The organism is Hallella multisaccharivorax DSM 17128 (genome assembly GCF_000218235.1).
Classification (GTDB): Bacteria; Bacteroidota; Bacteroidia; order Bacteroidales; family Bacteroidaceae; genus Prevotella; species Prevotella multisaccharivorax.
This window is the reverse complement of record NZ_GL945017.1, coordinates 1,140,369-1,198,039: the sequence shown is the minus strand read 5'-3', so window position 1 is coordinate 1,198,039 and position 57,671 is coordinate 1,140,369. Positions and strand designations below refer to the sequence as shown.

At 49.8% G+C, this 57,671-nt stretch carries 37 protein-coding genes and 1 pseudogene (2 of these 38 cut by a window edge); 24 read left to right on the top strand and 14 right to left on the bottom strand.

Going from position 1 to position 57,671, the window contains the following annotated elements:
• Nucleotides 1-420, top strand: the 3' portion of a protein-coding gene (guaA, locus tag PREMU_RS05200; protein WP_007573660.1) for a glutamine-hydrolyzing GMP synthase. The gene continues 1,125 nt to the left of window position 1, outside the view; 420 of the gene's 1,545 nt are visible here — the last part of the coding sequence; its start codon lies off the left edge, out of view; the stop codon is at nt 418-420.
• A gap of 3 nt (nt 421-423) precedes the next feature.
• Nucleotides 424-576: a hypothetical protein gene (locus PREMU_RS15230; RefSeq protein WP_007573659.1), complete on the top strand. Its 153-nt coding sequence runs from the start codon at nt 424-426 to the stop codon at nt 574-576.
• A gap of 250 nt (nt 577-826) precedes the next feature.
• Here the strand turns inward: PREMU_RS15230 and mscL are convergent, their stop codons facing one another.
• Nucleotides 827-1,243 carry a large-conductance mechanosensitive channel protein MscL gene (mscL, locus tag PREMU_RS05195; protein ID WP_007573657.1) on the bottom strand — a complete coding sequence of 139 codons (417 nt, stop codon included), beginning with the start codon at nt 1,241-1,243 and terminating at the stop codon, nt 827-829.
• Between the two features lie 232 nt (nt 1,244-1,475).
• Here mscL and gap point away from each other — a divergent pair, with 232 nt between their 5' ends.
• The 6 genes from gap to PREMU_RS05165 all read left to right on the top strand — a co-directional run bounded on the left by gap (nt 1,476) and on the right by PREMU_RS05165 (nt 12,026).
• Complete coding sequence (gene gap / locus PREMU_RS05190; protein ID WP_007573655.1) at nt 1,476-2,513, top strand: type I glyceraldehyde-3-phosphate dehydrogenase; 1,038 nt, start codon at nt 1,476-1,478, stop codon at nt 2,511-2,513.
• Between the two features lie 231 nt (nt 2,514-2,744).
• On the top strand, nt 2,745-3,854 hold the full coding sequence (locus PREMU_RS05185; protein WP_007573653.1) for a glycosyltransferase family 4 protein: 1,110 nt from the start codon (nt 2,745-2,747) through the stop codon (nt 3,852-3,854).
• Nucleotides 3,851-4,426, top strand: a complete 576-nt coding sequence (locus PREMU_RS05180) for a sugar transferase (protein WP_007573651.1) — start codon at nt 3,851-3,853, stop codon at nt 4,424-4,426. The genes PREMU_RS05185 and PREMU_RS05180 overlap by 4 nt, the downstream gene beginning before the upstream one ends.
• Nucleotides 4,427-4,634: 208 nt before the next feature.
• The gene (gene gltB, locus PREMU_RS05175; RefSeq protein WP_007573650.1) at nt 4,635-9,158 is read left to right on the top strand and encodes a glutamate synthase large subunit; all 4,524 of its coding nucleotides are present in this window, start codon (nt 4,635-4,637) and stop codon (nt 9,156-9,158) included.
• A gap of 175 nt (nt 9,159-9,333) precedes the next feature.
• A complete protein-coding gene (locus PREMU_RS05170; protein WP_007573648.1) occupies nt 9,334-10,746 on the top strand; it encodes a glutamate synthase subunit beta in 1,413 nt (470 codons plus the stop codon).
• A gap of 182 nt (nt 10,747-10,928) precedes the next feature.
• Entirely contained in the window at nt 10,929-12,026 is a 1,098-nt protein-coding gene (locus PREMU_RS05165) for an OmpA family protein (protein WP_007573646.1), read from the top strand.
• A 73-nt stretch (nt 12,027-12,099) separates the two neighbouring features.
• Here PREMU_RS05165 and ltrA read toward each other — a convergent pair whose 3' ends face one another.
• Complete coding sequence (gene ltrA, locus PREMU_RS05160; protein WP_007572400.1) at nt 12,100-13,545, bottom strand: group II intron reverse transcriptase/maturase; 1,446 nt, start codon at nt 13,543-13,545, stop codon at nt 12,100-12,102.
• Between the two features lie 624 nt (nt 13,546-14,169).
• On the opposite strand from ltrA, the gene serS reads away from it, so the two are divergent.
• The 8 genes from serS (at nt 14,170) to PREMU_RS05120 (ending at nt 24,372) form a co-directional block, all read left to right on the top strand.
• The gene (serS, locus tag PREMU_RS05155; RefSeq protein WP_007573645.1) at nt 14,170-15,459 is read left to right on the top strand and encodes a serine--tRNA ligase; all 1,290 of its coding nucleotides are present in this window, start codon (nt 14,170-14,172) and stop codon (nt 15,457-15,459) included.
• 301 nt (nt 15,460-15,760) lie between these two features.
• Nucleotides 15,761-17,722, top strand: a complete 1,962-nt coding sequence (locus PREMU_RS05150) for an alpha-L-arabinofuranosidase C-terminal domain-containing protein (protein WP_007573644.1) — start codon at nt 15,761-15,763, stop codon at nt 17,720-17,722.
• A gap of 258 nt (nt 17,723-17,980) precedes the next feature.
• Nucleotides 17,981-18,901 carry a DUF7017 domain-containing protein gene (locus PREMU_RS05145; RefSeq protein ID WP_007573643.1) on the top strand — a complete coding sequence of 307 codons (921 nt, stop codon included), beginning with the start codon at nt 17,981-17,983 and terminating at the stop codon, nt 18,899-18,901.
• Between the two features lie 320 nt (nt 18,902-19,221).
• Nucleotides 19,222-20,046, top strand: coding sequence for an ABC transporter ATP-binding protein (locus PREMU_RS05140; RefSeq protein WP_007573642.1), 825 nt, complete (start codon nt 19,222-19,224; stop codon nt 20,044-20,046).
• Between the two features lie 45 nt (nt 20,047-20,091).
• Nucleotides 20,092-20,886 (top strand): hypothetical protein, encoded by a 795-nt coding sequence (locus PREMU_RS05135; RefSeq protein WP_007573641.1) that lies wholly within the window; start codon nt 20,092-20,094, stop codon nt 20,884-20,886.
• A gap of 25 nt (nt 20,887-20,911) precedes the next feature.
• Complete coding sequence (locus PREMU_RS05130) at nt 20,912-21,691, top strand: GIN domain-containing protein (protein WP_007573640.1); 780 nt, start codon at nt 20,912-20,914, stop codon at nt 21,689-21,691.
• Nucleotides 21,692-21,703: 12 nt separating this feature from the next.
• Complete coding sequence (locus PREMU_RS05125; protein WP_007573638.1) at nt 21,704-22,063, top strand: GntR family transcriptional regulator; 360 nt, start codon at nt 21,704-21,706, stop codon at nt 22,061-22,063.
• Nucleotides 22,064-22,143: 80 nt separating this feature from the next.
• Entirely contained in the window at nt 22,144-24,372 is a 2,229-nt protein-coding gene (locus PREMU_RS05120; RefSeq protein WP_007573637.1) for an outer membrane beta-barrel family protein, read from the top strand.
• Between the two features lie 192 nt (nt 24,373-24,564).
• On the opposite strand, the gene PREMU_RS05115 is transcribed toward PREMU_RS05120, so the two are convergent.
• Nucleotides 24,565-25,479, bottom strand: coding sequence for a DMT family transporter (locus PREMU_RS05115; RefSeq protein WP_007573634.1), 915 nt, complete (start codon nt 25,477-25,479; stop codon nt 24,565-24,567).
• Between the two features lie 117 nt (nt 25,480-25,596).
• Between PREMU_RS05115 and PREMU_RS05110 the strand changes: the two genes are divergently transcribed.
• Genes PREMU_RS05110 through PREMU_RS05100 form a run of 3 tightly spaced genes read left to right on the top strand, consistent with a single transcriptional unit; the run spans nt 25,597 to nt 30,691 of the window.
• Entirely contained in the window at nt 25,597-26,412 is an 816-nt protein-coding gene (locus PREMU_RS05110) for an AAA family ATPase (RefSeq protein ID WP_007573632.1), read from the top strand.
• A 2-nt stretch (nt 26,413-26,414) separates the two neighbouring features.
• Nucleotides 26,415-27,467: a DUF4435 domain-containing protein gene (locus tag PREMU_RS05105; protein ID WP_007573631.1), complete on the top strand. Its 1,053-nt coding sequence runs from the start codon at nt 26,415-26,417 to the stop codon at nt 27,465-27,467.
• Nucleotides 27,464-30,691: a S41 family peptidase gene (locus PREMU_RS05100; protein ID WP_007573628.1), complete on the top strand. Its 3,228-nt coding sequence runs from the start codon at nt 27,464-27,466 to the stop codon at nt 30,689-30,691. Before PREMU_RS05105 ends, PREMU_RS05100 begins: the two co-directional genes overlap by 4 nt.
• Before the next feature lie 74 nt (nt 30,692-30,765).
• On the opposite strand, the gene PREMU_RS05095 is transcribed toward PREMU_RS05100, so the two are convergent.
• From PREMU_RS05095 to amrB, 6 genes are all read right to left on the bottom strand, one after another.
• Entirely contained in the window at nt 30,766-32,826 is a 2,061-nt protein-coding gene (locus tag PREMU_RS05095; RefSeq protein ID WP_007573627.1) for a S9 family peptidase, read from the bottom strand.
• 464 nt (nt 32,827-33,290) lie between these two features.
• Nucleotides 33,291-33,980 carry a hypothetical protein gene (locus PREMU_RS05090; protein WP_156803967.1) on the bottom strand — a complete coding sequence of 230 codons (690 nt, stop codon included), beginning with the start codon at nt 33,978-33,980 and terminating at the stop codon, nt 33,291-33,293.
• Nucleotides 33,961-34,797, bottom strand: coding sequence for a metallophosphoesterase family protein (locus PREMU_RS05085; RefSeq protein WP_007573625.1), 837 nt, complete (start codon nt 34,795-34,797; stop codon nt 33,961-33,963). Before PREMU_RS05085 ends, PREMU_RS05090 begins: the two co-directional genes overlap by 20 nt.
• A 25-nt stretch (nt 34,798-34,822) precedes the next feature.
• Nucleotides 34,823-37,030 (bottom strand): sodium-translocating pyrophosphatase, encoded by a 2,208-nt coding sequence (locus tag PREMU_RS05080; RefSeq protein ID WP_007573624.1) that lies wholly within the window; start codon nt 37,028-37,030, stop codon nt 34,823-34,825.
• 53 nt (nt 37,031-37,083) lie between these two features.
• The gene (gene amrS, locus PREMU_RS05075; RefSeq protein ID WP_040558641.1) at nt 37,084-37,950 is read right to left on the bottom strand and encodes an AmmeMemoRadiSam system radical SAM enzyme; all 867 of its coding nucleotides are present in this window, start codon (nt 37,948-37,950) and stop codon (nt 37,084-37,086) included.
• Between the two features lie 32 nt (nt 37,951-37,982).
• Nucleotides 37,983-39,476, bottom strand: coding sequence for an AmmeMemoRadiSam system protein B (gene amrB, locus PREMU_RS05070; protein WP_040558011.1), 1,494 nt, complete (start codon nt 39,474-39,476; stop codon nt 37,983-37,985).
• A 313-nt stretch (nt 39,477-39,789) separates the two neighbouring features.
• Between amrB and tpx the strand changes: the two genes are divergently transcribed.
• Nucleotides 39,790-40,290 carry a thiol peroxidase gene (gene tpx, locus PREMU_RS05065; protein WP_007573621.1) on the top strand — a complete coding sequence of 167 codons (501 nt, stop codon included), beginning with the start codon at nt 39,790-39,792 and terminating at the stop codon, nt 40,288-40,290.
• A gap of 165 nt (nt 40,291-40,455) precedes the next feature.
• Nucleotides 40,456-42,075, top strand: a complete 1,620-nt coding sequence (locus PREMU_RS05060) for a ComEC/Rec2 family competence protein (RefSeq protein ID WP_007573619.1) — start codon at nt 40,456-40,458, stop codon at nt 42,073-42,075.
• 38 nt (nt 42,076-42,113) lie between these two features.
• Here PREMU_RS05060 and PREMU_RS05055 read toward each other — a convergent pair whose 3' ends face one another.
• Nucleotides 42,114-43,013 (bottom strand): diaminopimelate dehydrogenase, encoded by a 900-nt coding sequence (locus PREMU_RS05055; protein ID WP_007573617.1) that lies wholly within the window; start codon nt 43,011-43,013, stop codon nt 42,114-42,116.
• A 126-nt stretch (nt 43,014-43,139) separates the two neighbouring features.
• Nucleotides 43,140-43,301 (bottom strand): hypothetical protein, encoded by a 162-nt coding sequence (locus PREMU_RS14925; RefSeq protein WP_007573614.1) that lies wholly within the window; start codon nt 43,299-43,301, stop codon nt 43,140-43,142.
• A gap of 209 nt (nt 43,302-43,510) precedes the next feature.
• On the opposite strand from PREMU_RS14925, the gene ruvA reads away from it, so the two are divergent.
• The 3 genes and pseudogenes from ruvA to PREMU_RS05040 all read left to right on the top strand — a co-directional run bounded on the left by ruvA (nt 43,511) and on the right by PREMU_RS05040 (nt 53,565).
• Nucleotides 43,511-44,131: a Holliday junction branch migration protein RuvA gene (ruvA, locus tag PREMU_RS05050; protein ID WP_007573613.1), complete on the top strand. Its 621-nt coding sequence runs from the start codon at nt 43,511-43,513 to the stop codon at nt 44,129-44,131.
• 34 nt (nt 44,132-44,165) lie between these two features.
• A complete protein-coding gene (sov, locus tag PREMU_RS05045) occupies nt 44,166-51,677 on the top strand; it encodes a T9SS outer membrane translocon Sov/SprA (protein ID WP_083819264.1) in 7,512 nt (2,503 codons plus the stop codon).
• A gap of 428 nt (nt 51,678-52,105) precedes the next feature.
• Nucleotides 52,106-53,565 (top strand): annotated as a pseudogene (locus tag PREMU_RS05040) (IS4 family transposase).
• Between the two features lie 121 nt (nt 53,566-53,686).
• Here the strand turns inward: PREMU_RS05040 and PREMU_RS05035 are convergent.
• The 3 genes from PREMU_RS05035 to PREMU_RS05025 all read right to left on the bottom strand — a co-directional run.
• Entirely contained in the window at nt 53,687-54,199 is a 513-nt protein-coding gene (locus tag PREMU_RS05035; RefSeq protein ID WP_007573609.1) for a WG repeat-containing protein, read from the bottom strand.
• A gap of 7 nt (nt 54,200-54,206) precedes the next feature.
• On the bottom strand, nt 54,207-55,781 hold the full coding sequence (locus tag PREMU_RS05030; RefSeq protein ID WP_007573607.1) for an IS5 family transposase: 1,575 nt from the start codon (nt 55,779-55,781) through the stop codon (nt 54,207-54,209).
• Between the two features lie 116 nt (nt 55,782-55,897).
• Nucleotides 55,898-57,671: the 3' portion of a family 20 glycosylhydrolase gene (locus PREMU_RS05025; RefSeq protein WP_007573605.1), read on the bottom strand. Its footprint extends 251 nt past the window's final position; only the last 1,774 of its 2,025 coding nucleotides appear in the window; the start codon falls outside the window, past its right edge — the gene reads right to left on this strand; it ends in the stop codon at nt 55,898-55,900.

Sequence of the window (57,671 nt, the reverse complement as noted above, 5' to 3'; positions counted from 1 at the left end):
CCTGAGCGACTCATCAAGCGCCACCCCTTCCCTGGTCCGGGCCTCGCCGTACGCATCCTCGGAGACATCACCCGCGAAAAGGTGCGCATCCTGCAGGACGCCGATGACATATACATAGAGAAGATGCACGACTACACCATGCCCGATGGCACCTCACTCTACGACCACGTCTGGCAGGCCGGTACCGTGCTGCTCTCCACCATCCGCTCAGTGGGAGTGATGGGCGATGAGCGCACCTACGAGCACCCCGTGGCACTGCGTGCCGTCACTTCGATGGATGCCATGACAGCCGACTGGGCACATCTGCCCTACGACTTCCTGGCTGATGTCTCCAACGAGATCATCCGCAAAGTCAAGGGAGTGAACCGCGTATGCTACGACATCTCCTCAAAACCGCCATCGACCATCGAATGGGAGTAAGCCATGAACAAAGTCTTCACTTCCTTCGACAGCGACAATGCCGCCCGACGCGATGAGCTGATCCGCACCATTGAGCACAGCATAGAGAAGCTCACTCTCGGCGAACTGGAATCGCTCTATTACGATCTGGTATCAAAAGACTATATCCGCAAATAATCCCTTTCAAAAATAGGGAAAGACAAACAAAACTCTGTCTTTCCCTATTTTTCATTATCTACGCAATGCCATTACACCGTTAACGCATTGCCTTTACACTGTTGACGCGATGCCTTTACACCGTTGACGCGATGCCTTTACACCGTTGACGCGATGCCTTTACACCGTTGACGCGATGCCTTTACACCGTTGACGCGATGCCGGGACATTATGGGATAGCATTGATGAAACCACTATCCATCATTTATTATTATTTTTCTTTCAGCAGATCGCGTATCTCAGTGAGCAGCACCTCCTCCCTAGAGGGCGCGGGTGGAGCAGCAGGAGCTTCCTCCTTTTTGCGCGACAACTTGCCGATGGCCTTGACCAACAGAAAGACACAGAAAGCAATGATGATAAAATCAATCAGCGTCTGGATGAAGTTTCCGTAGTTGATGGTGGCCGCAGTCATCTTCTCCACACCCGGAATATCAACTGCCGGCAGCGTAACCTTAAGATCAGAGAAATTCACGCCACCGATGAGCCAACCGATGGGTGGCATGATGATGTCGTCTACGATACTGCTTACAATTTTCCCGAAAGCACCGCCGATGATCACACCGACAGCCATGTCAACAGCATTGCCTTTCACGGCAAACGCCTTGAAATCCTCTAAAAATTTACTCATAGATATTATATTGATTAATGTAATGCTTACACACCCAATTGCAAAGTAGATATTGCACACACGAACCCACCATCGCCAGCAAAGCACACTTATGGGCAGGTAATCTGTTTTTTTATATTATTTAATACTCATACCAACTGCAAAATTAGAAAATATATTGTATCTTTGCAACCGGAAGAGAAGAAAAGTTCATACGAATATATTTTATAACCCTTTATAAACAATAAGTAAAATGGCAAACGTAAAAGTAGCTATCAATGGTTTCGGTCGTATCGGCCGTCTTGCTTTCCGCCAGATGTTCGCAGCTCCTGGCTATGAAGTCGTTGCTATCAACGACCTGACCAGCCCGAAGATGCTGGCTCAGCTCCTGAAGTATGACACCACACACGGTGGATATCAAGGCATCATCGGTGGCGAGAAGAAGCACACTGTAGAGGCCACAGAGAACTCTATCATCGTCGATGGCAAAGAGATCAAGATCTCTGCCGAGAAGGATGCTGCCAACTGCCCTTGGGCTGCCAACAACGTGGATGTTGTCCTCGAGTGCACAGGCTTCTACACATCCAAGGAAAAGGCTTCTGCTCACCTGAAGGCCGGTGCCAAGAAAGTTGTCATCTCTGCTCCCGCAGGTAACGACCTGAAGACCATCGTCTTCAACGTTAACAACGATACGCTGACAAAGGACGACCAGATTATCTCCGCCGCTTCCTGCACAACCAACTGCCTTGCTCCTATGGCTAAGGCTCTGAACGACAAGTATCCCATCCAGGCTGGTATCATGCAGACCATCCACGCTTACACAGGCGACCAGATGATTCTCGACGGTCCTCAGCGCAAGGGCAACCTTCGTCGCAGCCGTGCAGGTGCTTGCAACATCACTCCTGCTTCTTCCGGTGCTGCCAAGGCCATCGGTCTCGTTCTTCCTGAGCTGAACGGTAAGCTCATCGGTGCCGCACAACGCGTGCCTGTGCCAGACGGTTCTACCACCCTGCTCTACGCTATCGTTAAGGGTAAGAACGTCACTGTTGAGAGTGTCAACGCTGCCATGAAGGCTGAGGCTAACGAGAGCTTCGGTTACAACGAAGAGGAAATCGTTTCTTCTGATATCCTCGGCATGCGCTACGGTTCTCTCTTCGACGCTACTCAGACAATGGTTGTCAAGGTAGACGACGATACTTACGAGGTGCAGGTAGTCAGCTGGTACGACAATGAGAACTCTTACACTTCTCAGATGGTCCGTACTATCAAGTTCTTCGCTGAGCTGAAGTAATGCCACTGCTTACACATCTATTAAAAAAAGATATGTGGAGCCGTCCGGTCGTGTACCGGACGGCTTTTTTTAGCATTGTGCCAGCCTGCTTTAAGCCTGTCAGCTTTCCAGCATACAGACTTCTGTTCACTCATCGAATAAACAGATCCTTAAGCAATCGAAAAAAAACTCCCCCGCCAGTGCAATATTCAGCGACTTATTGCATTTTAATAATAAAGTGAATGAAGAGTCATGCAGGAAATTCTGTATTATGTAGGAACTATGCTAATCAGCATGATATGCGGTTTTATCGCTATACCGCTCATCATCAAGTTCTGCCTGAAAAAGAATCTATACGATTTTCCCAATAGCAGGAAGCTACATCATAACCCCACACCAAGGCTTGGTGGCATTTCTTTTGTACCGGTGATGCTGCTCGTTTTCGTCTTTGTGCTGTTCTTGATAAACTCAGGAAGTAATAGGGAAATCCACATCAGTCTATGGTCTGTCTATTTCTGCATTGCACTATTTGTCATTTACTTTACAGGATTTGTTGATGATCTGATTGGGCTCAACGCTACCACCAAGTTCGTCATTGAGACACTTGCCATAATATTAATTCCAGCGTCCAACCTCTACATCAACAATCTTTATGGGCTGTTCGGTATTTACACCATCCCCTACTCGGCAGGTGCGCCTCTCACGGTGCTGGTACTCGTATTTTGCTGCAATGCCATCAACCTTATTGATGGCATTGACGGACTGTCCGGCTCACTTTCCTGCATAGCCCTGACTGGCTACTTGATCTGTTTCCATATCGAACATCTTACTTTTTACTGCGTGATGATTGCCGCATTGGCCGGAGTACTGATCTCTTATCTTTACTTCAATATCTTCGGCAGCGTAGCAAAACAGCATAAGATTTTTATGGGCGATTCTGGTAGTCTCAGCTTAGGGTTCATTCTTGGTTTCCTTGCCGTCAAGCTCTCCATGAACACGCCACGAATGCCTTATAACCCCGACCGGATGGTGTTGGCATGGACATTGTTGGCCTTACCCTGTCTTGATGTAGTGCGTGTATTTTTCTTTCGTATTCTCCAGGGGCGCTCTCCATTCAGTCCCGACAAGAAGCATATCCACCACAAACTCATTGCATGCGGATTGAGCCAGCATCAGGCCCTCGTCTGCCTCATTGCTCTCCAACTCCTCTTCATAGCCACGAATGTTATCCTGACAGATATGGTTGACCCCACCATCACCTTATTAGTCGACATCTCCATGTACGCTGTGTTCAACACCGTGATCAACCTTGCCACCTCCCACAGAAAGGCTGACGCCGCCAACCCACAGCAAACAGCATGAAACGCGTCGCCGACTTCATATTGGCTCTCTTCAGCCTTGTCTTGTTTTCCCCGCTGATGGCTCTATGCGCCTTTGCCATCCGTAGGGAGGACGGTCTGCCTGTCATCTACCGTCAGGAGCGTATAGGCCGTTATGGGAACCCCTTTCAAATCTATAAATTCCGGACCATGAAGAATGATGCGGAAGATGGTGGCATCCCCCAATTAGTGGAAAGGCCCAACGACCCAAGATTAACAAGGATTGGCGCAATGCTGCGAAAGCACCATCTTGATGAATTGCCACAACTGTGGAATGTATTGAAAGGTGACATGGCGTTTGTCGGGCCGAGACCAGAACGAAGATATTATATAGACAAAATCAGCCAATACGATGCAAGGTATTCAGAACTTTACCAGCTGCGTCCCGGAGTGACAAGCTATGCCACATTGAAAAATGGATATGCCGATACGATGGAGAAAATGCTCTGCCGTCTCAATTTCGACCTTCATTATCTGCATCATCATTCCCTGTGGATGGACTGTAAGATTCTTTTCACGACGTTCACCAATATCATATCAGGCAAAGTGTTCTAATAACCGGCCATAAATAACAAATCGATAGAAGAACACCAATTAACAGCTTTCATACCACTATTTTCTACATAGATTCACTTTCAAATTATCACTGAAGTGTTAAAATATGGATAAGGGGTAAATAAAATAGCGGTATTATTTTACATTTAGTGTATATTTGCTTAATTTTGCAAACGAATTGATAGGTAAAATACAAAAACAATAGCAAATGCAAACAAATGGGCTGTACAACAGTTCCTACGAACATGACGCTTGTGGCGTAGGAATGGTAGTGAACATCCATGGTGGTAAAAGTCACCAGCTGGTAGACGATGCCCTCAAGGTCTTAGAGAACCTGCGTCACCGCGGTGCCGAGGGTGCCGATGGCAAGACTGGTGATGGTGCCGGCATCCTGCTGCAAATTCCCCATGAGTTTATTCTTTTACAAGGTATCCCTGTTCCTGAGAAGGGAAAATACGGCACCGGACTCATATTCCTGCCTAAAGATGAGAAGCGGCAGCAGGAGATACTCTCTATTATGATCGAGGAGATAGAGCGCGAGGGACTGCAGTTGATGCACCTGCGCACAGTCCCGACGAATCCCGACTGCCTTGGCGAGGCAGCCGCAGAGTCAGAACCGGCTATCAAGCAAGTATTTATTACGGGGGTGCCCGATGACAAAGTGCCCATCTTCGATCGCATGCTTTATCTCATCAGAAAGAGAATCGAGCGCCGCATACAAGACAAGGACTTCTACATTTGCTCACTGTCAAGTAAGAACATTGTATATAAGGGCATGCTGTCAAGTCTGCAGCTTCGCCAATACTACCCCGACCTCACCAACAGTTACTTCACAAGCGGGCTTGCCTTGGTACACAGCCGCTTCTCTACAAACACGTTCCCCACATGGTCGCTGGCACAGCCTTTCCGCTTGTTGGCGCATAATGGTGAAATCAACACCATTCGTGGCAACCGCTCTTGGATGAAAGCACGTGAAGCCGTCCTCTCATCGGAGGCCTTGGGCGACATTCACGACATCTCGCCCATCATCCAACCCAACATGAGCGACTCAGCAAGCTTGGACAATGTGTTCGAATTCTTTGTCATGAATGGCATGTCACTGCCAAAAGCCCTGAGCATCATGGTGCCGGAGAGTTTCAACGACAAGAATCCCATCTCTGAGGACATCAAGGCATTCTATGAATACCATTCCATCCTCATGGAGCCATGGGACGGTCCTGCAGCCCTACTCTTCTCTGACGGTCGCTTTGCCGGTGGCATGCTCGACCGCAACGGTCTGCGACCAGCGCGATACACCATCACGAAGACTGGCACAATGGTCGTGGCTTCAGAGGTTGGCGTCATGGACTTCGATCCCACTGTAATTGCCGAAAAGGGAAGGCTCCAGCCTGGAAAGATACTGCTGATCGACACTAAAGAAGGCAAAATCTACTACGATGGAGAGATCAAGGACCAGCTGGCACATGAGCATCCTTATCATCAATGGCTCAACACCAACCGCATTCAGTTGGAGAAGATCCACACCGGACGCAAGGTTAGCAACGCCGTAGAGGACCTTGAAGCGAAAGAAATGGGATTCGGATTCGGCGAGGAAGACATCAGCGACACACTGATTCCGATGGCTATCAAAGGACAGGAGCCAACGGCATCAATGGGCAACGACACTCCTTTGGCAGTACTCTCTGACCAGCCGCAAATCTTCTTCAACTATTTCCGCCAGCAGTTTGCTCAAGTCACCAACCCGGCCATTGACTCCATTCGTGAGCAGCTCGTCATGAGCTTGGCAGAGTATATTGGACGTGTAGGGACAGGTATTCTCAATCCCAACGAGACCAACTGCAAAATGGTACGCTTGCCTCACCCTATCCTGACAAACAGCCAGCTCGACATTCTACAAAATATCCGCTACAAAGGTTTCAATACACGCAAGCTAAGTATTACTTTCAAGCCTGCCGCTGCAGATGCGGAACATCCGGGTGAAGCGCTGCGTGAGGCCATTGACAAGCTCTGCCACGACGCTGAGCAAAGTGTCGATGATGGGTTTAACTATATCATTCTTTCCGACCGTGACGTCGACAATGACCATGTGGCCATACCGTCACTCCTTGCTGTCAGTGCCGTTCACCATTACCTTATCAATGTAGGAAAACGCGTACAGACTGCTCTGATCGTTGAGAGTGGTGAGATTCGTGAGGTGATGCATGCCGCATTATTACTCGGATACGGAGCTTCTGCCCTCTGTCCATACATGGTCTATGCCATTCTCGACGACCTGGTGAAAAAAAGGAAGATACAAGAAAACTACGCTACCGCTGAAGCCAACTACATCAACGCAGTCAAGAAAGGACTGTTGAAAATTATGGCAAAGATGGGCATTTCTACCATCCGCTCCTATCGTGGCGCCCAGATTTTCGAGGCTATCGGTCTATCCGAGGGATTACTTCGTACCTATTTCGGCACAGAGACCAGTACCGTCGGCGGAATCGGCCTGGACACTATTGCCCGCGATGCTGAAGCCTACCACAAGCGAGCCATCAAGAAAGAGCACTCCAACGTAGAGTCTCCGCTGCCCAACCTTGGACAATTCCATTGGCGCTACAATGGCATCAAGCATGCATGGAACCCTGAAACCATTGCGACGTTACAATTGGCCACTCGTACCGGCAACTACGAAACCTTCAAAAAGTTTGAGAATCTTGTTGACAACAAACCGGAACCACTCTTCCTCCGCGACTTCCTTGACTGGAAACGTAGCCCTATAGACATTGAGAAAGTAGAGCCGGTGGAAAAGATCGTCAAGCATTTCGTCACTGGTGCCATGTCGTTCGGCGCTCTCTCAGCTGAAGCTCACGAGGCTCTTTGCCTTGCCATGAATGCCTTGGGTACACGCTCCAACACCGGTGAGGGTGGCGAAGACAACTCTCGTTATCATACGGAGGTGGATGGCATCAGCCTTTCCTCAAAGACCAAACAGGTGGCATCGGGACGTTTCGGCGTCACAACAGAATACCTTGTCAACGCAGAAGAAATACAAATTAAGGTCGCACAAGGTGCTAAGCCCGGCGAGGGTGGGCAGCTTCCAGGCTTCAAAGTCAACGAAATCATCGCCAAGACCCGCAACTCTATTCCTGGAATCTCACTCATCTCGCCTCCGCCTCATCATGACATCTATTCTATTGAAGATCTGAAACAGCTTATCTTCGATCTGAAGAACGTAAACCCCAAGGCTGCCATCAGCGTCAAGCTCGTCGCTGAAAGCGGCGTGGGCACCATTGCAGCCGGCGTTGTCAAAGCGAAAGCCGACCTTGTTGTCATCTCCGGTGCTGAAGGTGGTACGGGGGCCAGTCCTGCTTCATCCATGCGCTTCGCCGGAATATCACCTGAGATTGGCGTGGCCGAGACACAACAGACGCTTGTTAAGAATGGGCTGCGATCGCTTACACGGCTACAAGTTGACGGACAGATGAAGTCAGCACGTGATGTCATCATCATGGCACTGCTTGGCGCTGAGGAGTTTGGATTCGGCACGGCACCTCTTATTACCCTCGGTTGCGTTATGATGCGCAAATGCTCCTCCAACACTTGCCCCATGGGCGTGGCAACACAAGACGAGCGATTGCGCAAGCATTTCCGCGGAGACTACCATTACGTCATCAACTACTTCACCTTTCTGGCACAGCATGTCCGCGAGTACCTTGCCGAAATGGGATTCACTACTCTCAATGATATAGTAGGTCATACCGAGCTGCTCATTAAACGTGACACCTCGAAGATTTGGGCACCCGTCCTTCCACAAGTAAAAGCAAAATGGGATAGCCTTGACTTCACGTGCATGGAGAGAAAAGAGACGGGAGATACAAGCCTTTACTGCACAAAGACTCAAGATCATGAGCTCACCAACCTCCTTGACCAACAGATCATTGCCGGTGCACAAAAGTCTATTCAAGATAAGGAAGAAGTAAACCTTGACTTTGCTATCCACAACACTAATCGGGCCGTAGGAGCCATGCTCTCAGGTATCGTCGCCGAGAAGTATGGTGAAGAAGGTCTGCCCGGCGACACCATCAATGTACGCTTCAAAGGGTCTGCCGGACAGAGTTTCGGTGCATTCCTCATCCGCGGTGTCAACTTTAAGTTAGAAGGCGAGACCAATGACTATTTTGCCAAAGGTCTCTCCGGCGGCCGTATCAGTATTCTACCGCCCATCCGCTCTAACTTCAATGCTGAAGACAATATCATCGCTGGAAACACCGGCCTCTACGGTGCCACCACCGGCGAACTTTATGTCAACGGCAAAGTTGGCGAGCGCTTTGCTGTCAGAAACTCCGGCGCCATTGCCGTTGTGGAAGGTGCGGGCGACCACTGCTGTGAATACATGACGGGCGGACGTGTCGTTGTCTTAGGAAAGACGGGACGGAATTTCGCAGCCGGCATGTCGGGAGGTGTCGCTTACGTTTGGGACAAAGATCACAATTTCGACTACTATTGCAATATGGGCATGGTGGAGATCAACCTCGTGGAGGAGACCACCTACCGCAAAGAGCTCCATGAACTTATCCGTCAGCACTACCTCTATACAGGCTCCAAGCTCGCGCGCACCATGCTCGACGACTGGAATCGCTACATTGAAGACTTCATTCAAGTGGTGCCCATCGAATATAAGCGCGTATTGCAGGAAGAGCAGGTTAAGAAGCTCCAACAGAAGATTTCTGACATACAGCGGGACTACTAAGAACAGGATACAAGGCAATTGTCAACTACTTTATTTAGCTTGCCTTTCAACCAATACGGTTAGTCCTGACAACAAAACTTACAAGATTATAACAACAAATAAAAGTAAATAAGGTTAAAAGTCATCGTCGTAAGTCTTTTACTTTTTTACCTTTTTACCTTTTCACTTTAATAAAATGGGAAATCCAAGAGGTTTTTTGGAGGTAGACCGCAAAGAAGCCGGCTACCGTCCTATACACGATAGAATACACGATTTCGGAGAGGTGGAGCAAACACTTAACTCCCGCGACCGGCAGCTGCAGGCCGGCCGTTGCATGGACTGCGGCGTCCCCTTCTGCCATTGGGCATGCCCTCTGCACAATAAGATGCCGGAATGGAATGACGCCTTATATAAAGGAGACTGGAAACTTGCCTACGAACTTCTTTCTGAGACCAACGACTTTCCCGAGTTTACAGGTCGTGTGTGTCCGGCACTCTGCGAGAAGGCTTGTGTCCTCAACCTGATGGAGCATAAACCAACTACGATTCGTGAGAATGAAGCCGCCATCATTGAGCACGCTTACAACGAGGATTTCGTCCGCCCACATATCCCTACACGCAATGGGAAAAAAGTTGCGGTGGTAGGAGCTGGCCCTGCCGGACTGAGCGTCGCTACACAACTCAATCAGAAAGGCTACGAAGTCACCGTAATGGATGCTCGTGAAGATGCCGGTGGCCTGCTCCGCTTCGGCATCCCCAACTTTAAGCTTAATAAAGCTATCATTGACCGGAAGATAGGCATTCTCCAGCAAGAAGATATCAAATTTGAATTTGGCGTGATGCTCGTACCTGTCAATCCCACAGAACCGCTGTGTATTCAGAACGACAATACGCTTGAAAACACAAAGAAGACAACCATCGAACAACTGTCCAAGCAGTTCGACGCCGTGATCATCTGCACGGGTACACCACAGGCGCGTGACCTCAAAATCCCCGGGCGTGAACTGAAGGGCGTATATTTCGCCTTAGAGATGCTCTCACAACAAAACCGCGTGCTCATGGGCGAGGAGTTCACCAAAGATCAGCTTGTCAATGCCAAAGGAAAAGACGTGCTCGTCATTGGCGGTGGCGATACAGGGTCCGACTGCATCGGCACAGCACACCGTCAAGGTTCAAAGAGCGTCACGCAGATAGAAATCATGCCTAAGCCCGTGGATGGCCCCGACGATCCGAAGAATCCGTGGCCTAACTGGCCGCGTACTCTCAAGACCAGCTTTGCCCACGAGGAAGGATGCATCCGCAGATGGAACATCAACTCTCTGGAATTTCTCGGAAAGAACGGCAAAGTGACCGGCGTAAAGGTACAGAAAATCGCATGGGAGCCCAATCCCAATGGTGGCCGGCCTCTCATAAAACCCGCTAAAGCACCTGAGATCATCAAGGCCGACCTGGTATTGCTGGCTATGGGATTTCTCAGGCCGCAACCCATGGAATACCCACAAAACGTATTTGTGGCAGGCGATGCCGCTAACGGCGCAAGCTTAGTGGTGCGCGCCTTAGCAAGCGGAAGACAAGTGGCTGCCACAGTGGATAATTACTTGAGAAAGTAACGGACCTATCAATTTATATTCTGGCAGCGATAGGGTGCTCAACGGGTGCCCTATCTTCTTATATACCTAATATAAATCAAGAATTTAGCAAAATAGATTGTTTTTTTTCTCAAAAAGTGACAACTGTTAGAAAAAAAACGGTTAACTTTGCCGAAGAATTTGAACATTATATTATTAACACTATGAAGAAAACTCTTTTAGCAGTTGCTTTCGTCGCCTTAGGCATTGGTAGTGCCAATGCTCAGAGCGGCTTAGAGAAAGCTACATTCACAGACAATTGGTACCTCGGTGCCAAGATTGGCGCTTCAACGCCTCTGACTTTTAATCACACATTCCCTCTTAACCCCAACTTCGGACTGAAGTTAGGTAAGAACTTCTCTCCTGTCTTTGGTGCGAACTTTGAAGGCCTCGTTAACTTCGGTCAAAACAGTATCATGGCTCAGATACATGACAAGAAGATGGTTCTTGACTCAAAGACTTTCGTCAAGACGTTCAATCTCGGACTCAATGGTACCATCAACTGGACAAACCTCTTCCTCGGCTATAATGAGGATAAGGTGTTCGAGTTAGGTTCTGAGCTGGGTCTCGGATGGACGCGGTACTTTGGCGATAAGAACAACATCAACGCAAAAGGTAACCTCGGCGATGATGATGATCTCTCTGCAAAGACATCCATGACTTTCACATGGAATCTCGGTGGCGCCAGCAAGCCTTGGCAGGTATACATTGAGCCTGCTGTTTACTGGAATCTGACCCACGGTCCTCTCGATGCAGTTCAGATGGACAAGCGTACCGCTCAGCTGGCATTGCAGGCTGGTGTCAATTACAAGTTCAAGACCTCTAATGGTACTCACAACTTCAAGAAGATCGACCTTACTCCGCTGAACGACGAGATCAATGACCTCCGCGCTCAATTGGCACGGAAGCCAAAGGAGGTGATCAAGGAAGTTGTCAAGGAGGTTCCTGTAGAGAAGACAACCACAGAGACTCATACTGTCCGCATCGACAACCTCTTCTTCGTTACCTTCCAGCAGGGTAAGTCTACACTGGTGTCCAGCATGAAGAAGGCTCTGAACAACATCAAGAGCGGCAGCCATGTTGAGATTGTAGGAACCGCTTCTCCGGAAGGTCCTAAGGCTCTCAACGACCGCCTGTCTCAGGCTCGTGCCGATGTCGTTGCCAATTACTTGAAGTCACGCGGTGTCATCGTTGACAGTGCTACGGGGCAGGGTGTACAGGGTGTTACCTCTAACCGTTTGGCCGTAGTTTACATCAGGTAAAACAGCAAGACTAATACTAATCGAGTAGGAGGAAAACGAAGTAGTTTTCTTCCTACTTTCGTTTTCCGACCTCTCACACCACCGTACATGCGGTCCCGCATACGGCGGTTCCTATTTTGGGGTGCCATTCGAGATACGTCCCCATTAAAGTAGCATACCCTGCTGCACGTAGATTGTTGTTACTTATTGCAGTTGCTAAAATAGGACTATTAGCTATATGCCAATAACCCTTACGAGTATTACCCCATTCGTATGCTTGGTATTTATTAATACCACATCTAATGAGGTTTGCCACTTTTGTCTTGACTTTCTTCCAAGCTTTCCATATACACATGCGTATTCTACGTCTTAACCATTCGTCTGTTTCAAGCAAGAGACGCTTCATATTGGCAAGGTGATAATAGCCAACCCACCCTCTTATGTATTCTTTCAGCTTTTGCTTTCTCTTGGCATATCCCCATCCATTGCTGCGACTTGTCAGTTCTTTCAACCTTGACTTCATCTTGGCTTTGGATTTTGGGTGCACAGTGAGTTGGCATTTGCCTTTCATCACATAAAAGGAGTAGCCCAGATATTTCACTCCACGTACATACGACACTACGGTCTTTTCCTTGTTGACTCTGAGATATAGAACATTTTCTATAAATCGGGTTATAGACTCCTTCACTCGCATTGCAGCCCTTTTGGACTTACAGAATATCATCGAGTCATCGGCATAGCGTACAAAGGGAAGCCCTCTGCGTTCAAGTTCTTTGTCCAATTCGTTGAGTATGATGTTACTCAACAACGGACTTAGCGGTCCTCCTTGGGGAGTTCCCTCTTCGCTCGCTTCAAACAAGCCTTTGTTCATTACACCACTTCGGAGATATTTGTGTATAAGACTGACCACTCTGCCGTCTTTTATCGTACGGCTGAGAATTTCTATGAGTTTGCTATGGCTCACGGTATCGAAGAAGCGTTCAAGGTCAAGGTCTACTACATATATGTAGCCTTCATTAATTATACTTTGCGCTCCTCGTATTGCGTCATGGCATCCTCTTCTCGGACGGAAGCCGTAGCTCGTCTTGGAAAATTGGTTCTCATAGATGGGGGTCAATACTTGGTTTATGGCTTGTTGCACCAAACGGTCTACTACTGTAGGTATTCCCAACAGGCGCATCTTGCCATTGTCTTTGGGTATTTCTACCCTTTTCACTGGGTTTGGACGGTAAGAGCCGTCCATCAAGGAACGGATGAGCAAGTCCTTATTGGTCAATAGCCATGGGAGCAACTGCTCACACGACATCTTGTCGATACCACCACAGCCTTTGTTTCTCATAACTGCCTTGTAGGCTCGGTTGAGATTTGAAGGGCTAAGGATTTGCTCGAAAAGGTGTTCCTTGTCGAATGGTACTTCCACGATGTTGTCTTCACACATCCACATGTAGGTCTGCACTCCCCCATACCATTCGGTTTCCGACCTATCTCTTTGGGGGCAGCCATTAACTTGGGATAATGTTTTCTGCATTCTTTCCTTCATGAGGTATGTTTCAATTACTATCGCTTGATTGTTAGGTTCAGCCCTTCATGCAACGTTATCGAGTATTGCACTACTATGGCGTCTGCTGACTTCTCACGGCAAGCTTTACTCCACTTCTTTCGTAAAAAAAACTATTTGAAGTGTCCGTGAGACCTCCTCGGATAAGGGCATTGTCTTTCCATCTTATACCCACTTCATTTACACCAACCGTTCCGAATAGCTATAGGGCTTTGATTTGTTTAGCAACCTTACCCACGGTCATATGCCTTGTATGAAGTTTCTGTTCGTTAGGTCAGATGTTTGCCGCCGGCTTCTTTCAGATTCCACCTCACGATGGACGCCCTTGCCTTTGGCTATGTAATTCCCGCTATTAAGGCTTACTCGGGACTTGCACCCGTTAGACAATACTCATGCCGAGCATACTACTATAAAAAGGTGTGCCAGAATTCTGGCACACCTTTTTTCGTGCCTCATAAGAATAAGCACTCAAGAAAGCGAGAATGAGCGAATGTATTTGTGCATAAAGTTCCTTTTTTATAAAACAAACAATTAATGAGATAATCTATGTAACATTTTCTTTGTAACTTTGCAAGTACAAAATACACTTAAAACACAGATAGCGTTATGCTTACATTAAAACTCATCACTGAGGAGACCGAACGCGTAGTGAAGGGATTGGAGAAAAAGCACTTTCCCAATGCTCGTGAGGCCGTAGAAAAAGTACTCGAGTACGACAAGATACGTCGCGAGGCGCAGCAGAAGCTTGACTCCAACAAGCAACAGCAGAACCAGCTCTCCAAGCAGATCGGCGGACTGATGAAGGAAGGAAAGCGCGACGAAGCCGAGAAAATCAAGACGCAAGTGGCTGACCTCAAGGCCGACGACAAAGCCCTGCAAGAGCTTTATGACAAAGCTCAGGATGACATGACCCATGAGTTGCTTGACATTCCCAATATCCCTAACGATGAAGTACCTGAGGGAAAGGACGCTTCCAGCAACGTAGTCATCAAGGAGGGCGGCGTAAAGCCCGACCTACCCGAAGGCGCACTCTGCCACTGGGACCTGTTAAAGAAGTTCCATCTCGTCGACTTCGACCTCGGTGTGAAGATCACCGGTGCGGGATTCCCCGTTTACATCGGCAAAATGGCACGTTTCCAACGCGCGCTCGAAGCTTTCTTCCTCGACGAGGCCCGCAAGGCCGGCTATGTTGAGATCCAACCCCCCTATATGGTTAACGAAGCTTCCGGATATGGCACAGGCCAGCTCCCTGACAAGGAAGGACAGATGTATCACGCCAACCTCGACAACCTCTTCCTCATCCCGACAGCTGAGGTTCCGGTGACCAATCTCTTCCGCGACGAAATCCTCGACGAGAAAGATCTGCCCATCAAGCGATGCGCTTACTCTGCCTGCTTCCGCCGCGAAGCCGGCTCTTACGGTAAGGATGTGCGCGGGCTCAACCGTCTCCACCAGTTCGACAAAGTGGAAATCGTGCGTATCGATACCCCTGAGCATTCCTACCAGTCGTGGCATGAGATGCTCGACCATGTGGAAGGCCTCCTCAAGAAATTAGAGCTCCCTTACCATCTTCTGCTTCTCTGCGGAGGCGACATGAGCTTCACCTCAAGCATCTGCGTCGATTTCGAGACCTGGTCGGCCGCACAGAAACGCTGGCTCGAAGTAAGTTCAACCAGCAACTTCGAGAGTTATCAAGCCAACCGCCTGCACTGCCGCTTCCGCCGTACCGACAACAAGAGGATTGAGCTCTGCCACACTCTCAACGGGTCGGCACTTGCGCTGCCCCGTATCGTTGCCACCATCCTGGAGAACAACCAGACTCCTGAGGGCATCCGTGTGCCGAAAGTACTCGTGCCCTACTGCGGATTCGAGATGCTTGACGACAAGATAGACTAACCCCTCACTAAGAGATCTTTATCAGCTTCTTGGGGGTGCCAATATCGCTAAGGCCGGACTTCGAAAAGAATGTCACGGCCTTTTTTGTGTGAAAAGACTTTGCATCATACCAGAAAACAGACAGCCCGCGTGAGGAAAACGGCATGAAGCAATGTGGAAAAAATGAAGAAGTTATTGGAAAATATTGTATTGTGACCTAAAAAGGTGTATTTTTACACCCTTCTCTCCAAATAAAACCGTAAATTTGCCAATGTTTTTGGAAAACCAGCAACTAACAATAACGTAAAACAATACCAAGATTATGAAAAGAAACACTATCTGGTCATTGATCCTCACTACCGCTCTGTCGCTGACGGCCAACGCCCAGACGCGCGAGCTCACCGTGGAGGCCGGCAAACCAGGCGCTCCCATCCAGCCAACCATGTACGGCATCTTCTTCGAGGACATCAACTTCGGTGCCGACGGTGGGCTCTACGCTGAGATGGTGCAAAACCGAAGCTTCGAGTTTCCACAACATCTCATGGGATGGAACACTTTCGGAAAAGTGGCGGTCAACGACTATGAACCGGCTTTCAAACGCAACCCGCACTATGTCACCATCACCCCCAGCGGCCACCGAGAGAAACAGAGCGGACTGGAGAACCGCGGATTCTTCGGAATGGGATTCAAGAAAGGCATGAAGTATGACTTCACCGTCTACGCGCGCCTCAACAATTTGCAAGGCAAGCAGGCTAAGCTGAGGGCAGAGCTCGTCGATGACAACGACGTGCCCATGGACAAGCAGACTCTCACTGTAGCCGACAACAAATGGCACAAATACACCGCCACGCTGACTGCACGCCAGACGCTACAGAAGGGCCTGATGCGCATCTTCCTCGAAGGTGGCGAACCTGTTGACCTCGACTTTGTGTCACTTTTCCCTGAGGATAACTGGCACGGACTACGCGCCGACCTTGTGAAAGACCTCGAGGACTTGCATCCAGGCATCTTCCGCTTCCCAGGCGGGTGTATCGTTGAAGGCACTGATCTCGCCACCAGATACGAGTGGAAGAACTCCGTCGGATGCCCGGAAGACAGGCCTCTCAACGAGAACCGATGGAACTACACCTTCGCGCACCGCCTCTTCCCGAACTATTATCAGAGCTACGGCCTCGGATTCTACGAGTATTTCTTACTCTCCGAAAAAATCGGCGCTGAGCCTTTGCCCGTGCTATCCGTGGGATTGGCCTGCCAATACCAAAACGATGACAACGATATCAATGCCCATGTGGCCGTGAAGGACCTGCAACCGTATATCGACGATGCTCTTGACCTCATCGAATTCGCCAACGGCTCCGTCAACACTAAGTGGGGAAAGCTTCGGGCTGACATGGGGCATCCCAAGCCGTTCAACCTCAAGCAGATAGGCATCGGTAATGAACAGTGGGGACCGCTCTATCCCGAACGCCTCGCTGAATTCATTAAACAAATACGCGCCAAGTATCCAGACATCAAGATCTGCGGCTCAGCCGGCCCCCTGGCTGAGGGCGACAACTTTGATTATGGATGGAAAGAGATGCGCCGGCTCAATGTCGACCTCGTAGATGAACACTATTACAAATCGCCTGAATGGTTCCTGAAAAATGCCGGTCGCTACGACAACTACTCGCGAAAGGGGCCTAAAGTTTTCGCCGGAGAATATGCCGCCCACGTCAACAAGAGGGGCGATCAGCCCACCACCGCCATGAACGACTTCGAGGCAGCTCTCGCTGAGGCATGCTTCATGACCGGACTGGAGCGCAACGCCGATGTCGTCTATCAGGCCACCTATGCTCCACTCTTCGCGCACGTTGAGGGATGGCAGTGGAGACCCGACCTCATCTGGTTTGACAATCTGCGCTCGGTGCGCACGCCCAACTGGTATGTACAGATGCTATATGGCACCAACAAGGGCACCAACATGCTGAAACTGACGGAGAACGGCACCCCCGTAGAGGGCAAAAACGGCCTTTATGCCAGTGCTGTACTTGATAAAATCAAGCGGCAGTACATTGTCAAGGTGGGCAATAGTCTCGACCGACAACAGACCGTCAGCATCCAGCTGAAAGGCTTGAAAAAACTCACAGCTGCCCGACAGACACTGCTCACGGCCAAGCTGACCGACAACAACAGTCTCGATCACCCTGATAACGTAAAACCTGTCACACAGGACATTACAGCAAACGGCAACAGTCTCTCTGTCACGCTGCCCGCCAAGAGCTTCAGTGTGTTTATTGTAGAATAAGTCTGCACGCTACAGACGCACCGCCTCTACGCCGTAAACGCATTGCCATTACACCGTAGACGCATTGCCATTACGCCGTAAACGCATTGCCATTACACCGTAGACGCATTGCCATTACGCCGTAGACGCATCGCGTTTACGGCGTAATCGCGTTTAGAGTAAACAGAAAACGCTGGCTGGAAAAAAAACAAAGGAAATATTATTCTTTCTGAAAGAAATGTATTAACTTTGATAAACCATTAACCAAAACCAAAGGCCATGGAAGTGAGAGAAGTCTTTGCCATGCGGAAGGAAGGTCACTATGAGGAGGCCTACCGTGCCATCATGCAACTCTACGCAATACATCGTGGGCCGCACACCAACCTGTGCATGTTCTGGTGTACTAACGACTTGTTCAAGCTGCGCGCCAAAGAGAAGCGTACCGCAGAAGCACGACGACTGCTGCTGCAGCTGGTCAGGCTCTACCCCCAGACCCCGGACCGCATCGGTCAGGGCAACAGAGCCATCATCAACGCGGCACTCGCCATGGACCGACTCGTGGACGACTTCAACCTGATCTACTTCATGCCCTGGTTCAATCGCATGACCGACGCCGACTGGCAACCTTATATGGCCGGAGGCCATAAAGTGCCGTCGCTCGGACAGCAGGTAGTAAACCACTTGCTGAAAGACCTGTCCAAACGAGACGCGGCCTATATTGACCAGATAGCCGACCTCTTCAGAAAAGCCTTCGAAAAGGCGCCTTACTACAAGGGAAACCTCAGACACCTGGCACAGATGCACAGCTTAGTGGGTCACACCGATAAGGCTGTCGATGCTTATAAGCTGCTCCTCAAACGGCATCACGACAGCTATCTATATGCTGAGCTTGCCAAACTGCTCACCGATAACACGCAGAAGATAGCCCTTTACTGCCAGGCCATCGTGCATCAGTGGCGGGAAGAGTACACCGCCAAATATCATCTTGAGCTGGCATGGCTCATGCACGCCACCCTACCCCGCCGCGCAGCCTTTGAGTTGGCACGTTACATGGATATCAAGCAACGATACAACCAGCGTGTCGTACCGTCAGCGCTCCGCCTGCAAACAATACTCAAGGAGGTCACACCCGTCTCTTCCAGTGAGGAGCAGACACTCTATGAGCGGTCAGAGAAAGCTGTGGAAAGAATACTCGCATGAACTCCCTCTTACGCGTTAAAAATCACTTTTGAGTTGTTCTCCACGCTTTTATTCCCTGCTGCTGCATGATTCCCTTTTCCCACTCTGCTTCCCGCCAACCCTTGTAAAGATGATAGCAAAAGAGAGATGCAGAATGGTGCAAACCTATCAAAAATGTAAGCCTAAATTAATAACAGTTGTAACAATGTATTAAACAATGTTATTTATTTAAGGATTATTGCTAAAATATTTGGACATATAAGGATAATCATATTATCTTTGCAGTGTACTATTAATGTGGTACACTAATATAGATAATAATCATTATAAACAAAGACAATATGATTGAAGTAAGAGACCTCTGTTTTCACTACCAGGGCAGCAAGCACCAAGTGTTCAATCACTTCGACTTGCAACTGGAGGCAGGCAACGTCTACGGCCTGTTAGGCAAGAATGGCACCGGTAAGTCGACACTGCTCTATCTCATCAGCGGCCTGCTCCGTCCCGACACAGGCACCGTCAGCATGGATGACATAGAGAGCCGCCTACGCAAACCCGAAATGCTACGGCAGCTATTCATCGTTCCCGAGGAGTATGCCATGCCCGATATGAGCTTCGACACTTTCTCTGCCATGATGCGCATCTTCTACCCCACCTTCAGCGACGAACTGCTGTCAAAATGTCTTTCCGACTTCGAGATGCCCATAAGGCCCAATCTCAAGGAACTGTCAATGGGTCAGAAGAAGAAAGTATACATGAGCTTTGCCATTGCCACGGGCACCCGTCTGCTGATGATGGACGAGCCGACCAACGGGCTCGACATCCCCTCGAAGGCACTCTTCCGCAAGGTTATCGCCAACTACATGGCCGAAGACCGCACGCTCATCATCTCCACCCACCAGGTTCACGACATCGAGAGCCTGCTCGACCACGTCGTCATCATTGATCAGAGCCGTGTGCTGCTCAACAGCTCCATCGCCGATGTGTCGAAACGTTACGCCTTCCGTTATCTCACCCCTGCCGAAACTGACAGTCGGGTCATCTACGCTGAGCCGACCCTGCAAGGCAACGCTGCCATCGTGGAAAGGCAGGAAGACGAGGAGGAGACTCAAGTGAACCTTGAACTGCTCTTCAATGCCGTCATCAGCGGGAAATGTTTGTCATAGGAAAGAACAGCCTCAACTTAACCATCACAGAAAAACAACATCATCATGAATATAAAGAGATTCTTCCATGTGCTCCTCTGGCAATTAGCCATCAGCAGGCGTCAGCTCATCACCTTCGCACTGGTCTTCTTCGGAATCATCGTCATCCCGCAGATCTTTGGACTGATACTCAACAGGAACGCCAACACCACCGATCAGACTGCCCCCATCGTTACCATTGGTCTCTGCGCTTATCTGCTATTGGGCGGTGCCACCTTCTTCACTCATCTCAAGTCGCGCCAGGAGCGCATCAATGAGTTCATGTTGCCGGCATCCAACCAGGAGAAGTTCATCGCGCGTTACCTCATTCACTTCATTATCATCCCGCTGGTGGCCATTCCCAGTTTCCTTGCGGGCGACCTCGTACAGCATCTGCTCACGCTTACTTTCGGATTAGGGCAGGAGCAATGGGCCACCAGTTCTGCAGTCCAGATGATCAAAGGCATGATCAGCGGAAGCGCCTGGACTGACACGCATACCGTCTACACTGCGATATTTGTGTTTTGCCTCATCTCTTTACATGCCTCCTTTATTTTCCTGGGGAGCATTTTCCACAAGCAGCCAGCAGTCATGGCAGTACTTTCGTGGATAGTCATCAGCATGCTGATTCTCATGACTACGGCATTGGCAGCAGGCCTTGTGGATTTAACCCAAAGCGGCTATGTCATTATTCTCTACGACAATTGGTTTAACGCCGCATTAATCCTACTCAATATTTTATTCATAGCATTCTGCTTCTGGTTTGCCTATCGCAAGTACACCCGTCTGCAGGTCATTAACAACAAATGGATCAACAAGTAATCACCCTTTTAAAACACATAGCATCATGAAAAGAACAATATCCCTTCTCTTTGTGCTCATAGCCATCCTCTCCTTTTCAGCTTGCCGTATCGAGAAAGTCAACGACAGTAAAGAACCGGCAAAGACGTGGCAGCTCAATCTCCGCAACTTCTCCGCCATCCGCAACAGTACTGGCTGCGATATACATTTCATACAGTCAGACACCTTCAAAGTCACACTCAAAGCCACTCAGCTGTGGCGAGACACCCATAATATCAGCGTGGAGGACGGTAATGTCCTGTCTATCTACGAATTATCTCAAAGGGAAAGGAAAGGCATAACCGTTTTACGTATCAACAATGAATACGGTGCCGAACTGTGGGTCAGCGCACCAAGCCTGACCAATGTAGAGACCTACGGCAGCGGTGACTTCACAACAGATAAGGATATCAACGGCGAAAGTCTCAACATCAGCATAGCAGGCAGCGGTGACACCAGCCTGAAAGGTGTGTCACTCAGCAAGAATTTCACCTATCAATTGTCAGGAAGTGGCGATCTCATCACCGGTACTATCCGGGCCAACAAAGTGGACTATGGCATAGCCGGCAGCGGAGACGTCAGCAGCAAGCTCAACAATGTGAACGACACACAGCTGACCATAGCCGGATCCGGCGACGCCGACCTCACCTTCAGCGGTTGCAGACATGCCGCTGTAAGCATTTCAGGAAGTGGAGATATCAAGCTTTCGGGGCAGCTGGAGACCCTCGACAAACAAGTTTCAGGCAGTGGAGACATCTATACCTCTAAGCTGCGATTAGGTAAATAAATCGTTAGGCTTATGGCATTCAACAACGACAAAGCCATCTATCTGCAGATAGCTGACCGCCTGAGCGACGAGATCCTCGCCGGAGTCTACAAGGCTTTCGACCGTGTCCCCAGCATGCGCGAGTATGCTGCAAGGCTTGGAGTCAACGCCAATACAGCGGTTAAGGCCTACGAACAGCTCGCACAGGAAGGTGTCATCTTCAATAAGCGCGGCCTCGGCTATTTCGTAGCGGAAGATGCACAGCAATATATCAAGGCCACAAGGCGCAACACCTTTCTCAAAACCGTACTGCCCGAAGTGGTCAGACAGATGAAACTGCTCGACATTACGATGGACGACATCCGTAAAGCCTACGCTTCCGTCCAGTCCTGACAACGCGGAGGCGGCCCCTAACGGCCGCCCGCACCCAGCAAACGTGATTTCCATAACACTCTAATAAGACAAAAATAACAATGAAAACAACCAGAAAATTTCTGCTTTCTCTCAGCATACTGGCGCTCTGTCCGTTGACATCCATGGCACAAGACATCAAGGACACTCTCAATCTGCAGGGCGTAGAGGTCGTGGCACAGAAGCCGGTGGTGAAGATGACCACCGACAAGATGACCTATAACGTGCAGCAAGACCCCGACTCAAAGACGATGACACTCCTCGACATGCTGCGCAAGGTGCCCATGGTCACCGTAGACGGACAAGACAACGTCAGCGTGAAAGGTTCCTCCAACTTCAAAGTCTATGTCGACGGCAAGCCTAACCAGATGTTTCAAAGCAATCTCTCACAGATAGCCAAGTCCATTCCCGCCTCCATGGTGCAGAGTGTGGAGGTCATCAGCTCACCCGGAGCCAAGTATGATGCAGAGGGCACCATGGGCGTACTCGACATCAAAATGTTGCACAATAACAGCCAAGGCCTCACGGACTGTAGCAATTGCTACAACGGCAACATGGCCCTCTACGCCAGCACAAAAGGCGTGGGGGCCAGCTCCTACGTTGGCGGGCAACAGGGAAAGTTCACTTACAGCGTCGATGCCTTCACGCAATGGGCCACCATCAAAGACTTCAACATGGAGAATACGCGCGTCCAGAGCAGCGCCGATGGCCTGTCAAGTCAAGTCTCCTCCATGAACAACACCGTACGCCAGCCTTTCACGATGGGCACTCTCACCCTTGGCTATGCCATCGACTCGCTCAGAAGCATCGGCGCAAGCGTCGGTGTCAGCGGTGGCGCACAAAACAACAACTTCTCGCCGACAATGGCTTTCCAAGGCGGCATCTACGGTACGGGATTCCGCTACCAATACGACCTCAGCCAGCACAGCCGCTTCATGGGCACCAACGCCAGTGCCGATTACCAACGATGGCTCAACGCCGGCCACACTTCCTCGTTCATTCTCAGCTATCTCTACGACTATAACCCCGCACGCAACCGCACGCGCACCCTATATAATAATGTGGGCAACGTCGTGAGGCTCACCCTCAACAACCTCTTCTCCGACTCGCACACGTGGGGCACAAGCCACACCGTGCAGGGCGATTTCACCCTCGACCTCGGCCAAGGACAGACCTTAGAGACCGGTGCAAAGTTTATCAGCCGTCGCAACAAAAGCGACAACCGCTTCTATGACGTAGAGAAGGGGGTCGACGTGTTCAATGCTGACAACAGCATCAACTACCGCAACCTCCAGAACATCGTGGCAGGATACGCACAATATAAAATAGCCAAAGAAAAGTTCAACGCACGCCTCGGCCTGCGCTATGAACATACATTTGAGAGCGTGAAATACAGAGACCGCAGCGAGCGCGACTTCCACAAGGACTATGGCAACCTCGTACCCTCGGCCAGCACAGGCTACAATCTCACGCCAACCTCCAACATCGGTCTGACCTATACCATGCGCATCTCGCGGCCGGACATCTCACAACTCAACCCCTACACCGACCGCACCGACCCCACAGCCTTGAGCTACGGCAGTCCCTCGTTGGCCGTAGTCAAAGCGCACGACATCAGCCTGGCCTACAACTTCTTCTCGCCAAAGTTCATGTTCAATGCCAGTCTCAGCCAGGATTACAGTGGCAACGAGATTGAGAACTATTCATTTGTGGACAAAGACAACAAGTACAACACCACCTACGCCAACAACGGCCGCAGCAGTATGACGTTTCTCTCGGCTTTTGTCCGCTTTGTGATGAGCAAGACTACGACTATAATGTTCAATGGCAAAGTGGGCTACGGCGACTGGAAAGCCAAGGAGGCAGGCCTGCACAACTGGGGATGGGGCGGTAACGGCTATCTCGGACTCGAGCAGCAACTGCCCTGGGAAATCAAGGGTACAGCAGGCATCTTCGCCAGAACCCGTGACTATAACCTCATGGGGTACGGCAGCAGCTCGATGCACATCCTCACTCTCTCCCTTACCCGTACGTTCCTTAAAGACAGATTGGAGCTCTCGGCACGTTATATCAATCCTTTCGGCAAACGTTTAACCATCAAGACGCTGGCAAACGGAAAGGATTTCAGCAACCTTTCGTGCATTTCGTTCCCCCTGCAGATGGGAATGATCTCCGTGAAATGGAACTTTGGAAACACGAAGAAGCAATTCAACCAATACAAGAGCAACATCAAGAACGACTTCAACGACGCACGAAAGAAAGAAGACCCGACGTCAGGAATCGGCATGTGAGGCGTGGACCATCCACAGATACATCACAACGGCAAGCAACTGCACCGCAAACTCGCGATGCCTCTACACCATAATCGCATTGTCTCTACACTGTAATGGCATTGCCTCTACACTGTAATCGCATTGCCTCTACACTGTAATGGCATTGCCTCTACGGCGTAATGGCATTGCCTCTACAGCGTGAAGGAAGAATCATTGGTTATTGCTGTCCACCAGATCACGCTTGGACTTCGACCTCACCACCAGCCATACGCCCGAGAATATCAGAATGACAGCGAGGCCCTGGGGCACGGTGAACACACTCAGCCCCGTGAGTACGCTGACGACAACCGACACCACCGGCTGCACATAATTGTACACGCTGACCACCGTAGGACGAAGTATCCGTTGTCCCACCACCGCAAGCAGATAGCTTAAAAATGTGCCAAAGATCACCACATAGCCCACCTCAAGCCACATTGCCGGCGTGATGGCCTGCCATGACAAGCAGGATACATGCGCGCCGGTGAAAGGCAACAGGAAAAGACACGACCAAGTGAACATCCACTTATTGACGGTCACTACATTGTATTTTCTGATCAGGGGGTTGTAAAGCGTCAGATAGAGCGCGAAAGACAACTGCGCGCCCATGCACATCAAGTCGCCCCAAATGTTTCCTGTCTTGCCTCCGCTATGCGCACTCGACAAGATCAGGAAGACTGCTCCGGCACACCCCATCGCCACACCGCCGACTTTCATCCACGTGAGTGGCTCACGCAGGATAAAAAACGAAAGCACCATGGCAAAAATAGGCATGGATGTGGTCACGATACTGGAGTTGACCGGCGACGTGAAACTCAGCCCTACCGTGTAGAGACACTGGTTGAAAACCACGCCTAACAACGCGGCGCCGGCCATGAGCAACACATGACGCCACGGCATGCGCTCCTTGACAAACAGTGATGAGAACCAAAAAAGCAGGGCTGCTCCAGCCACACGGAAAGAAACGAGCGAAACATTGTCAACGCCATGAAGCATCACATCTTTGCCCAGCGGAGCCAGCAGTCCCCAGAAGATCTCTGCCGAGAGCAGGCTCAGATGCGCCTGAAGCGGCTTATTGTTACCCATTAACACAAGCAATTCCTAAAAAACGTTGCAAAGATAGCAATTTCTTAACCTTATTGTATCAACAAAGTAATATTTTTATTATTTTTGCCACAAATAACACTGCAATCTATAAAAGCCATGCAAAAATATGCAGACTATATCACCCAAATAGAGATCGACGCGCTGTGGAGCGGCCGCAAGCACATCTTGTGGAACCTTGACCGCCGCGTGAATATCCTCAGTGGGGTCAATGGTGTAGGCAAGTCAACCATCATCAACAAGGTGGTAAAGGGGCTCTCTGCCGGTGGCGAATTTCCCTCACATATGCTCAAAGGCGTACACCTCAAGGTGGATCCCGAGGATGCCAACTGGATACGCTTCGACATCATACGCTCATTTGACCGGCCGCTCATCAACGCAGAGGTCATCTCGCAGATGAATATTTCCCTCGCCACCGAACTTGACTGGCAGCTCTATAAACTCCAACGCAAATACCTTGATTATCAAGTCAACATCGGAAACCGCATCATCGAGGTATTGCAGAAAGGCGGAGCACAGGCCGCCAGCGACGCACAGAAGCTCTCTGAGCCGAAGAAGAAGTTTCAGGATATCATTGATTCTCTCTTTGCCGATACAGGTAAGAAAATCGTACGCACCGAAAATGAGATCAGCTTCTCACAGATTGGTGAGACGCTGGTGCCTTATCAACTGTCGAGTGGCGAGAAACAGATCCTCGCTATCCTGCTTACGGTGCTTGTAGAAGACCAGAAACCTTACGTTCTCTTCATGGACGAGCCAGAAGTGAGCCTCCATATAGAATGGCAGAAAAAACTGATCGACCTCATCCTTGAGCTCAATCCAAACGTTCAGATCATTCTCACCACCCATTCCCCTGCCGTCATTATGAACGGATGGATGGATAAGGTGACGGAAGTGTCTGACATAACAGTCTGAGTATGAGACGGCTTCAGGACAATCTCACCTCCCACTATTTGGAGGCGGCCAACCGTCTCAACCCGCGCCGGCAACGCAGAAAAATAGTAGCCTATGTGGAAAGCTACGACGACGTTTTCTTCTGGAGAAGCATCCTAAGCCAGTTCGAGACCGAGTACTATTATTTCGAGATCATGCTCCCCACCCGTGAGAACAACTTAGAGCGAGGCAAGAAAGCCGCCTTGATGAGTGCCCTGAACGGAAAGACGGGACAGTGGCTCATCGCCTGCGTAGATGCCGATTACGACTACCTTATACAGGGCGCCACAGAGATTTCACGACAAATAAACGGGAACCCTTTTATCTTCCACACCTATGCCTACGCCATCGAGAACATGCAGTGCTACGCGCCATCGCTCCATGACGTATGCGTGGCCGTGACACTCAACGACCGTGTCATCTTCAACATACAGCAGTATCTCGAAGAGCTCTCCCGCGCCATCTGGCCGCTCTTCGTATGGAACATCTGGTATTACCGCATGAATCGATACGGACAATTCACGATGACCGACTTCCTACATATCATCGAGACGGGCAATTTCAATATGGGCAATGCAGACCATATCATCGCGCAAGTCAGAAATAAAGTCAGCAAGCGGTGTGAACAGCTGCGTCGGAACAATCCCCTTGCCACGGAAAGCTACTCTGCCTTGGCAAAAGAGCTGCGCCAACTCGGCGTAACGCCGGAGACCACTTACCTTTACATCCAGGGGCATCATCTCTTCGACAAAGTCGTAGTGCCGATGATGAACCGTGTCTGCGACAAGCTCATCCGCCAACGACAGGCAGAAATAGCATGCCAGAGCGTGCATGGAACACAACGCCGCAACGAATTGTCATGCTACAACAACTCTGTTGAAGACGTCATCCCCATGCTCAAAAAGAACACGAGCTTCGCCACCTCAGAGCCCTACCGCCATATCAAGGCCGACCTCACGGCATTTATGCAGCGGCTTCAACAAACTGAGAAACAAACAACTAACGATACAACAACCATAAACACACTTCAGGAATGAAAAGATTTCTTTTAGCTGTTGCCGTCCCGCTTGCCGCGGCTGCCGCAATGGCGCAAAGTAACCCTTTGTGGATGCGTTACCCTGCCATCTCGCCTGATGGGCAAACGGTAGCCTTCTCCTACAGAGGAGACATCTGGACAGTGCCTTCCACCGGTGGACAGGCACGGCAGATCACAACCAATCCCGCTTATGAGGCATGCCCTGTCTGGAGCCCCGACTCACGGCAGATAGCTTTCTTATCAACCCGCGAGGGCAGCAAGGACGTTTATGTTGTCGGCAGAAATGGTGGCTCGCCACGGCGGTTGACCACCGACAGCGGCAACGAGACGCCCCTGGCATGGCTGAACGACAGCACCATCTTGCTGCAGGCATCCATCATGCCGACAGCAGCAAGCATCGTCTTCGCCAGCAACAGCTTCCCACAGGTATACAAGGTCAGCGTCAATGGCGGGCGCATGCGGCTCTTCTCCGACATCACCATGCAGGACATCAGCGTGAGTAAAGACGGAGCAATACTCTATCACGACCAGAAAGGCTATGAGGATTACTTCCGCAAGCATCACCAGTCACCCATCTGCCGCGACATCTGGCTTTACAAAAATGGTACCTACACCAAGCTCACTGACTTTGCAGGAGAGGACCGCACACCCGTTTGGGGAAGCGATGCCGACACCTATTATTACCTGAGCGAGGAAGATGGTACCTTCAATGTCTACAAACGGCGTATCGGCCAGACCACAAAAACACAGCTCACCCACTACAAAGGCAACCCCGTGCGCTTTCTGACACGCGCCGCCGACGGTACACTATGCTATGGATACGACGGTGAGATCTATACGCTTCGTGAAGGTAGCCAGCCCGTCAAGCTGGATGTATCGGTTGTAGCCGACGATGGCAGCGACAAGCTCCAGCGGCAGGTGCTCAAGAGTGGTGCGACGGAATTTACCGTATCGCCATCAGGCAAGGAGGTTGCCTTCGTCGTTCACGGCGATGTCTACGTCACTTCCACCGACTATACCACCACCAAACAGATTACTGACACGCCTGAACAGGAGCGAAACATCAACTTCTCGCCCGACGGACGCAGTCTTGTCTACGCCTCTGAGCGAAACGGACTATGGCAGATTTACCAGACAAGCATTGTCAAGAAAGACGAGAAACAGTTCACCTACGCCACACAACTCAAGGAAGAACAACTCGTCAATTCATCACTTGTTGACATGCAACCGGCCTACAGTCCCGATGGCAAGAGCGTAGCCTACATAGAAGACCGCGGCACGCTGAAGACTGTCGACGTGAAGACTAAAACTGTGCGCAAGCTCATGGACGGCAAGTTCCAGTACAGTTACCAAGACGGAGACCTATGGTTCAAGTGGAGCCCTGACAGCCGCTGGCTATTGTCCAACTATATCGGCAACGGAGGCTGGAACAACAGCGACATTGCTCTTGTGCCTGCAGACGGCAGTCAGAAAATCACCAATCTTACCAACAGCGGCTATAACGACAACAACGGGCGATGGGCACTTGGTGGCAAGGCAATGGTGTTCATGAGTGACCGTGCCGGCTACCGCAGTCACGGCAGTTGGGGTGCTGAGGACGACGCTTACATTATGTTCTTCGACCTTGACGCATACGAAAGATTCCGTATGGGCAAAGAGGAGCGCGCGCTCTACGATGAGGCACACAAGAAAGAGAAACAAGATACCACAAAGAAGAAAAAGCCTCTGATCAAGTTCCGTAAATGGAATACTAAGAAAGCTCAAGACAAAGAGAAAAAGGACGACAGTAAGACCTTGAAATTTGACCTCGCCAATTGCCGCGACCGCATTATCCGCCTTACCGTCAACTCTTCACACATGGGTGATGTCATCCTCTCACCCGGAGGAGACACGCTGTATTACCAGGCGCGCTTCGAAGGAGGCTACGACCTGTGGAAAAGAGACCTTTTAGAAAACAAGACAGAGATTGTATTGAAGAACGTAGGGTACGGACTTGAAGCTGACAAGGACTTCAAAAACCTCTATGTCTATAACAACGGTATCTGCAAAATCAATCTTGCCGAGAATTCACAAAAGTACATCAACTTTGAAGCACCGTTCAACTACCGTCCCTATGATGAGCGTGCCTATATCTTCAACCATGCATGGCAGCAGGTAAAAGACAAGTTCTACGACCCCAAACTGCATGGCGTCGATTGGGAAGGCTACAAAAAGACGTATGCTAAATTCCTGCCTTACATCAACAACAACTACGATTTCAGCGACCTACTTTCCGAATTGCTCGGTGAGCTCAATGCCTCCCACACAGGATCACGCTACTATCCGTATGGCGAGCCACTTCAAACGGCAGCTCTCGGACTCTTCTTCGACAACAACTACGACGGTGACGGCCTGAAAGTAGAGGAAGTTATTGCCCGTGGACCATTTGTCGTACGCGACACCGGCGTGAGAAAAGGCTGTATCATCGAGGCCATCGACGGACAGAAAATACGCAAAGGCGAAGACTATACGTCGCTTCTTGAGGGTAAATCCGGCAAAATGATGCACGTTGCGGTTTTCGACCCCGCAAAGAAGAAGCATTTCGACGTAGTCATCCGCGCCATCTCACGCTCTGCTCAAACCAACCTGCTCTATCGTCGATGGGTGGACCGCAACCGCCATATGGTAGATTCACTCTCCCATGGCACTGTCGGCTACGTTCATGTAAAGGAGATGAACAGTGAAAGCTTCCGTACGATATTCAGCCAACTGCTATCCGATTCGATGCGCATGAAGAAAGCCGTCATCGTCGACGAGCGACACAATGGTGGCGGATGGCTGCACGACGACCTCTGTACCCTGCTCTCGGGCAAGCAGTATGCCAGGTTTATCGCTCATGGCAAGTATATCGGCTACGATCCTTGGAATAAGTGGGTGAAGCCCTCCTGCGTCATGATTTGTGAGGACGACTACAGCAACGGGCACGGATTTCCTGCCATCTACAAGACACTCGGTATCGGCAAACTTGTCGGCACACCCGTTGCAGGAACCATGACTGCTGTGTGGTGGGAGACGATGATGAACGGTATGGTCTTCGGTATCCCGCAGGTTGGTAACGAAGGAATGGATGGACAGTTCTTCGAAAACAAGCAGCTCAACCCGGACATCACAGTCTACAACACCCCACATGACTATGAAACGGGAAACGATGAGCAGCTGAAAGCTGCCGTGGAGAACTTCAAGTAAGGAAAAGGAGATAAGTATTTGTCTCGGCAGAGCTTATCTCCTTTTTTCTATTATTATTTATATCTGATTAGGAATCAATGGCTGTAAGGCGTACGCTTCACCATTTCCTCCGTGCGCCAGGGGGCCGGCGCACCACCAAGATATTGATGGAACCATTCCAAATGGGCATTGTAATAGAGCGGCATCGATTTAAGGTTGCTGGGCCAGTGACCGTCGTTGTCAAAGACAATGATACGGCTTGGAATGCCCAAAGTCTGAAGCGTAGAGAAATATTGCAACGCCTGTGTGTAAGGCACACGGTAGTCGCGTTCTCCAGTGATGATCAAAGTCGGCGTAGAAAAGTTCTTCACATACTCCGACGGGCTCCACTTCTTATACAGTTCTGAGTTCCACGGCTGCCCTTCTAACTCAAAGTTGGGGAACCAAAGTTCTTCCGTAGCACCCCACATAGAGCGGAGATCATACAGTCCCATCATCGAAGCCAGGCATTTGAAGCGCTTGGTATGTCCCTGCAACCAGTTCATGAAATAGCCGCCATAGCTCCATCCCATGGCACCCATGCGTGTAGAGTCGATATACGACAGTTGGGCAAGAGCATCGGTTACCTTCATCACATCAATGAAAGGACGTCCACCCCACGACCCACTGATGTCGCGGCAGAACTTTTGTCCATAGCCCGTAGAGCCGTGAGGATTGGGATAGGCCACAACATATCCGGCACCAGGATAGACCTGCCAGTCGGCACGGTAAGAGTTCATCCATTGCATCTGCGGCCCGCCATGGACGTTGATAATGAGAGGATACTTCTTCGTTGCATCGAAACCGTGAGGCTTGACGATAAACACCTCTACAGAATCACCGTCAGCACCCTGCACCCACATTGTTTCCGAGGGACGGATGTCGACTTCAGCCTCAAAGGCATCGTTGTAATGGGTCACCTGCGTGATTTTACGTGGATTCTTCACTGTAGTCTGATAGATAGCGGAAGGCTTCCCTGTAGTGGAAAAAGCAAAGTAAATGTTGCCCTTACGGTCGACATCAAAGCCGGAGATAGCTTTATTGGCGATGACACAACGCATCCTTCCGTTCTTCACATCTAATTCATAGAGCGGCTCAGCTCCACGTACTTCGCCAAGGAAATAGATCTTCTTGGAGTCGGCTGACCATTGGTAACTATCCACCCAATTGTCGAAAGCCTCCGTCAGCACACGCTTCTGACCAGTCTTGCGATCAATAAGGCCCAAGATAAAGCGATCGCTCTCATAGCCTGGTGTGCGCTGGAAGCGATAGGCGATGTACCTGCCGTCGGGTGAATACTGTGGAGATCCATCCCACGCTTTGTTTTCGGCCGTGAGGTTCTTGGTCTCACCACCTGTCACCGGGACTGTCCAAAGATCACAGTTAGTGCTTGCTGCCGGATTGGCATCATGGTTGCTCAGATAGCAAAGTTCCTTGCTGTCAGGCGAGAATGCAAATCCGGACGGACCCGAAGGTGAGAAGACTGGAGAATGATAATTCCCAGGCGTAACATCCGTATAGGTTTTATTCATGGTGTCAAAGACAATGATATGCCAGTACTTACTATCTGTATAATCCGTCCAATGACGGAAAAGCAAGTGGTCGCTGACGTGAGCCTGAATGGGATTCTTACGTTTGGCCTCGTTGGCCTCCTTGTTGAGTGAGCCGTCAGTGTCTTTCAAGTTGGGGTCTACCTCTGCTGCGAAAGCAATGTAGCGTCCGTCGGGAGAGACCACAGCTCCTTGTACACCAAGCTGATAATCAGTCAGCTGTACGGAGACCAATGGATTGCCAGCCTCAGCACGCCACACCTGCGCTGATCCGCTGCGCGACGAGGTGTAATAAATAAACTTGCCATCACCGCTCCATTGCGGCGCATAGCTCTTGCCGTCCGTCGTCAAGGCCTGGCCATTGGCGACGATAATGTCAGAGGTAGATTTCTGTTTGGCAAGGTCAGAAGAACTGAGCGTGTAAGCCATATTACCACCTACCGATACGGATGGTCCATAAGCAGACTTGACACGATAGACATCCTCAATGGTAAACGCATGCTTTTGGGCTTTGGCTCCCAAACATAGAAAGGGAAGAGCCAACATGAAAATGAATGGATGATTCATATTACAATTGATGTTATAAAACGCTTTTTGAAATACAAAGTTAATGAATTTATTCATTTTAACGAAATGCGATTGCCCAAGATAATGGTCGAATTTATAGTTCAAACTACGCATGTGAAGGGGAAAAATCGTTAAGACAGGGTATCCTTGCAAGGGCGACCCCTGTGGCCGCCCGTAACCGAAGGGTATGGTGTTGGTTCTTCCGAAGAACAGAAACCGAAATCACCCTTTGAGTTGTTAATATGACACTCCGATATTTAATGTCCTGAACCGATATTTAATGTCCTGAATAGCAAAATAGTCCTTTGAAAATTTGTACATCGAACGAGACACCCTAATAAATTAATAAACTAAGCAACTAAAGGCAAATGGATAACAGTTGCATAACCTAATATGTAAATGCCGCATCTATTGGATTAATAAAAATAATGGCATTGAAGTTTAACAATTCTAATTGGCTTTCTTTACAGCATTTCCAATTTAATGCCTAACGATAAGCCAAGAATATCCCAGAAAGAAATAGAAGATCCCATGAGGAGGGAGCGGATATACAAGTCGCACGATCCGAACTCGTAGAATAACTTTATGCGTTTGAAATAGTATTTTTCTGGATTGAAGCTAAAAGTCAGCTGTTGTCCTACTGACACATTGAGTCTGAATTTGGTAGAGAGCGCTTCGTAGTACCTATCGGGGTAGCGCCCCGGCTGACTTTTCCAGAACTCATGACCGTAAACAGTATTAAGATAGACGCTGACTTGAAGAGGCTCCAAAGAGATATAGTCGTTGAAACTGACACTCCAAGGGATATAGTTCTGTTTGACCGTATTGGTGATATGTGCGCGCGTACTACTGTATTTCGGAATAACCCCCCACAGTACCTGCGTTTCCCACTGGCTCCGCTTCCCATAGGACCAGCCCACTCCGGCGGAAAGCAGCCCCATGTTGCCAGCATTCTGAACGACAACCTGCGTGGGAATCAGACTTGCCCAATAATGGCGCATACGGTTGACACGGCGATCGTATCGGCTGTCAGAAATACTGTCTTGCCCCAATGCCGTGAACGAAACCAAAAGAGCAATGCCCAACAACAGCCATCGATCTGTACTTTGCCTACGTCTGTTGATAGCGGGATGCTTAAAAATGCACGGTCTCATATCTATAGCCATTGGGAGTGAAGGTAAAAATCTGATAGTTTCGGTGAACGGCGGCGTCGATGCCATACCACATCACACCATCATGAAATATGTCAATAGCCGTCCGGGAATGGTCATGACCATAGATACAGCACTGCAATCCAGGAAAAAGTTTAATCACATAGTCAAACATACCCTTCACATTATTATTGAACTGGTCGCTCCCCGGACAAGCATGCATCACGAATACCGTTCGGTCGAAGTCGGCTGAATCTGCATAAAACTGCTGCTGTATATAGTCGAAGTTGGGTACTGCAGCCATGTAGTCATATTCAGTTGCATTGGTATTGATGCAAATAAACTTAGTTCTCGCCGCGATAAATGAGAAGTCAAGAGCTGTCCCAAATTCCTTCTTCCATACCTCATCACCTGTACCTAAGAAGTCATGATTGCCTATCAACACTACGTAAGGCTTGTTAAGCTTCTTAATAATGTTCCAGCCCCACTCAAACTCACGCGTAGTACCGGTGTCAGTGAAGTCACCACAATGGACAACGAAGTCAATACTGTCGTTGGAATTAATGGACTTCACCTCTTCACGAAACTCTTTATGCCATAGGTGCGTGTCGCTGATGAAGGCCACACGAAGCGTATCACAGTTACGATAACGACTCTCAATGAGAGAGATGTTAGTAGCATTGAGATTGATTCCTCCTTTGTAGTGGGTATCATAAGGGTGCACGTCGAACATTCCCTTGTCGCAAGCAACAAGGGAAAGGACGAGTATGCAAAGAAAGACAAGCCTTAAAAAGGAAAACGGGATTCTGGAAAGCTGCATCTTTTTGTCTTATTTCCATTAAGTATCAAGACAGCGCCACGGTGAGCCCTGCCATGACGATGCTGACCATAGACATGAGCTTGATGAGGATATTGAGCGATGGGCCTGACGTGTCCTTGAAAGGATCACCAACCGTATCACCTACTACTGTGGCCTTATGGCATTCTGAACCTTTGCCTCCGAAAGCGCCTTCCTCAACCATTTTCTTAGCATTGTCCCAGGCCCCTCCACTGTTGGCCATGAACACAGCAAGTGAGAAGCCTGTGGCAAGTCCGCCGGCAAGTAGTCCAAGCACACCAGCAACACCTATCACACAGCCTACAATGACCGGAATGACAATAGCAAGAAGCGATGGGATAATCATTTCATGCTGTGCCGAGCGCGTGGAAATGGCCACGCAACGACCATAATCAGGGGTGGCGTTTCCTTCAAGGATGCCTTTGATAGTATGAAACTGCAGGCGCACTTCCTCCACCATCTTGCCCGCGGCCCTGCCCACGGCCCCCATCGTCAGGCCACAAAAGAGGAATGCTACCATACTGCCGATAAACATGCCTACCAGCACTTTGGGATTCATCAGATTGACTTGGAAAAACTCCATGAAGTCAGCTACCGTTGCTGAATGCGGGTCGAAGACCGTGCCCATACTGTCCAAGAACTGCTGTCCATGGTCAACAGCCCGCACCATGGCAATCTTTACTTCTTCAATATACGAAGCCAGCAAAGCCAGTGCCGTCAGTGCCGCTGAACCAATGGCGAAACCTTTTCCTGTGGCCGCCGTCGTATTGCCAAGGGCATCAAGGGCATCCGTACGTTTACGTACTTCCTCGCCCAAGCCGCTCATCTCCGCATTTCCACCGGCATTATCGGCGATAGGACCATAAGCATCGGTAGCCAGGGTGATACCAAGCGTAGAGAGCATACCCACAGCGGCAATGCCGATGCCATAGAGCCCCGACTGGATCGAATGCGCACTCATGCTCAAATCAAACCTGTTGGCACAGAGATAACTCAGCATAATCGCCACAGAGATAGTGACAACCGGAATGCAGGTGGATATCATGCCAATGCCAATACCCTTGATGATCACTGTTGCCGCACCGGTCTGCGATGCACCGGCAATGTTCTTTGTAGGGGTATAGCTTTGTGAAGTGTAATACTCCGTGCTCTGTCCGATGATGACACCTGCCGCCAGTCCCACAAGTACGCTGAATGAGATACCCAACCAGTTGTCGAGACCAAGCAAATACAATATGACAAAGGTTGCCACAGCGATCAATACTGCCGAGGTGTTGGTGCCCAGGCCGAGCGAACGGAGCAAGTCTCTCATTGAGGCACCGTCTTTTGTCCGTACCATGAAAATTCCGGCCAAGCTAAGAAACACGCCCACTGCAGCGATGAGCATGGGAGCGATAACAGCCTTGAGCTGCATACCACCACTCGATGCAGCAAAAGCCGTAGCTCCAAGCGCTGCCGTGGAGAGGATACTTCCGCAATAGCTCTCGTAGAGGTCGGCACCCATTCCTGCCACATCGCCTACATTGTCGCCTACATTGTCGGCAATGGTAGCTGGATTACGGGGGTCGTCTTCAGGAATGTCTGCTTCGACCTTTCCCACGAGATCGGCTCCTACATCAGCCGCCTTCGTATAAATACCCCCACCAACACGGGCAAAGAGAGCCTGCGTGGAAGCACCCATGCCAAAAGTCAACATGGTTGTGGTAACTGTGATAAGCGCCCCCTGGGCGCCTTTATAAAACGCATGTAAAACAAGAAACCACACGGCTATATCCAGTAATCCAAGGCCTACAACGACAAGCCCCATAACGGCACCTGACCGAAAGGCGATCTTCAAGCCCTTGTCAAGCCCTTGTCGTGCGGCATTGGCCGTACGCCCGCTGGCGTAAGTTGCTGTCTTCATTCCGAAAAAACCGGCAAGTCCAGAGAAGAAGCCACCGGTGAGGAAAGCGAATGGCACCCATGGGTTCTGCACATGGAAACCATAGGCCATCACAGCGAAAATAGTGGCAAGAACGATGAAAACAATCAACACTACACGGTACTGTTGCTTGAGATACGCCATAGCACCACGCCGTACATAACCCGCAATCTCACACATGCGGGCAGTGCCTTCTTCCTCCTGCATCATCCTGCTGAAGAAATGCCACGCCATAAAAAGAGCCGTCACAGAGGCCAAAGGAATAAGCCAAAAGATAAATGGAATGTCTTGCATAAAGTTTTTAGTTTAAAGAATTGTTGTAAGCTAATGGGTTGACTATTGTTGCTTCACACATTACCTAAATAGACATGATCCATACCCTCATCACAGGCAATGGCCTCGGCTTTTCGCATGTCAATCATCGGCGTGGGCTGGGCTTCCCGCATCTGATACCTTGGAAAGAAACGGGAGATGTGGAGGGGACATTCCGCCAGTCCATTTCCCACCAACCAAGCAAACATTTTGTGAAGCATCGACGCCTCAGTATTGATGCCTGGAATAAGCAATAGCGTGATCTCCAAATGCACTTTCATCTCATGCATAATGAGTAACGTACGGAGCACCGGCTCAAGCGATGCCTTATTAAACGTCCGGTACACATCATTAGAAAATGACTTAAGATCGATATTGGCAGCATCAAGATACGGAGCCAACGCCCGCAGAGGCTCTTCATTGACATACCCAGCGCTGACCAATACATTGTATAGCCCCCGCTCATGAGCCAGCCGTGATGTATCATAGACATACTCATACCACGTCAAAGGCTCGGTATAGGTATAGGCAATGGTAGACAGGTGATGGCTCCAAGCTAAGTCCACAATATTCTCCGGTGAACAGTCATAAGATGGCACACTGTCAGGGGCGACCTGCGAGATGTCCGCATTCTGGCAATTCGGACATCTCATATTGCATCCCGTACAGGCAATGGAAAGGCAACGGGTGCCAGGGTGCCAGGCCGCAAGCGGTTTTTTCTCAATAGGATCGTCTGCGATAGCGCAAGGCCTGCCATAGACAAGCGAGTATAGCAATCCTCTCACATTCTTTCGCGAACGGCAAAGACCTGTCCGCCCCTCAGGAATGACACATCTATGAGGACACAATCGACAGACTACATCTCCCGACTTCATCGTATCATAATATTTGCACTGTATCATATCCATATATTTCGACTCTGCCGTAACAAACATCAAAAAACGATCGCCTCATAAGTATACAGCTCCGCTGTCTTCCAGCCATCCCACCCTATGCCGGCCTTATCCTGGGCGCAATGTCCGAGGAATTCCTCTTTCGTCCAATTGACTTCATCGGCCACCTGCGGCAGAAAAGTACCGCTTCGCCAGCCTTTACGCATATAAATGCCTTGCTTACCATAGTGGAACTCATCTATGCTCCGGATACGTCTCAAAGGAGTAAGTACGCTGATCTCTATCTGAATATCATCGAGTTCTTCCACGCTGACGGGCTGAAACCGCGGATCTTCAAAGGCAGCGGCATGCGCCATCTCTTGCGTCAACATTCCCAAAGGAACATCCTCACCGAAGTGACCGATACAGCCACGAAGCTTCCCATGCTCGGTCAGCGTCACAAATACGCCCAACTTCCGCTCAAATATCTCAGTCGGCACGACCTTTACGTGGCGGTTCTCCGGTAAGATCGCATTCCAGGCCACATTTCGCAACTGTTGCTTGTCATTCTCGGTCAACAGTGAGTCTGCATGGGACGCTTTCCTCTCCATTTTGTTTCGGAGCACACAGAAGGCATGATAGCCCACAACTTCCTTCTTCCCTCCATAAGGTGAATCACCACTGTTGAGATAAGCAATGTGATGAATAGACGGCGGATTCTCTACAGAAGCAGCGGCCATCATCAACAGCACAGCAATGGCACTCTGACCACATGCACTCGTGTAGAGATTGTCCACTCCCCGGCATTCGTTCTCCCGCAGGGCCTCTACAAACTTGTCAAGCCTGCCCGTAGTGATGGCCTCGCCACTGTTTCTGTCAACGGTAAGGGCATCGGAATAGGATGGATAGTGACTGAAATCACTGCTAACGACAAACAAGTTATCAGGCGTGAAATAAGGCATGAGGACTTCTGCCATCTTCTTCAGTGTGGCAAAGTCCTGCGTGCCGATGATCATCGGCACGATGGGAGGCAGCGATGCCAGCCGATATTGCAGGAAAGGCAACTGGACCTCCAGACAATGCTCACGGTCGTGGGCTGAAGAGACATAAGTGAACACCGGACTCCGGCGCATCAACTCCTTACAGAGCTTTGTGTCCACCGCCACATCACCCAATGGAGTGCGGTAGGCATCAAACACACTACACACCGATACGCCATCAAAAGCCACGTGATGAGACGGACCTAATAAGAAAATGTGTTGATAAGACGCATCTTTGGGAATGCTGGCGAAAGCTGAAGCCGCCACACTACCTGAGAAAACATAGCCTGCATGGGGCACGATGACGGCCTGAACCCGTGCACTATCGCCAACGACGACACCTGAGCGGGCTAACAGTCCACGACCTTCCGCATAGCATTTCTCCAAGTCGCTCTGCAAATCCTGGCGTGACGCAGCATAAAACTGACCCGCCACAGCCATCTGTCTGACATTCTGTGCCATAGCCAATACTCCTGTTAAAAGAGCCACAAAAACAATACTGATTCTCCGCATCATTTCCAGGCTTAGGTCATTCTTAGTACTCTGCTGCAAATATAGGTCTTTTTTCCATTCCCAACAACATTTTTCTCCGGTTTTTATTGTTAATTTTTCGCCTTGTTCTAAGAGCGTCACCTTACGTCGTTTACGAATCCAGAAAACAAACCTAAAACCAGGCAATATATACCTCAAAACAACAGCTGAAAATTGTAATAATAACAAATTAAGTTAAAAAGAAACGATAAACGTCACGGGTCTAAAGATAGTTTTGTATTTTTGCAAATACAAACAGATTGAATAATCAATCCTAAATATGAAATAACACATTATTATGGCAAAAGTTAGTTTAATGGGTAATGTGATGAACACCATCGGCAACCTACCCGCAAAAGAAAGTATAGCCCCCGATTTCGAGGCCACCAAAGGTGACCTCAGCAGCCTCCATCTCAGCGACCTGCGCGGCAAACGTGTAGTACTGAATATTTTCCCAAGTCTCGACACCGCCACTTGCGCAGCCTCCGTACGTCATTTCAACGCTGATGCTTCAAAACTCGACAACACCGTCGTGCTCTGCATCTCAGAGGATTTGCCCTTCGCGCAACAACGTTTCTGCACCACAGAGGGTCTGAAGAACGTCGTGCCCGTTTCACTCTTCCGCTCTCCTGAGTTTGGTAAGGAATATGGCACACAGATTGTTGACGGCCCCATGCGCGGCCTGCAAGCCCGTTCCGTTGTCGTTGTAGACGAGAAAGGCAAGGTGATTTATACCCAACTCGTTGAGAAAATCGAAGAGGAACCCGACTATGCGTCGGCACTCGCAGCACTAAAATAAATCACAATGCCGAGAGATCCGGCATTGAAAAGAAAAATATACGGGCAGCTCCTGTAGCCGTTCCCTCCCATATGAGGCAGCCAACAAGCTGACACTCAAGGGTGAGAACGATTTCGAGGGCAGCCCTTTACTCTTTATTACTTTACAACCTAACGATGTGATGAGATGACCTTCCCCGACTATCTGCAAACCCAACCCCTCCTGCGCGTAGCAGTGATGTTAGTGGCTGGCATTATTGTAGGCGATGGCATCATGCGGTCTGTGCCCGCCTTGCCGTCATGGTCGGAATGGATTTGGCTCTCTATCGTAGCGCTCAGCTTTCTCCTTGAGCTTGCATTCAAGGATCGACCATACACGCAAAGCGGTTTTCTTCTTACCGCCATCTTTTTCACCGGCATGGCAATCGCCGACCAAGCTGACCGTAAAACAGCGTTCCCCTTTCAGCAACAACAATACGAGGACTACGAGGCAGTAGTGACTTCTGAGCCGCAAGTGAAAGGAAAAACTCTCCACTGCGACCTTGCCCTCACTGCCATCAATGGCAGACCCATAACACACGCCATCCATATCAAGGCGTCCTTCCTCCGCGATACAATAACAAACGACTGGAAATACATTCAACTCGGCAGTGGAATCAGGGCACAATCCATCATGGAACCCCTGCAAAATTTTCACCAAGGCCATTTCGACTATGTGCGATGGCTCCATGCCCACGGCTTCAGGGCACAGACGTTCGTCTATTATTCCAATTGGCAACCAGCAAAGGTCAACCTCAAATCTCTGTCCCTGATGTCGCGAATGCGCCTCTTTGCCATGCAGAAAAGGCAGATACTCGTCCATCAATTAAGACTTCACAACAGCAAAGACGCTCCTTCTGCCGTCGTAGCCGCAATGGTTTTGGGCGACAAACATGCGCTGAGCAAGGAGCTTAAAAACGATTACTCCATCTCAGGAGCCTCCCATATACTTGCCTTGTCAGGACTACACCTAAGCATCATCTACTTTGTTTTAACACTAATAACGGGAATCAGAAAAAGGCGGCATTGGCTCCCCCAAGCTGTTATTTTCATGGCTATCTGGACGTATGTGATGTTGGTGGGAATGAGCGCGAGTGTCGTTCGGTCCGCCGTCATGCTCTCTATCTATTCGCTTTGTATAGTGGCAGGGAGAGACAACGCCTCACTCAACACGCTTAGTCTCGCGGCCATTGTACTGACAATAGCCAACCCGCTATGTGTATGGGACGTAGGATTTCAGCTGTCCTTCATGTCGGTGCTTGCCATATTGATTTTCTATAACCCCTTTTACCAACTGTTGTCAGCGGCAAGAACGGCAAGTTGGCCTGTTTTCATCGCACGCCCCATCCACTACTTATGGAGCATGGTCTCTGTGTCCTTGGCAGCACAAATAGGTACGGCACCGCTGGTGGCCTATTATTTCGGACGCTTTCCCTGCTATTTTCTGCTGTCCAACTTCATTGTCATTCCCTGTGCGACACTTATTATCTATGGTGCCATCATGGCGTTTCTCACCACCTTGCTGCCATTGGTCAATGGTGTTATATTAGCAATCCTCGACCGAATTGCCACCTTTCTCAATACATCAATGAGTCTCATCGCCTCCTTGCCTGGCGCAAGCATAGAGGGCATTCAACTCAATGGCATAGAAACAGGGTGCATCTATGTCCTTGTAGGCATAGCATACACCCTTGCTCTGTATCTAAGAAAAACAAAAGACTTAGAGAAACTCGACGCATTCGCGAAGAAAGGAGGACAGCATGCCTGAGCGCACAAGACGCTTACCGTATGCTGTCTCTACATTTCCTATACGAGAGTTGCGACGATCTCCTCACGTGTACCCGGCAGCAGATCGATGACGGGAATCTCAGGCATGGTATAGCACCCCGGCTGTAACCTCATGGAAGCGCGCGCCACGTCGACGAGCACCTGCCCCGTAAGTGCCGGATTGTTGATACTCATATCAAAAGAGAGGCGCTGGTTCTGTGTTTTACCGCTCACGCCCTTGCGTGTCATGTGTACGCCGTGACCCATATCTTTCACCTCGTCGATGCTGTTGACTGCAAAGACATGCAACTCATCATGTGCGAAATAGTCATCAGCTTTTAGCTCGTGAGTGATGTCCTCAAGCTTCGCGCCGTCCTCCAACTCCACATAGACCATGCGGCGATGGATGCCCTCACCAAGGGGAATCGTCATCGACAAGGCATCTTTCACGCCCTTCTTGGAGCGTGCCACAACCGAGTGGCCCATTGACATACCTGGCCCAAAGTTGGTATAGCTCAGGCCTTTCGGTGCAAGGGCCTGCATAAGCACACGCACCACAGAGTCACTGCCCGGATCCCATCCGGCGGAAATGACGCTCACAGTACCCGTTTCTTTGTTGTTTTCCATCTGCTTCGTGCGGTAATCGAGGATGGAAGTGTGGATGTCGAAACTGTCAACAGTGTTGATACCAAGCTTCGTGATCTTCTCCGCATACTCAGGGCAGAGACGAGTAGGTGTAGCGAGTATGGCCACATCCACATAATTGAGCTTCTGAATGTCGTCCACCACCTCGTAGGGAGTGAGCTCCAACGGCTTGTCCTTGTCGCCCTGACGGCGCACGACACCGGCAATTTCAAAATCAGGTGCCGCCTCCAAAGCCTCTATCGTGAAGCGGCCAATGTTTCCGTAACCTACTACGGCTGCTCTTATTTTCTTCATCTTTTATATGGTTGTTATTTCTTTGTGATGATTGTTAGCTGTATGCAAAAGTAAGCGATAATCTTGTAAATCGCAACTCTACCGCAGTCTTTTTATGGAAACATAACATTTTCCAGACGTCTCAGGTCACTGAATATCAAAGCTGTACCTCACCATGATCTCACGCGAACGCAACCGGTAAAGTGTTGTCGTCTGCAGTGTCTGCCCCACATAGTTGCGCTCCATCCGATCCTTTCCGATGATATTGTTCAGCTCCAAATCCCATTCTGAATGCTTCAGCGGTGGCATTGCCTTTACACTGTAATCGCATTGCCTTTACGCTGTAATGGCATTGCCTTTACACTGTAATCGCATTGCCTTTACACTGTAATGGCAACTCGATTACACTGTAATGGCGATCCGGTTGCTTCACACCCAATTTATCATGCCTTTACAATAATGTAGAGGAACATGCGTTTATAAGAAAAGGATAAAACGTTTTATTAGACTATAAACACATGATAGAATACATCAAAGGTACGTTGGCCGAACTCACGCCGACATTGGCAGTGGTGGAGACCAGCGGCGTGGGCTACGCACTCAATATCTCATTGACGACCTATACAAAGATACAAGGGCAGAAAGACGTAAAGCTCTTCGTCCATGAACAGCTCACTACCGGCGGGCGCGATGACAGTTTCACACTCTTTGGCTTTGCCACGAAGCAGGAGCGAGAGCTCTACCGCATGCTCATCTCCGTATCGGGCATCGGTGCCAACACCGCCCGCATGATGCTTTCCAGCCTGACGCCGGCCGAGCTGTGCAACGCCATCGCCAACGGTGACGACAAGCTCATCAAGAGCGTCAAGGGCATCGGCCTGAAGACTGCACAGCGTGTCATCCTCGACCTTAAGGACAAGATTGTCTCCACAGGCATTGCCAACGAGTTGCATGTGGCCAAGCAGCACGGCTCAAAGCTGGCGGTGAACACGGCCGTGAAAGACGAGGCCGTCTCGGCGATGACCATGCTTGGCTTCTCGCCCGCGCCGTCAGCAAAAATCATCACCGAGATTCTCACAGCACAGCCCAATCTGCCGGTGGAGGCCATCATTAAAGAAGCACTGAAGAAAATAAAATAAACAAGTGAGGCTCCGCGAGGCGTTCATACTCTCCATGCTGCTGCTCGTCACCCACGTGGCGGGCTGGTGTGCCGTGCCCGCCGACAGTCTCCACACCCGTTGGAAGATCCAACGCACCACCCCTATCACTTATGATGACCTCGACCAAAATGCCATGGACCTGCAACGACCCGACGGCATCAGGTACGACGTGGTCTACAACGATACCATCAACCGCTATATCATCGGCACGCGCATTGGCGACACGTGGCTCGCAGCACCTATCATGATGACACCCGAAGAGTATATGGCCTGGAGCGAAAAGCACTGGCGCGATGCCTTCTATCGCGGCAAGAACAATGAGATCTACAAGACCAAAGGCAAAGAGAAGTTCGATTTCAGCGACATGCACTTCGATCTCGGTCCGGCTGAGAAGATTTTTGGCCCTGGTGGCGTGCGCATACGCACCCAGGGAACGGCTGAACTGAAGTTTGGAGCTACCTACAAGAATATTGATAACCCCTCACTTCCCGCACGCTCACGTAAGAAAACGTCCATGGACTTCGACGAGAAGATCAACTTCAACATGAACGGACGCGTGGGCGACAAGGTCAACATGAACCTGAACTACAACACTGATGCGACCTTCGATTTCGACACGCAGAACATGAAGCTCAAGTACGAGGGCAAGGAGGATGAGATTGTGAAGCTCGTCGAGGGCGGCAATGTGTCGTTTCCTTCCAACTCGTCGCTCGTGCAGGGAGCATCTTCGCTCTTCGGCCTGCGCACCGACCTGCAGTTCGGCAAACTGAAACTCCAGCTTGTGGCCTCACAGAAAAAGAGCGTGTCGAAGAGCGTCTCCTCACAGGGAGGCAAACAGCTCACGCCGTTTGAGATGGATGTCGCCGATTATGAGGAAAACCGTCACTTCTTCCTCTCACAGTATTTTCACGACCACTACGACGCCGGTATGTACTCCCTGCCCAATCTCACCACAGGCGTCACCATCAACCGCGTGGAGATCTGGGTGACCAACAAGAGCGGCACGACCAACAACACCCGCAACATCATCGCCCTGACTGACCTTGGCGAGAACAGCAAGGTGAGCAACCAGAAATGGACGACGACAGGCTCTCCAGTGCCGGCCAATCAGGCCAACACCGAGTATGAGACCATGACGGGAGCCTACCATACCGCCCGCGACGTGGACCAGACGTCGGCCGTTCTCGACGGCGTGGGACTCAATGGCGGCACCGACTATGAGAAACTGCAGAGCGCACGATTGCTCACTCCATCAGAATACACCGTCAACAAAGCCTTGGGCTATGTGTCGCTCAAGACTGCACTGCAGACCGATCAGGTGCTCGGCGTGGCCTATGAGTACACCTACGGCGGACAAACCTATCAGGTAGGTGAGTTCGCAAGCGATGTAGCCGATGTCACGAAAGCCTTGTTTGTCAAGTCTCTAAAGAATACAAGCAACAACCCTTCACAGGGCAACTGGCCGCTGATGATGAAAAATGTCTACTATCTCGCCGCCTCGGTGGAGAAAGAAAAGTTTCGTCTCGACGTGAAATACCAATCGGACACTACCGGTGTCTATCTGAGCTACATCCCTGAGCAACAAGTCAAGGGGACTCCTATCATCAAGTTACTCGGAGCCGACCGCCTCGACAACAACAACAAGCCACACAGCAACGGCTACTTCGACTATGTGGAGGGCTACACCATAAGCGACGGCCGCGTCTTCTTTCCTGCTGCCGAGCCGTTCGGAAGCTATCTCTACCAGTACCTCACAAAGCACGGTGTAGCTGCCAACGTGGCACGCAAGTACACCTTCACCGAACTCTACGACTCTACCAAGACCATTGCCAGGCAGATCGCAGAGAAAGACAAATTCATCCTGCAAGGGCAGTATCGCGGCACGCAGGCCAACGTCATCTCCCTCGGTGCCTACAATGTGCCGCAAGGCTCCGTAGTGGTCACCGCCGGCGGCGTGACGCTTACCGAAGGCTCCGACTATTCAGTCGACTATTCAGCAGGTGAAGTGACCATCCTCAACCAAAGCATCATCGACGCCGGAACCAGCGTCAACGTGTCCTTAGAGAGCCAGAGTGACTATTCGCAGATGCGCAAGACCATGTTCGGCATGAACTGGGAATACGACTTCTCAAGGAACTTCCAGCTATCGGGAACCTTCCAGCATCTTGGCGAACAAGCGCTGACATCCAAAGTGAACATGGGTGCCGAACCGGTCAACAACACCATCATCGGCTTCAACATCAACTGGAAACACGAGAGCCAATGGCTCACCAACGTCCTCGACAAACTGCCTTTCCTGCACCTGACACAGCCCTCACAAATCTCGTTCACGGGCGAATTTGCCAAGCTCTTCGCCGGACAGGCACACGGCGTGCAGGACAACGCGTCGTACATTGACGACTTTGAGGGCACAACTGACAAGATATCAGTGCTCGAACCCACGGCGTGGATTCTCTCGTCCGTGCCCTCGATGTTCACCGAGAGCACCGACAAGACCACACTACGCTCCGGCTTCAATCGCTCACAAATGGCATGGTACACCATCGATCCTCTCTTTACCCGCCGGTCGTCGTCACTCACACCGTCGCACATCAAGAGCGATCTGACGATGCTTTCCGACCCTTATATGCGTGAAGTTTATGTGCGCGAGCTCTATCCCAACCGTGACCAAAGCAGCTATAACGGCGCCACTTCCACCCTGCCAGTGATGAACATTGCCTTCTACCCCAATGAGCGGGGACCCTATAACTTCAACCCAGACCTCAACTATGACGGCACCCTCAACAATCCCGCACAGCACTGGGGCGGAATGATGCGGCGCCTCGACACCAATGATTTCCAGCAGGCCAACATCGAGTATGTGGAGTTTTGGATGCTCGATCCCTTCATCCACGAAGAGCAGAAAGGCGTGAAGGCCGACGGAGGTGACTTCTATATCAACCTCGGTGAAGTGTCGGAAGACGTGCTCAAAGACGGCAAGAAGTTCTATGAGAGCGGGCTTCCTGTCGACGGCTCGCAGACTTTCTCCTACACACAGTGGGGAAAGATACCCACACAGACCACGCAGACCTATGCCTTCGCCACTACCAAGGGAGCACGTGCCTTGCAGGATGTCGGCTACAATGGGCTCACTGACCTTGAGGAACAGCAGTTCAACAGTTACCAAGACTTCCTCAAAGCCATTCAGGGAAAGGTGTCGCAGGCGGTCTTCGACTCCATTTGGGCGGATCCTGCACACGACGATTACCATTATTTCCGTGGCTCCGACTACGACCGCGAGCGCTTCGACATCCTCCGTCGCTATAAGTATATCAACAATCCGCAAGGCAACTCGCCCGACACCGACAACCGCACAGAGAACTACGATACATCGTATAAGAGCGGTCCCGACGTGGAGGACATCAACCAGGACTATACGCTCAATGAGTATGAGAAGTACTTTCAGTATCACGTCTCAATCCGACCGGAAGACCTGCAGGTAGGCAAGAACTTCATTGTCGACAAGCGCGATGCCGCTTCGAGCACGCGACAGGGCATGAAGACATTCACCTGGTATCTCTTCCGCATCCCTGTGGAGCAGTTCGAGAAGCGTGTAGGCGGCATCAATGACTTCTCCAGCATCCGCTTCATGCGTATGTTCCTCACGGGGTTTGACAAGCCTGTCGTCATGCGCTTTGCCTCTCTCGACCTCGTGCGCGGCACCTGGCGCATCTATCAGCAGAACCTTGACAATGCCGCTGCGCAGACAGGCACCATCACCACCGCCTCTGTCAGCATCGAAGAAAACAACGACAAGATCCCCGTCAACTACGTGTTGCCACCTGGAATCAGGCGTGGACAGGACCCCTCACAGCCGCAACTCGTGGAAGACAATGAGCAGTCACTGCAAGTCAATGTCAGCAATCTCGCACCAGGAGAGTCGAAATGTGTCTACAAAAACACCACACTCGACATGCGTCGCTACCGCAGGCTGCAGATGTTCGTGCACGCCAACGCCGAGGAAGTGAATGCCACCAACCTGCAAGACAACCAGCTTGCACTCTTCGTCCGACTGGGATCCGACTACAAGAACAACTATTACGAGTATGAGATTCCGTTGAAACTCACGCCGCCCTACAACAAATACAGCCGCTATGACATTGAGGACACCCGCAAGGTGTGGCCCGATGACAACATGCTCGACATACCAATCTCCCTCCTGACCAATGTCAAGCGGGAGCGCAACCGCGCGCGTGCCATGGGCACGGCATCCTTCACACGCCCCTATGAGGCTTACGACGCCGACCGACCCAACAATAAAGTGACCGTGATGGGTAACCCAACGCTCGGCGAAGTAAAAACAATGATCATCGGCATACGCAACCTTTCTACCGGGCAGAAGAGCGGAGAGGTGTGGGTCGACGAAATGAGACTGAAAGAATACAACAGCCACGGTGGATGGGCTGCTGACGGAAACCTCAACGTGCAACTCTCTGACATGGGCTCAGTCAACGTGCAAGGGAGGTATGTCGCTGAGGGATTCGGCGGACTGGAGGACGGCGTCAGCGCACGAGCACAGGACAGCCAGTCGAATTTCCAAGTGACAACAAGCCTGGAACTCGGCAAGTTCTTTCCCGACAAGGCAAAGGTCTCCATTCCACTCTACTACAGTGTGTCCAAGCAGACGACACGACCTAAGTACAATCCCCTTGATACTGATATGGAACTGAAGGATGCACTCGACGCCACTGCATCGCGACAAGAGCGCGACTCCATTGAGAGCGTCGCCATAACCAAACAGGTAAATACTAATTTCTCAGTCTCCAATGCTCGTGTCGGCATTCAGAACCGGCGCCATCCTATGCCCTACGATCCCGCCAACTTCTCCTTTACCTACAGTCATTCCCACTCTCACCGGCAGGGAGAGACTACTGTTTATGAGAACGAAGACAACTGGCAGGGCATGCTCAACTACTCATGGTCGCCCGTCTATAAATCGTGGGAGCCATTCAGAAAACTGAAAAGCCACAGCAAATGGCTGGATCTGCCACGGAATCTCGGTCTGAACTGGCTGCCGCAGAATATAGGATTCAACTCCGAAATGACGCGATCCTACTATGAATTGCAAGAGCGAGACATGGAGTCAACGGAAAATTCGCAGTTGCCACTCACCTTTGCCGAGCAGTTTCTATGGAACCGTGAGTTTACATTACGGTGGGATCTGACAAAGAACCTGCATATGAGCTTCCAGAGTGCAACCCACTCTCAGATCGAAGAGCCCTACACACCCATCAATAAAGACCTCTATCCAGACCAGTACACTGCCTGGAAGGACTCCGTATGGACCAGCATCCGCCATTGGGGCGCACCATTAGACTATCAGCAGACCTTCACAGCGAGCTACCAATTGCCGCTCCATCTGCTGCCCGCTCTCGTATGGTTACGCTCCGATGCCACCTTCAATTCCACCTACAGCTGGGTGCGAGGCACCGACCTTGAGGACGGCACCTCACTCGGCAACACCATCTCCAACAACCGGCAGCTACAGCTTAACGGCAACTTCGACCTGGTAAGGCTCTACAACCTCGTACCTTTCCTTAAGAAAGCCAACGAGCGTTTCAATAAGAGCACACCGCGAAAGACCATGGAGCAAAAAAGGCAAGAGCAGCAGAGAAAAGCGGCAGAGCAAAAGCGGCAGGCTGAAGAGGAGAAGAAAATACGTGAGCAAGCCATCAAAAACGGTAAGGATGCCGACAAGGAGGTAGCCGTATGGAGACAACAACAGAAGCAGGAGGCTGAAAGAAAGAGGGTGCTACCCAAGAATCGCAACGCCTTCGAGAAAGAGATAACGCTCCTTCCCGACACCACCATCACTGTCGCACACAACAAACGCACAAGGCGTATTGTGGTCTCCGCACGTACGATGGACGGAAAGCCTTTCAAGCTCAAATTCAGGAAGATAGGTGAGGACAAGATACGCATCAAGAACAAGGTTGACTCGGCATTACACTTGAAGCTGTCCGTGGTAACGTTGCCGCCGTTGGAAGACAAGGGCTGGTACAAGACCGCCCAGGCCCTTGCCCGCGTGGCGATGATGGTGCGGTCGGCCAGCATCAGCTACCGTAATCAGTACGCCATGTCGCTTCCCGGATTCATGCCTACCATCGGCAAGGCCTTCGGTCAGACACGTGGCAACAACGTGCTCTCACCAGGACTCGACTTCGCTTTCGGCCTCATCGGCGACAGTTACATTGACAAGGCGCGGCGCAACGACTGGCTGCTCATGGCTGACAGCGTTGCCACACCGGCCACAACCAACCTTACCGAAGACCTGCAAATGCGGGCTACACTGGAGCCCGTAAAGGGATTCAGGATTGATCTCAACGCTTCCCGAATGAGCACAAGGGCAAAGAGCATACAATACATGTATCAAGGCAACCCGACTACGCAGACAGGCTCGCTCACGATGACAACGATATCTATCGGCTCTGCCTTCGAGGGCATGGGATCGGCCAACAACGGCTATCGCTCCAAGACGTTTGAGCGGTTCTGCGCATCGTTGGCTTCGATCCGCGATCATGTTGAGGCACGTTATCAAGGCACGAAATACCCACAAGGCACAGCTTTAGCAGGTAAGTCTTTCGATGCTGCCAACGGAGGTGTAAACCGCTATTCGGCCGATGTGATGGTGCCTGCATTCCTTGCCGCCTACACTTCAGGATATGGTAAAAGCTTCGACATTTTCCCCTCACTGTGGCATATGATGCCCAACTGGTCGATACGCTATGGCGGACTAAGTCAACTGCCATGGCTGCGCGACCACTTCAATTCCGTGAACATCAGCCACGCTTACAAAAGCATCTATGCAGTTGGCGCCTATCAAAGTTATTCCACTTTCGCCTCGCTCATGGGCGATGGTGGCATGGGGTTCATTACTGATGCCACAACGGGTAATCCTATACCCAACTCCATGTTCAACGTCTCTACGGTCAGCATCAACGAGTCGTTCTCGCCGTTGCTCGGTATTGATGTCACCTTCCTCAACAACATGACAGCAAGATTGGAATACAGGCAGACACGTGCCCTGTCGCTCTCAATGACATCGGTGCAGCTCAACGAAGCCATCAGCAAAGACTGGGTATTCGGTTGGGGATGGCGGCTTGACAATTTCAATCTCTTCGGCATCAGTTCGGCAAAGAGACATCCCCGCAACACACAACGCCGTGTAGGCAACAGGTCCATGGACAACAGCGCATCCACCAGTACTTCCAGAAACGGCACCAACCATACACTTAATCTGCGTATGGACCTAAGTTACCGAAAGCAAGCGGCCATCACACGCGACATTGCCACCGTCTCTTCTACGGCATCGAGCGGCAACACGGCCTTCAAACTCTCGTTCTCGGCAGAGTACACACTCTCCAAGCTCATGTCGATGAGCTTCTATCTCGACCGGCAAACAAACACGCCATTGCTGGCTTCAAGCTCCTATCCTACCACTACGCAGGACTTCGGACTGAGCATTAAGTTCTCGCTGACGAGGTAAAGACATCACATAGGCAATGCGATTACACCGTAAAGGCAATGCGTCTACACTGTAAAGGCAATGCGTCTACACTGTAAAGGCAACGCGTCTACACTGTAAAGGCAACGCGATTACAGCGTAACTAATCCTTGAAAATGAAGAAAAATCGAAGCTGGCGTAAACTAACTGATAATGAGCAGGAAACAGAAAGGCTTGCATAAAACTGCCTTGTTTGAAAAGGGCAGTGATATGCAGATTCAGGAAGAAGTTCAGTTACCAGAGCGTTGCCCGATTTCGCCACGGGTAACGATGGAGTAATATTCGGTAACTGAATTACTAAAGTTTCCCACCCCATATAAAGTGGTATAAAATAACAGTTTCTCGATAATTTTTAGTAACTTCGTAGTATCCAATCACATTGATTACCAATAAATTAAAGAGGAACTGTTATGGATGCGAGATTAAGCAATTTTAGTGAGATATCCAAACTCTTGAGTGTTAAAAGTAAGATGAGCACTGATATTCTCCACCTTTTCTCTAAATTTGGGCTTAGTCATCTACTCTGCCGTTTGTCCTTAGAGAAACACGATGGTATATCGGCAGTACAGCTCATTCTTTCTTTCTCTTTGTCTTTTCCGAATCAACGGAGAGACCATACACTCTATGTATAAGAAAGGCTTCTATGGCCTCCTTGAGACCGGCAAGAACTGTTACTACCGCATGCTGGAACGCCCTTCCATGGATTGGCGCCGGCTTATGAACTACACAGTAATCCGCTTTATGTGCGTTCTTCGAAAGAACGGTATACAAACTGAAGATGAGAACTCATGCGTGATTATTGATGACACCACACTGCAAAAGAGCGGAAAGTTTATGGAGCATATAACGAAGATCTTTGATCATGTAAAGATGAACTATGTTCTCGGCTACAAACTGCTCCTATGCACATTCTTCGATGGTAAATCTACATTGCCTTTTGACTTCTCACTACACGAAGAGCCCGGCAGGAAGGGTGATGGTGGAATTGGAAAGAAGCAGTTCAGACGCAGGTTCTCTATACACCGTGAGAAGGATAATCCTGATTACCAAAGGGAATTGAAATGCGGCATGAGTAAGTTGGACTGTACCGTAGAGATGGTAAAACGCATGTGGAAATGCGGTCTCCATCCACGGTATGCATTGGCAGACAGTTGGTTTGCCTGTGAGGACTTCATCTCATTCATAAGGAAGATTGCCAATGGTGCCATACACTATGTGGGGCTGGCAAAAATGGGCGCCACCAAATATGTGATCAATGGCAAGAAGCATAACGCCGGGGAATTGGTTGCTTTATACAGCAGGGAATATACTCATGCCTGCCGCAAGTACAAATGCCAATACATAGCCCTCCGAGGAGACCTTGGTAATCTTCCCAACAGAATTTTCCTTATCAAGTACGGGCATAATGAAAGATGGAATATCATGCTGTCCACAGATATATCCATGTCCTTCGTACGTGCTTTTGAACTCTACCAGATCCGTCGGAACATCGAAGTGGTCAACAGAGAAACTAAGGAATACCTTGGACTGGGAGCATACGCCGGTCGAAATCTCAATGGTCAGATTGCTGATGCAACTTTATGCTACATAACATATACAGTGATGGCCTTAGAGAAGCGAATGGCTGATTATGAAACGCCATGGGCGAGTTGTTCGCTGAAATGGAAGACAATGTAATGACTTTAACCCTTTGGAAACGAGTGCTCGCATGTTTGGAGAAGTTGCTGGACGCTCTTGGAGAAGTGCTTGGATATAGCATAGCATCCTTGAACTGACACAGATAATTGCAAACGATCCTGAGCGTGGCGCAGACTTCGAAGTTATGGCTGAGGCCTTAGAGGCGAAACGGTCGAAAGAAAATATTGTATAAACATATTTTAAGTCACTGTTAAGAGCAAGGAGAAATGGGCTATTCTGACAGTACAAACAACCGAAATTACCCTAAATATAAGGGTGGGAAACTTTAGTTAAATTATTACTTCGACGTAAAGTTATTTCTTTTCATGTGATATAAAATACCATTTATCGGATTGCCAATATTCATGGTGGTCTACATCCTGGCTATCTATCAACAGAGTTCCCGTATCAGTAGCCTTGGCTTTCCCGTTTTTGAAAGGAAATGCAAATCTGTATCTCGGAGGAATGAGGAGGTTTCCCATGGTGTCAGCAAACCCGATAAGTCCTTCTTTGTCTACAATCCTAAAAAGTCCTTCGCTGGGATAGTCAGGACCGTTATCATACTTAAAAACATCAAAGAGATATTTACCTTTATGATTGAAACATTTAATATGCCCCATGCTGTCTGCAACAAACCCAATTCGAGCAATGGTATCCGTATAGACCAATTGGAATACGCAGTCAATGACTGTATCACCTTTTGCATTGGTGTATCCATATAATCCATCTTTTTCTATTACGAACAGTCTGTCATCTTCTTTTCCATAACAGGAAAACAAAAGAGCAAGAGTAAAAATGGTTGTGAATAGCTTGATTGAGGTTCTCATTTCATTACTATTTTGTGTTCACTGAAAAAAAAATCAAGTAGTCCTTGAGGACTACAAGATCCATTGGTATGCTTAATTCGAAATGAAGAAGATGAAGCCAAAATACGAGTTTTCTGAAAATTGCGGGACAAAGTTCCCTAAGGAACTTCATCACGTTTTTGACAAAGAAACACATCCCTGTCCAGCATCTCGCTGTGTCCGGAAGCTTGGCCCGTATGTTGTCGGCTCTGTATATTCTCTTGCCGGTACCGAAGGAGCATTCGATTTCGTTCCTATCCCCTATGGCCTTGGCCATGTCCGTGTAATATTCCGGAGGGTGTTCTTCTTTGGGCGGCCTCCCAAGAGGCTTGCTGTATGTTCTGATTTCCATATCTTTCAGAAGTTTCCTGTTTGCTGTATTCATATATATCTTATCAGCAAGAAGAGTTGCAGGAAGATAGCCGAAGCGCTTCTTATAAAGCTCGAGCTGAAGTTTCATATCAATGCATTCGTTGTATGCTTCCCAACTGTGATGATCGATGAAGGTATAGCCTTCGCAGATGCTTGCACCAATTTTTGCGCCAAACTCGACTTTTGCCTTGGCCTTCCCACGAACTATAGGGCGTATAAAAGGTTGGAAGATGCTCACGATTCGTTTAGCACATGTATGTGCATTGTTTTCAAGCATCTCACACTGTTGGCGGAACATGTCAAAGGTGGCATTGAGAATATCCTGCTCGTGCGGTGCAAGGAGTTCTTTGCTGCCCTTGTGGTCAACAAAGATATCTACTATGCACCTGAGGTCTTTGTTAAGACAGTTCAGCATGAAGGACTTGGTGTCCTTTACAAGTTTACCGCCTTTCTTTTTCATCTTTACCAAATAGAGATATACACGGCGGGCATCTTTATAACTTGTCGCCGGGGCCTTGATGTGGAGAGCCTTGCAGATCTTCTTGATATACCTGTTGACAACTATGCAGCCGTCACGGAGGATATCAACGTCTACAGGATAGCGGACCCCGGCATTAGCGCATGTAGCATCTATCTTCAGAACGCCCTTGTGTTGCTCGCCTCTGCTGTCAGTAAACTCCCCGGCAAACTTGTCCCCGGCTCTTTCGGTCTTGGAGGCAGCAGCGCCAGGGGGGGGCTGGTCCTGACCTTTCTTCTTGTTCTTCTCGGCTTCCGCTTTCCTGCGCTGTTCTTCTTTAAGAAGCTTCGTAGTCATTTCGTTGATTTCTTCCTCACTCATGCGCTTACGCACCGTAACGAAAAGAGAGGGATCGAACATAGGCTTGTCGGTCAATTCCGAGAGACCACACATATATTGCATATACGGATTCTCACGTATTATCTGTATAGTCTCCTCATCAGACAGGTTAAGCTTGTGTTTGATGATCATTGCGCCTATAACCATGCGTGCCAGCTTGTTGCCAGCCCCTCGCTCATCGTTATGCAGTTTGGAGTTGTAAACCTTCTCCAACGCTGCCCAGGGAAGCATATCGCCGAGAACGACCCAACGGTTATGCTTATCCAAATCTTCAAACGAAGATTGGAACATATCCAGGGTCAATTGCCTGTTCTTATTCTGCGATGTATACTTCATGTGTACTTCTTTAACACTACAAAGGTACTAATTCTATGTAAAAAAATGAATCAAATAGCAAATATTTATCTAACAATCAGTAAGTTATGATTATTCAGCAAACACTAAGTACATTATTAGGACTCTTCGCTCTCTCCTTCCGGTACTTTACTTTCCACCCTAAGATTACTGACGATGCTTTCGAAATCTCCGGTATGTTCCAACGGAAAAACAAGGGTGCTGATATAGTACATATCACCTCGCTTCCCAAGGCTAATCTTCTTCACTGGCAGACTACTTACGCACTTTCCGTTGACCCACAGGCTCGTTTGTTCCTGGTCTCCGTCAATCTCAACATGTACTTTCTCACCCGGAAAAAACTGGTAATCAAATGTGTCGAGATATCCGTCACGTGAGAAACCTATCTTGCCAGAGATGGGGTCAGAAAGATAGAATTTCGTATCGACGCACGCAAAGAGCACCGTCCCCAGTTTTTCCAAGTGTGCGTCGATGTCGAAACTCACATTATATTTCCAACCAATTTGTTTTACGGATTGGTCACCAGCCACCGATTTCTTTGATACTATTGATTCGATTGTAGTGTTCTTTTCTACCTTTTCAGCTGTAAGAACAATGCCCTTTGGGTATCGTCCGGCATAGTTAAGCCCCGGTGCCTCGGAGAGCTGTATTGCTTTCTCAGCGAAGGAGGCATAGTTGATAGAGGGGTGAGCCCCTATCCACATCTTCGTAGCCAGCGTCTTCATAGCAGGCACTACCCGGTAGTGCACATCCTTGTCACTGATGCCGTTACCAGCAATATCGTTCCACAGGGCAAAGCATCCGCCTTCGATTAGCGGACTGCGTTCAGGGAATTGCATGCCATTGATGTTGGCGGGTGTCCAGTTGTTGTAGAGCCATTTCGTGTTGAGATAGTCGTAGTAATAGCCAGCCTTGGGCACGATATAGACATTCCTGTCTGGAATACTCACCAGATGATAGCCTAACTTCATCATCTCGTCAGGCTTGGAGTAGTCGTTGGACCAGGCATACATAAGCACGTCTCTCACTTTGATGGGTGTTGTGCCTTTGGCGTGTGTCTGCTGCCCCCAAATGGCAGCCCGTCGCCCGTAACGCTCTACAAGACGGATATAATGGTCGGTGAAGGCACGGAATTTCTCTACCACTTGCTGGTCTTTGTTGGAATATTCATCAGTACCCACATGCACATATCGTCCGCGGAAGACTGGATCGGGACCTTCGAGATACTCAGTAAAGAGAGAATCACAGAAATCCCAAGTCTTGGGATTCATGAGATCGAGATGATCTGGCGGGTAGTCTTTGCTGATCAGGTCGGGTCGATAGCGCGTCAGAGCGAGGCTATGCGCGGGTACGTCAATCTCCGGAATAATCTCTACGCCAAGGCTGTCGGCTAGGCGCTGCAGACCGATGAACTCCCGCTTGGTATAGTGACCGTCGCGTGCGGTAAGTCCTGGGAAACGGTCGCTCTCCAGGCGGAACGCGGCAGGCGTGCGGCTCCAGTCGTTGTTATAGAACCATTGGAAGGCATTGTCGTTAAGATGAATATGAAACACGTTCATCTTATAGTAAGCCATTATCCGCACGTAGTCGCGCAGCATCGTCATAGAGAAGAATTTCCTTCCACAGTCGAGCATAAATCCGCGGAAAGGATAGTCAGGTCGATCCGTCACACGTCCCTGGGGCAGATTCTGGTGCTCTTTGGACTGCTCAAAGATCTGTAGCAATGTGCGTGTACTCCAGTAGAGACCTTTACGTGTAGCCGCAGCGCAACGGATGTCTGTGCCTATGTCGAGCAAGTAACCCTCTTCGCCGAGCTTGTCTGCCCTTTTGATATTAAGTACAATATCACCGTCTTGTACTTTGTCATTCACT

Bases quoted from the DNA above. Each gene is read 5' to 3' on its own strand.
- PREMU_RS15230 (WP_007573659.1), top strand. From the start codon at position 424: ATGAACAAAGTCTTCACTTCCTTCGACAGCGACAATGCCGCCCGACGC.
- mscL (WP_007573657.1), bottom strand. From the start codon at position 1,243: ATGAGTAAATTTTTAGAGGATTTCAAGGCGTTTGCCGTGAAAGGCAAT.
- gap (WP_007573655.1), top strand. From the start codon at position 1,476: ATGGCAAACGTAAAAGTAGCTATCAATGGTTTCGGTCGTATCGGCCGT.
- PREMU_RS05185 (WP_007573653.1), top strand. From the start codon at position 2,745: ATGCAGGAAATTCTGTATTATGTAGGAACTATGCTAATCAGCATGATA.
- PREMU_RS05180 (WP_007573651.1), top strand. From the start codon at position 3,851: ATGAAACGCGTCGCCGACTTCATATTGGCTCTCTTCAGCCTTGTCTTG.
- gltB (WP_007573650.1), top strand. From the start codon at position 4,635: ATGCAAACAAATGGGCTGTACAACAGTTCCTACGAACATGACGCTTGT.
- PREMU_RS05170 (WP_007573648.1), top strand. From the start codon at position 9,334: ATGGGAAATCCAAGAGGTTTTTTGGAGGTAGACCGCAAAGAAGCCGGC.
- PREMU_RS05165 (WP_007573646.1), top strand. From the start codon at position 10,929: ATGAAGAAAACTCTTTTAGCAGTTGCTTTCGTCGCCTTAGGCATTGGT.
- ltrA (WP_007572400.1), bottom strand. From the start codon at position 13,545: ATGAAGGAAAGAATGCAGAAAACATTATCCCAAGTTAATGGCTGCCCC.
- serS (WP_007573645.1), top strand. From the start codon at position 14,170: ATGCTTACATTAAAACTCATCACTGAGGAGACCGAACGCGTAGTGAAG.
- PREMU_RS05150 (WP_007573644.1), top strand. From the start codon at position 15,761: ATGAAAAGAAACACTATCTGGTCATTGATCCTCACTACCGCTCTGTCG.
- PREMU_RS05145 (WP_007573643.1), top strand. From the start codon at position 17,981: ATGGAAGTGAGAGAAGTCTTTGCCATGCGGAAGGAAGGTCACTATGAG.
- PREMU_RS05140 (WP_007573642.1), top strand. From the start codon at position 19,222: ATGATTGAAGTAAGAGACCTCTGTTTTCACTACCAGGGCAGCAAGCAC.
- PREMU_RS05135 (WP_007573641.1), top strand. From the start codon at position 20,092: ATGAATATAAAGAGATTCTTCCATGTGCTCCTCTGGCAATTAGCCATC.
- PREMU_RS05130 (WP_007573640.1), top strand. From the start codon at position 20,912: ATGAAAAGAACAATATCCCTTCTCTTTGTGCTCATAGCCATCCTCTCC.
- PREMU_RS05125 (WP_007573638.1), top strand. From the start codon at position 21,704: ATGGCATTCAACAACGACAAAGCCATCTATCTGCAGATAGCTGACCGC.
- PREMU_RS05120 (WP_007573637.1), top strand. From the start codon at position 22,144: ATGAAAACAACCAGAAAATTTCTGCTTTCTCTCAGCATACTGGCGCTC.
- PREMU_RS05115 (WP_007573634.1), bottom strand. From the start codon at position 25,479: ATGGGTAACAATAAGCCGCTTCAGGCGCATCTGAGCCTGCTCTCGGCA.
- PREMU_RS05110 (WP_007573632.1), top strand. From the start codon at position 25,597: ATGCAAAAATATGCAGACTATATCACCCAAATAGAGATCGACGCGCTG.
- PREMU_RS05105 (WP_007573631.1), top strand. From the start codon at position 26,415: ATGAGACGGCTTCAGGACAATCTCACCTCCCACTATTTGGAGGCGGCC.
- PREMU_RS05100 (WP_007573628.1), top strand. From the start codon at position 27,464: ATGAAAAGATTTCTTTTAGCTGTTGCCGTCCCGCTTGCCGCGGCTGCC.
- PREMU_RS05095 (WP_007573627.1), bottom strand. From the start codon at position 32,826: ATGAATCATCCATTCATTTTCATGTTGGCTCTTCCCTTTCTATGTTTG.
- PREMU_RS05090 (WP_156803967.1), bottom strand. From the start codon at position 33,980: ATGAGACCGTGCATTTTTAAGCATCCCGCTATCAACAGACGTAGGCAA.
- PREMU_RS05085 (WP_007573625.1), bottom strand. From the start codon at position 34,797: ATGCAGCTTTCCAGAATCCCGTTTTCCTTTTTAAGGCTTGTCTTTCTT.
- PREMU_RS05080 (WP_007573624.1), bottom strand. From the start codon at position 37,030: ATGCAAGACATTCCATTTATCTTTTGGCTTATTCCTTTGGCCTCTGTG.
- amrS (WP_040558641.1), bottom strand. From the start codon at position 37,950: ATGATACAGTGCAAATATTATGATACGATGAAGTCGGGAGATGTAGTC.
- amrB (WP_040558011.1), bottom strand. From the start codon at position 39,476: ATGATGCGGAGAATCAGTATTGTTTTTGTGGCTCTTTTAACAGGAGTA.
- tpx (WP_007573621.1), top strand. From the start codon at position 39,790: ATGGCAAAAGTTAGTTTAATGGGTAATGTGATGAACACCATCGGCAAC.
- PREMU_RS05060 (WP_007573619.1), top strand. From the start codon at position 40,456: ATGACCTTCCCCGACTATCTGCAAACCCAACCCCTCCTGCGCGTAGCA.
- PREMU_RS05055 (WP_007573617.1), bottom strand. From the start codon at position 43,013: ATGAAGAAAATAAGAGCAGCCGTAGTAGGTTACGGAAACATTGGCCGC.
- PREMU_RS14925 (WP_007573614.1), bottom strand. From the start codon at position 43,301: ATGCCACCGCTGAAGCATTCAGAATGGGATTTGGAGCTGAACAATATC.
- ruvA (WP_007573613.1), top strand. From the start codon at position 43,511: ATGATAGAATACATCAAAGGTACGTTGGCCGAACTCACGCCGACATTG.
- sov (WP_083819264.1), top strand. From the start codon at position 44,166: ATGCTGCTGCTCGTCACCCACGTGGCGGGCTGGTGTGCCGTGCCCGCC.
- PREMU_RS05035 (WP_007573609.1), bottom strand. From the start codon at position 54,199: ATGAGAACCTCAATCAAGCTATTCACAACCATTTTTACTCTTGCTCTT.
- PREMU_RS05030 (WP_007573607.1), bottom strand. From the start codon at position 55,781: ATGAAGTATACATCGCAGAATAAGAACAGGCAATTGACCCTGGATATG.